We start from the raw sequence: 55,980 nt of genomic DNA, 5'->3' as shown, positions 1-55,980 counted from the left end.
AGAAACCCCGCTCTCGATCTGCATAGTTTTTAAGCGGGCAAGAGAATGCCAGCCACTCGCGATTTTGTCACGATCATCGTTCAGCGAGCGCTTATACAGTCGTATTTGCCCCGGAAAAAGCCCCGCTCAACGGGCAGGGCTTTAACATCTTACGGTTTACAAATGGTATCAGGCTGCCTGCTTGCGCGGCTTGACCAGGCCGCGATTGACGAGCAGCTCGGCGATTTGGATGGCGTTCAGCGCCGCGCCCTTGCGCAGATTGTCGGAAACAACCCACATATTGAGGCCGTTTTCTACGGTGGCGTCCTCGCGAATGCGCGAGATGTAGGTCGCATCTTCGCCGGCGGATTCATAAGGCGTGATGTAGCCGCCGTTCTCGCGCTTGTCGATGACGAGGCAGCCCGGGGCATCGCGCAAGATATCGCGAGCCTGATCGGCGGTGATCTCGTTTTCGAATTCGATGTTGACCGATTCCGAATGACCGATGAAGACGGGCACACGGACCGCCGTGCAGGTCACCTTGATCTTCGGATCGAGCATCTTCTTCGTCTCGGCCAGCACCTTCCATTCTTCCTTGGTGTAGCCGTCTTCCATGAAGCTATCGATGTGCGGGATGACGTTGAAGGCGATGCGCTTGGTGAACTTCTTGTTCTCGATCGGATCGGCGACAAAGACGGCGCGGGTCTGGTTGAAGAGTTCGTCCATGCCGTCCTTGCCGGCGCCGGAGACCGACTGGTAGGTCGAGACGACGACGCGCTTGATCTTGGCGAAGTCGTGCAGCGGCTTCAGCGCCACCACCAGCTGTGCGGTCGAGCAATTCGGATTGGCAATGATGTTGCGCTTGGTGAACTGCGTGACGGCGTCCGGGTTCACTTCCGGCACGATCAGCGGCACGTCGGCGTCATAGCGCCAGGCCGAGGAATTGTCGATGACGACGCAGCCTTGCTGGCCGATCTTGGGCGAGAACTTCTTGGAGACCTCGCCGCCGGCCGACATCAGGCAGATATCGGTATCGGAGAAATCGTAATTCTCCAGATTGGAAACCTTCAGCGTCCGGTCGCCGTAGGACACTTCGGTGCCCTGCGAACGTGCCGAGGCGAGCGCCACGACCTCATCGGCGGGGAAGCCGCGTTCGGAGAGGATGTTGAGCATCTCCCGGCCAACATTTCCGGTCGCTCCCGCAACTGCTACTTTAAAACCCATTTCTCAAGCTCTCTTTCTCTTCTCTCCTCTTGTCCGGTGAGGGGAAAGGCGCGACGGATCGCGTCTTCCTGTCCCCAGCCGAGCCGGGGAGAGAGCGGCAGGCCAGAGACGTCAGACGGTTTTCGTCGTCGTTTTGGCCTTGGTTTTGGAAGAAACCGGAACGGCAATATCCACCCCGGCAACCCGTGCCCGGTCATCGCGTGCGGCAATGGCGTGTTCGTCGCGAACCATGGAGATTCCTTTTCCGCTGTTGCTCTTAGAAGGTTTTCCACAGGAGTCAAGGTTTTTGCGTGAGCAGACAGCAGGTCAAAAGGGGCGGCCGCAAGCCCGGACGTTTTGTCATGCCGCTGTCATGCCCGGGAGATATCCCAGCCCGGTTGTTAATGTCTGCAACGAAAACGGGGGTTTTCCATGCGTATGCTTCTCGCCGCCTTTGCGGCCACCACCATCCTCGCGGGCGCCGCTCAGGCGACGACAGTCTATCCGCTTGATCGCGCGACGATCCTTGCCGGCTCCCCATTCGATTTCAAGGTCGAGCTCAACAAGCAGGTCAAGCCGGAAGATGTGAAGGTCACGGTCAACGGTCAGGATTACAAGACTGTCCTTGGGGGCGAAGCGCAGTTCATCGAGCTGGAAAAAGGCAAGGAAGACAAGGCCCTCGGTTCCGCTATTCTGCTCCGCGGCTTGAAGATCTCGGAACCCGGCGCCTACAAGATCGAGGTCTCCGCCGGCGATGAGACGAAGTCGGTCACCTGGGACGTTTACGAAACCGCCGCTCAGCCGAAGGCCAAGAACATTATCTTCCTCCTCGGCGACGGCCTTTCCGTCGCGCATCGCACCGCCGCCCGCATCATGTCCAAGGGCATGACCGAGGGCAAAGCGAACGGCCGCCTGAATATGGACGATCTCGATCATATGGCTTTTATCGGCACGTCAGCGACGAATGCCGTTGCCACGGACTCGGCCAACACCATGTCGGCCTTCATGACTGGGCACAAGACGGCCGTCAACGCGCTCGGTGTCTATGCGGACCGGACACCGGCCGCACTCGACGACCCGCGCGTCGAAACCTTTGGCGAGGCCGTTCGCCGCACGACGAAGAAGTCGATCGGCATTGTCGCGACCTCCGAGATCGAGGATGCGACGCCAGCTGCGGTCGTTTCCCATACCCGCAGCCGCAACGAAAAGGCCGACATCGTCGGCATGCTGCTCGAGGTGAAGCCAGAAGTCATCCTTGGCGGCGGCTCGGCCTATTTCCTCGGCAAGGAAGTCGCCGGCTCCAAGCGCAAGGACAATCAGGATTACATCAAGCTGTTCCAGGATGCCGGCTACAAGCTTGCGACCGACAAGAACGAGTTGGCCGCCAATGCGTCGGCTGAAGGCAACCTGCTCGGCCTCTTCCACACCGGCAATATGGACGTCACGCTCGATCGCGAGTTCCTGAAGAAAGGCACCGTCGACAAGTTCCCGAACCAGCCGGGTCTCGTCGAGATGACCAAGGTTGCGCTCGACCGCCTCTCGAAGAATGCTGACGGCTTCTTCCTGATGGTCGAAGGCTCCTCGATCGACAAGATGTCCCATCCGCTGGATTGGGACCGTGCGGTTCTCGACACCATCGAATTCGACAAGGCGATCGGCGTTGCCCGCGAATTCCAGAAGGCCCATCCGGACACTCTGATCGTCGTCACCGGCGACCACACGCACGGCGTATCGATCATCGGCACCGTCGACGACGAGAAGCCCGGCACGGAAATGCGCGAAAAGGTCGGCACCTACGCCGAGGCCGGCTTCCCGAACTACAAGGATGAAAATGGCGACGGTTATCCCGACAAGATCGACGTCAGCCGCCGCCTGTTCCTGAGCGCCAACAACGGCCCCGATCACTACGAGACCTTCCGTCCGAAGCTCGACGGTCCTTTCGTTCCGGCCGTCCAGAACGAGAAGAAGGAGTATGTCGCCAACGAACAGTATAAGGATGTTCCCGGCGCCGTCTTCGTACAGGGCAATCTTCCGAAGAGCAGCGAGAGCGGCGTTCATGCCGTCGATGACGTCGTCCTGCAGTCGGCGGGTCCGGGTGCCGAAGGCTTCCATGGTTACATGGAACAGAGCGACGTCTATCGCGTGCTCGCCGACACCTTCGCTCTCGGCGCCAAGCAGACGAACTGATTTTAAGCCGATCTTGCAGGGCCGCTTGCCGGCCTTGCCTCTTTTGTCGATCATGGTTCCGGCCATTCAGCGGCCGGGATCTGCTTCCTGGAGGTCGCCATGGACATATTCTCTTCGCTGCATCTCAGCCGCCGCCGGCTGATCGGCGCCGCTGTTGCGCTTCCCTTTATCGCCTCCATCGTTCGCGCTGCCGATCCTTCGCTCTCCTTCGGCGAGCTCTATGGTAAGTTCGGCGTGCTCGGCCTCGAATTCTCCGACAAGGTGAAGCGCCTTGCCGGCCAGGAAATCAGCATGAAGGGCTTCATGGCGCCGCCGCTGAAGGCCGAGGCGCAGTTCTTCGTACTCACCGAAGTGCCGATGTCGCTCTGCCCCTTCTGCTCTTCGGATGCGGACTGGCCCGACAATATCGTCGTGGTTTATCTCTCGGAAAAACAGACCTTCGTGCAGCCGCGCCAGACAATCGAAGTGCGCGGCACGCTGGAATACGGCTCCTGGACGGATCCGGAAACCGGCTTCGTCAGCCTGCTGCGGATCCGCCAAGCCGAATATTTCGCTGTTTGAACCGACATGCTCGCACTCGATATCGAAAACCTTGACGTTACCTTTCCGGGCCTCTCCTCGCCGGCGCTGGCGATCGGCCGCCTGTCGATCGTGGCCGGCAGCAGGGTCGCGATTACGGGAGCATCAGGCTCCGGCAAGAGCACCTTCGTCAATGTCGTCACCGGTCTGGAGCGGACGCGGCAGGGCCAGATCCGCTGGAACGGTGAGGATATCGCCGCTTTTTCGGAAAGCCGGCGCGACCGGTTCCGCGCCGTCAATATCGGCCTGGTCATGCAGGAATTCCATCTTTTCCCCGGCCTGTCGGCACTCGAGAACGTGCTTCTGCCTGCCCGGCTTGCCGGCGCCGCGACGGCCGCCGTCATCGAGCGGGCGCATGTGCTTTTGAACACCGTCAACCTGTCCCGGCCCGGCCAGAAGATCGAGACCATGTCGCGCGGCGAGATGCAGCGCGTGGCGATCGCCCGCGCGCTGCTGCGCAAGCCCGGTGTCATCATTGCCGATGAGCCGACCGCGAGCCTCGACGCAGAAAGCGGTGAGGCCGTCGGCGATCTCCTCCTCGAGCTTGCCAATGTCGAAGGCAGCACGCTGATCGTCGTTTCCCACGACCAGCGGCTCGCCGGCCGTCTCGACCGGCGCATCACGCTGAGCTCCGGCCGGATCAGCGAGGATGCCATTGCCGTTGCGGGAGAGGCCGCATGATCCGCTTCATTTGCGCCGATCTTCGCCGCCTGTGGGCGGGATCGCTGGTTGTCGTGCTGTTGTTGGCGCTTGCGACCGCGCTCGGCGTCTCCTTGGTCCTGCAGGAGCGGGCGCTTCGCCTCGGCAGCGCGCGCGCCGCCGATAAGTTCGACCTCGTCATCGGCGCCGGCGGCAGCGAGACGCAACTCGTGCTCTCCTCCGTCTTCCTGCAGCCCTCGCCCCTGCCGTTGATGCCGGGCGAGGTGCTGGCGAGACTTGCCGCCGACCCCCGAGTCGACTGGGCGGCGCCGATCGGCTTCGGCGATTCCTTCTCCGGCTACCCGATCGTCGGCACGACGGCAAAAATGTCGAACAAGCTGTCCGGTGACTTTGCCGAAGGCAAGGCTTTCACGCACGAAGGAGAGGCAGTGATCGGCTCCGCGGTCAGGCTTTCGCTCGGCGATGAAATCAAGCCGATGCACGGTTCGGCGGAAGAAGGGGGCGAAACCCATACCGAACTCGCCTATCATGTCGTCGGCCGCCTGCAGCCGACGGATACTGCCTGGGACCGGGCGATTCTCGTTCCCATTCAGGCGGTCTGGCACATTCACGGGCTGGACGCCGAGGAGCATACGGAAGGCGCCGAGGAGGGCGCACACGATCATGATCATGCCGGCGCCGATCATGACGCGCATGATCATCATGGGGAGCTCGATCCGGAAGCCGTGCTGAAAGAGACCTGGGCCGCAGATGCTCCAGGCCTTCCGGCTATCCTCGTCAAACCGAAAACGATCGCCGATGCCTATAAGCTTCGACAGGACTATCGCAACGGCAATACCATCGCCGTCTTCCCCGGCGAGGTCCTGACCAATCTTTACGCCACGCTCGGCGACGCCAAGCAGATCCTTGTCGCGGTCGCTTCCGGCGCACAAGCTCTCGTCGCGGCCTCGCTGGTGCTGGTCACGGTCATCCATATCGGCCAGCGCCGTCGCCAGATCGGCGCGCTCAGAGCCTTCGGAGCCCCGCGCGGCGCGATCTTCGGAATCGTCTTCCTGGAATTCTTCTTCCTGGTGGCGGTCGGCATAGCACTTGGATTTGCATTCGGTTTCGCCGCGGCGCTGACCTTGTCCGGCATGCTCTCCCAGACCAGCGGCATCGCCATGCCGGTTGGCTTCGCCCGGGAAGATGCCGGGCTTATGGGAGTGTTGCTTGCCTTTGCCGGCGTTCTCGCCGCGTTGCCGGCGGTGCTTGCCTACCGGCAATCGCCGGCGCAGGCGCTGAGGGCGTAGCAGGTTCCCTTTCGCAAACCGGCTGAAACCGTCCCGCCGCCAAATGTCATCGCCGGGCAGGAGGGCTGAGCAACGCCCCGATGCGCGTGACGGAACGCGGCCTTGTTAGACTAAAGTCATAATCCCAAAGCATCTCTCTTTGCGGCCCATCTTTTCTGGCACACTCTCGTCAGGCGTGTCGCGGCCAGGGGTATGCTTTGAGGAGAGTAGGCCGCGCGCGTTGCTCATCACTCTGTGGAGGACAGACAATGGCAAATGTCGCAAGCATCGACGGCGCGAAGGCCGGTCCGATGACGGGCGAGGAGAAGAAGGTCATCTTCGCCTCTTCGCTCGGTACCGTTTTCGAATGGTATGATTTCTATCTCTACGGTTCGCTCGCCACCTATATCGGCGCGACCTACTTCACCCAATATCCCGAGGCGACGCGCAACATCTTCACGCTGCTCGCCTTTGCCGCCGGCTTCCTGGTGCGTCCGTTCGGTGCGCTGGTGTTCGGCCGTCTCGGTGATCTCGTCGGCCGCAAATACACCTTCCTGGTGACGATCCTGATCATGGGCATGTCGACTTTTCTCGTCGGTATCCTGCCGGGAGCCGCCAGCATCGGCATCGCTGCTCCGATCATCCTGATCGGCCTGCGCCTGCTGCAGGGTCTGGCGCTCGGCGGTGAATATGGCGGTGCCGCGACCTATGTCGCCGAACATGCGCCGAACGGCCGTCGCGGCTATTTCACCTCATGGATTCAGACGACGGCAACGCTCGGCCTGTTCCTGTCGCTGATCGTCATCATTCTCGTTCAGTCGCTGATGGCTCCGGCTCAATTCGCCGCCTGGGGCTGGCGTATACCGTTCCTGGTCTCGGTCGTCCTGCTCGGCATTTCGGTCTGGATTCGCCTGAAGATGAATGAATCGCCGGCATTCCAGCGCATGAAGGCGGAAGGCAAGGGCTCCAAGGCGCCGCTGACCGAAGCTTTCGGGCAGTGGAAGAACGCCAAGATCGCACTCATCGCGCTTCTCGGCGCCACCATGGGCCAGGCGGTCGTCTGGTATGGCGGCCAGTTCTATGCGCTGTTCTTCCTGCAGAACGTGCTGAAGGTCGACCTCTTCTCGGCCAATGTCATGGTCGCTATTGCGCTCTTCCTCGGCACGCCATTCTTCGTCATCTTCGGCGGCCTTTCCGACAAGATCGGCCGCAAGCCGATCATCATGGCGGGCCTTCTCATCGCGGCGGTGACCTATAATCCGCTGTTCAAGGCGATGACCTGGACGGCAAACCCGGCACTTGCCGAAGCGCAGGCCTCGATCCGTGCAACAGTTACGGCCGATCCGGCGGACTGCAAGTTCCAGTTCAACCCGACGGGCACGGCGAAGTTCACCAGCTCCTGCGACGTGGCGACGGCGTTCCTGACCAAGAACTCGGTGCCTTATGACGTCGTACCCGGCCCCGCCGGACAGCCGGCGACGGTGAAGGTCGGTAACGCGACGGTCCCGAGCTTCGACGCCGCTGCCGCCGGCGACAAGGCGAAGGGCATGACCGCCGCTTTTGAAAAAGGCGTCAACATTGCTCTTCACGATGCCGGCTACCCGCTGAAGCGCGGCGTCGCCAAGGTGCCGGATGCCAAGCTCGATGCCTTTATCGCCGCCAATCCGGAACTTGCGCTCAATGCCGAGGCCGTACGCACCGGCGAGAAGGAAACCATGCCGGCAGCCAAGCTGGTCGAAGGCAAGCTGCTGACGGCGGACGAAGCCAATGGCGTCACCGACATGGCGGTCTACAACATCGCCAATGGCGGCACCTTCGCCATGGTCGCCGACCCGAATCGCGTCAACTGGATCGGCACGATCGCCATCCTGTTCGTCCTCGTGATCTATGTGACGATGGTCTATGGCCCGATCGCGGCACTTCTGGTCGAGCTCTTCCCGACCCGCATCCGCTACACCGGCATGTCGCTGCCCTATCACATCGGCAACGGCTGGTTCGGCGGCCTGCTGCCGGCGACGGCCTTCGCGATGAGCGCTGCCGCAGGCGATATCTATTACGGCCTCTGGTACCCGATCGTCTTTGCGGCGATCACCCTTGTCATCGGCGTGATCTTCCTGCCGGAGACGAAGAACAGGGATATCCACGCATTGGATTGATGACGCGTTCGCGTCTGACATGCTCGAGAAAACGGCCCGGCGCTCACAAGGCGCCGGGCTTTTCGATGTCGGGGAACAGGCGTTTTGCGAGCGGCCAGCCATCCGGCGCCAGTTTGAAGAGCAGGCCGCAGCGGGCAAAGACGATTGCCGTCAGTAGCGAGAACCAGCCGCCGAGTGCGAGGCCGGCGATAACGTCGCTTGGATAGTGCGCACCGACCATGACGCGCGTCATGGCAAGCCAGATGGCGCAGGCGATGAAGAGAATGCGGTAGCGCGGAAACAGAAGCGCAAAAGCGGCAAAGAAGGCGCCGACCGTGGTGGAATGGCCGGACGGAAAGCTTTCGAAAGCGGCATGGCCCGAAAAGGGTGTGAAAGAAAACATGCCGTAATCGTGGAAATGGTCGGGACGCGCCCTTCCAATCGCCCGTTTCAGGAGATTGGCGAGAAGTCCGGAGAAGACAACCGTGGTGAAGAGATAGGCGCCGATCCAACTGACATAAAGCGCCTGCGCCTTGGAGCGCGCGCTCTTCAAAAGCTTGTAACCCGCCCTGCCCTGAAAGAAGAGCAGAATGCTGATGCAGATCAGCCAGGCAGAATCGCCGAAGCCGGTCAGCAGCTGGCCGAGCTGCTTCACCACCGCAGGGCGTTCGCTGGCGCCGACCGGGGCATCGAAGAGCAGCATGGAAAGAGCCACGGCATTGATGGTGACGAAGAGGCAGGCCTGCCAGCGCAAGGGCGGCATGCCAACGCTGCCGCGGCGCCAGCGCCTATCAAGGGAAGCCCAAAATGCCCGCATCCTGTCGTCCGTTCGATTTTGCCGGGTTAAAATTCGGCGCAAAAATACACGAGATTGTGGCTGAGAATAGTCCGTTTCGGATATTTCGGCCGACCCGGCTGCGGCCGCTCGGCCTCACATGAAAAAGCCTTCCGCATGCGTGATGCGAAGGGCGGGAAACTGTTTCACGTGAAATATATCAGACGGAAAGCGCCTTGAACTCGGCGAGGATCGCATCGCCCATCTCGGCGGTGCCGACTTGCCTTGCGCCATCGGCCATGATGTCGCCGGTGCGGATGCCCTTGTCGAGCACGTTGGCGATCGCCTTTTCCAGATCGTCGGCTTCCTTCACCAGGTTGAAGGAGTAACGCAGGCACATGGCGAAGGAGGCGATCATGGCGATCGGATTGGCAATGCCCTTGCCGGCGATGTCGGGGGCCGAACCGTGCACCGGCTCGTAGAGCGCCTTGCGCTTGCCGGTTTTACCATCCGGCGCGCCGAGCGAAGCCGAGGGCAGCATGCCGAGTGAACCGGTCAACATGGCGGCGACGTCGGAGAGCATGTCGCCGAAAAGATTGTCGGTGACGATGACGTCGAACTGCTTGGGCTGTCGCACGAGCTGCATGCCGCCGGCATCGGCCAGCATATGTTCGAGCTGAACGTCGGAATATTTCGCCTTATGCGTTTCGGTCACGACCTGGTTCCACAGCACGCCCGACTTCATGACGTTGCGCTTTTCCATGGAGCAGACGCGGTTCTGCCTTGTGCGGGCCATTTCGAAAGCGACGCCGGCGATGCGTTCGATCTCGTAGGTATCGTAGACCTGCGTGTCGATGCCGCGCTTCTGGCCGTTGCCGAGGTCGATGATCTCCTTCGGTTCGCCGAAATAGACGCCGCCCGTCAGCTCGCGGATAATCAGAATGTCGAGGCCTTCGACCAGTTCCGGCTTCAGCGACGAGGCCGAGGCAAGAGCCGGATAGCAGATGGCGGGACGCAGGTTCGCGAAGAGCTGCAGGTCCTTGCGCAGGCGAAGCAGGCCGGCTTCCGGACGCACTTCGTAAGGCACGCTATCCCATTTGGGGCCGCCGACCGCGCCGAAGAGAACGGCGTCGGCGGCAAGCGCCTTCTGCATGTCGGCTTCCGAGATCGCCGTACCATGGGCATCATAGGCAGAGCCGCCGACAAGGCCTTCGTCGGTAACGAAACCGGCATTCATCGCCTCGTTCATATAGGCGATGATCTTGCGGACCTCGCCCATGGCCTCGGGACCGATGCCGTCACCCGGCAGCAGGAAAAGATTGCGCGCTGTCATGGAGCCCTCCTGGAAAAACAAGCTGCGGCTTCTTAGACCCCGGAACTGGGCATTTCAAGCGAGGGAACGGGCGAATCGGTACGCTTCGTTCTCAGCCACGATAGTTGCTCCGACGCCTTCAACTGGAATAGAACGGTAGGCTCCAGCATTTATTTCCGGAATGTTTCCATGCCTTCAGCGCCTCTTCATCTCGACACGCCTCTGGCTCGAACAGCGCCTGATTACAGCGCCAGCGGCAAGCCGCTCTGGCTGAAGCTCGATGCACTGCAGCCCTCCGGCAGCTTCAAGCTGCGCGGCGTCGGTCGGCTTTGCCGGCACGAGGTGGACAATGGCGCGCGCGAGATCTTCTGTGCTTCCGGCGGCAATGCCGGTATTGCCGCGGCCTATGCCGGCCGGGCGCTCGGCGTGCCGGTCACGATCGTCGTGCCGGAGACGACGGCGGCCGATGTTCGGCAGACGATTGCCGCAACCGGCGCCAATGTCCTCGTGCACGGAGCCGTTTTTGACGAAGCCAATGCCCACGCGGTCGAACTCGCCCGCAGCCGCAAGGCAAGTTATGTGCATCCTTTCGACCATCCGCTTCTGTGGGATGGCCATGCGACGCTGATCGACGAAGTGGTGGCGAAGGGGGCAAAATTTGACTGTGTCGTCACCAGCGTCGGCGGCGGCGGGCTGCTTGCCGGCATTGTCGAGGGGCTGAAGCGAAACGGGCTGCCCGACGTGCCTGTGATTGCCGTCGAAACCGAAGGGGCAGCTTCGCTGCATGAGAGCCTCAAGGCAAATGAGCGCATCGCCCTGCCCGCAATCACCTCGATCGCCACATCGCTCGGCGCGCGGCAGGTGGCCCCGCATGTCTTCGACCTGCCGAAACGGCATCCGATCGAAAGCGTTCTCGTCAGCGACGCCGACGCCGTTGCCGCCTGTCTGAAATTTGCCGATGCGCAGCGCATCCTGGTCGAGCCGGCCTGCGGTGCTGCCCTTGCCGTTGCCGATGTGCATGCCGGGCTGCTTGCCCGCTTCGACAATCCGCTGATCGAAGTCTGCGGCGGCATCGGCGTGTCGCTGGAAAAGCTGAGGCTCTGGAAAGAGAAATTTCTCTGAGCTGCGGCAGTTACAGCGTCCTTTGCGCGCGTGAGATGCGCGCCGCTATAAAGAAAAAGCCGGGCGAAAGCCCGGCTTGATCGATCGGCAGTTCGTCAGGGTTAAGCGGCCCAGGGATGCGAAGCGGCGTTCTTCTTTTCGAATTCGTCGATCGCCTTACCTTTTTCCAGGGTCAGGCCGATATCGTCGAGGCCGTTCAGCAGGCAGTGGCGCTTGAACTCGTCGAGATCGAACTTGATCGAGCCGCCATCGGGGCCGGTGATCTCGAGGTTTTCGAGGTCGACTGTCAGGATGGCGTTGGAGCCGCGCGAGGCGTCATCCATCAGCTTGTCGAGGTCTTCCTGGCTCACCTTGATCGGCAGGATGCCGTTCTTGAAGCAGTTGTTGTAGAAAATGTCGGCAAAACTGGTGGAGATCACGCAGCGAATGCCGAAATCGAGCAGTGCCCAGGGAGCGTGCTCGCGCGAGGAACCGCAGCCGAAATTATCGCCGGCGACCAGAATCTTGGCATCGCGATAGGCCGGCTTGTTCAGCACGAAATCGGGATTTTCGGAGCCGTCTTCATTGTAGCGGGCTTCGGCGAAAAGGCCCTTGCCGAGACCGGTGCGCTTGATGGTCTTCAGATAGTCCTTCGGAATGATCATGTCGGTGTCGATGTTGACGACCGGCAGGGGGGCTGCAACGCCCGTGAGCTTCACGAATTTATCCATGACCCATGCTCCATTTCAGCAAATGTACTTTCCTGAATGTGCATCTAGTCCAGTTTTTTGCCGAAATGAAGGAGAATCTTTCTAAAGCGTACCGCGATCTTTCAGATTCGCTTGCTACGCTTTAGGTCTGGTCTGCCGCATGTCGTTCTCGCAAAACCGCTGCACACTTTTGCGCGACATGCTTTCAAATGATGGCCACGCGGCGTTTCGCGTGGCCTGGCAACGGTACGCGCCCCGTTATTTGGCAGGCGCGTTCAAACCCCAGAGGACGCCGAACGGGTCGCGAAGCTGGCCGTAACGGTCACCCCAGAACATCAGTTCGACCGGCATGACGACTTCGGCGCCGGCGGCCACGGCACGATCCCACCAGAAATCGATATCGTCGATGACAAGCTGGATGGCGAAGCCTTCATGACCTTTGAAGGGATGGCCGTATTCGGGATAGGCATCCGCCAGCATGAGGGAGCTGCCATTGATATAGAGATGAATATGCATCGTCCGGCCGCTTTCATCGACCGGCACCCTGTGGGCCTCTTCGGCACCGAAGGCCTTCTTGTAGAAATCCGCGGCCTTCACCGCGCCGTCGACGGTCAGATAGGGCAGCAGGCCATTCTTCACCGGCGGCAACTTGGCCGGCTTGTTTTCCGTCGTATCCATGCTCGTCCTCCATCGTTTTTGAGCGCCGGCAGAATGCCCGGCTGCTTCAAAGACGTATCATGGAAGCATGATGCGACAGTGTCGGCGATTTTTTTGAAAGCAGGCCTCAGAGATCGATGATCGTGCCGCGACCGTCGTTCCAGATGCGCATCTCCGGCTTGCCGTTGTTTGCCTTGGCGCGGACCGGAGCAGGCTTCATCTTCATCGAAAGCGCGCGTCCGACCATGAGCACGGTCAGGATGCCGCCGACGGCAAGCGTCACCGAGAAGGTGAGAAGCAGCATGGCGACAAAAAAGGTGGCGCCGGCCAGCATGAAGAAGATGGAGCGAATGTTCTGCATGGGTTTGAGACCTTTCTACAGAAAGGAATGTGGTCCTTCCTTTTCCTCTCTGCAAGGCAAGCATGGCTTTTTGTTGTCTTGCCGGGCTTTGCGAAGCTTGGCACTAATGGCTGATGAAGCAAACTACACCTCTGCGTTCCTCAAGTCTGCGCCGCTCGGTGCTGAGTGTCCCGGCCATCAATCTCCGGGCGCTCGAAAAGAGCCGTTCCCTTGATTGTGATGCGGTTATTTTTGATCTGGAGGATTCCGTCGCGCCGGAGAACAAGGGTCAGGCGCGGGAAAATCTGCGGGCTTTTTTTGCCGGGCCGCCGCTTGCGGGCAAGGAAAGGATCATCCGCATCAATTCTCTGTCATCCGCATTCGGGGCGGCGGATCTCGATCTGGTCAAGGCGCTTTTGCCCAACGCCGTTCTCCTGCCGAAAGTGGATGGCCCCCAGGATGTCACCGACATCGGCGATCTGCTTGCCGATGCAGATGCGCCGGAGGAGCTGCGCATCTGGGCCATGATCGAGACGCCGCGTGGCGTGCTGAATGTCAGGGCGATCGCCGAAGCCGGCTGCATACCGGGGGCGCGGCTCGATTGCGTCGTCGTCGGCCTCAATGATCTGCGCAAGGAGACCGGCGTCCTGCCGCAGCCGGGGCGAAGCTTTCTCGTGCCTTGGCTGATGCAGGTCATTCTGGCGGTCAAGGCCTCTGGGCTCGATGCGCTCGACAGCGTCTTCAACGATTTCCGGGATGGCGAAGGTTTCGACGTCGAATGCGGGCAGGGACGTGCCATGGGTTTTGCCGGCAAGATGCTGATCCACCCCGCGCAGATTGCGGCCGCCAACCGGCATTTCGGCCCGAGCGCGGAGGAGATTGCCGAGGCGCAGGCAATCATATCAGCCTTTGCTGATCCGGCGGCCAGGGGCCTCAACGTCATCAATGCGAACGGGCGGATGATCGAGCGGCTGCATCTTGTCCAGGCCGAAGCTCTGGTTCATAAAGCGCGTCTGATTTCTGCAAGAAAGCACGCCTGATGAAACTCTACCGCTTCCTGACCGGCCCCGACGACGCTTCCTTCTGCCACAAGGTTACCGCCGCCCTCAACAAGGGCTGGTCGCTGGAGGGTTCGCCGACCTATGCCTTCAATGCCGCAACCGGCGCGATGCAGTGCGGACAGGCCGTCGTCAAGACTGTCGAAGGCAAGGATTATGATCCGGAGATGAAGCTCTCCGAGCAATAGGACCTTCTGCCGAACGCACGGTTTCAGCGGTCGGCAGCTTCCTCGGCGCTGGCCTCGATCCGCTCCATATCCTCGTCGCTCAGCCCGAAATGGTGGCCGATCTCGTGGATCAGGACGTGAGTGATAATATCGCCGAGCGTCTCGTCGTTCTCGGCCCAATAATCGAGGATGGGGCGGCGGTAGAGACGGATGCGGTTCGGCATCTCGCCGGTTTCCACGGTGAAACGTTCGGAAATTCCCCTGCCTTCGAAAAGGCCGAGCAGATCGAAAGGGGTTTCCAGCGCCATGTCCTCGAAAACGTCGTCATCGGGGAAATCCTCGATCTCGATCGTGAGATTGGTCGTCAGCTGGCGGAATTCATCCGGTAGATGGCTGTAAGCCTCCATGGCCAGCGACTCGAAGGTGCTGATCGTCGGCGCATGGCGGTCCTGCCAATCATCGCTCTGGTCTATGCGGGCCATGAATATTCCTTCCTTTGCGGGCCCATATAGAACCTTTGCCGCCGATTTTCGAGTGCGGAATCAAAGGCAGGAATAAATTCATAGAAAATGGTTGTTGACTCTTCTTCAGCTCTCTGGAATCCATAAGAACATAACAGGAACAAGACGGACGGAGTAAACGCCATGGCGCAGAACGCCCTGGCGCGCGAGCGGCTTTTTGCGCTCCGCGAAACCATTGCCAAGCTGGAAGGAAAGCCTGCGCCGGCGCTTGCGGCAGCGGAGCGGGAAGCCCTGGCTTCGGGTGAGACCGGGCGGCAGGATGCGGAACGGAATGGGCGCGCACAGCGCCTGCCGTTTGGCGTGGCATCGCTCGACGAAGCGATGGAAGGCGGGCTGCCGCTCGATGCGATAACGGAAATCCGTTCGACGCTTTTCCGGGATGCGGGAGCTGCCAGTGGGTTCGCCCTTGCGGCCGCAGCGCTGCTGCAGCGAGTGGAGGAGGCGAGCGATTGTTCGCCAATACTCTGGATCGGCGATACGGTCTCGACGATGGAAGCCGGTCTTCCCTATGCAGTGGGTCTGCAGGATTTCGGCCTGCGGCCCGAGTGTTTCCTGCAGGCTTTGCCGCGCAAGCTCGACGAGGCGCTCTGGCTTGCGGAAACCGCGGTGGAAAGCGGCGCCTTTTCGGTGGTCATCCTGGAGATCAGGGGCAATCCTGCGCATTTCGGCCTGACCGAGAGCCGGCGGCTCGGTCTTCGCGCCAAGGCGGCCGGCCGGCCCCTCTTCCTGCTTCGGCAGGCCGGAGAGGAGGAGGCGAGCAGTGCCGCCTTCCGGCTGCTTGCCGAACCCGCGCCCTCCGGCATGCGGGCTCTGCCGGATGGATCGAGACTTGCCGGCAGTATCGGCAATCCGGTTTTTCATCTCAGCCTGGAGAAGAGCCGCAACCCGGCTCCGCTCTCCCTTCTTCTGGAGTGGAACCCCCATGAACGTCAGTTTTTCCCCATCGACGAGCCAAGGCGCGCTCTTACTCCAGACGAACGGTCAGCGCATCCTGGCGCTCAGCTTTCCGCATCTTTCGACGGACAGGATCGCCCGCAGAAAATGGGGTCTTTCCTGGCGTTCGAAAGGGCGTCCTGAGGCTGCGCCGATCGTCTGCGCCGGAAAGCACGAAAATGCCATGCGCCTGACGGCGCTGGACGAGGCCGCGGAGGCGCTTGGCCTGAAGAAGGGTCAGGGTGTCGCGGAAGCGCGCGCCATGCATCCGAAACTCGATATCGTTGAGGAGGATTCGGCCGCCGATGCGCGGCTGCTCGAAGCCATCGCCGACTGGTGCGACCGCTATACGCCGCTGGTGGCGATCGACGGACGGGACGGGCTGTTTCTCGACATTAGCGGCTGTGCCCATCTTTTCGGCGGCGAGAGAGCGTTGCTGAAGGATATTCTCCTCAGGCTTTTCCATATGGGGCTCGACGTCCAGGGTTCGATCTCCTCTTCGCCCGGCCTTTCCTCGGCCATCGCTCGTTTCGGCAATGGCGGCGTCATCGAAGACGAGGAAATGGAGGATGTGCTGGCGCCGCTGCCGGTCGCCGCGCTTCGATTGAACGAAGACACCGTGGCATCGCTGAAGAAGCTCGGGCTGAAATATATCGGCGATGTCATGAATGCGCCGCGGGCGCCGTTGACCCGCCGTTTTGGAGCGAACCTGCTTTTGCGGCTCGATCAGGCGCTCGGACATGACGAGGAACCGGTTTCGCCGCGCCTGCCGGTTGCGAGCCTTTCGGCCGAGCGGCGGCTGGCCGAGCCGATCGGCACCGAAGAGGATATTCTCGCCCTTGCCGGCCAGATCGCCGTGTCGCTGAAACCCTCCCTGGAAGCTCGCGGCGCCGGTGGCCGCGTCTTCGAACTCGTGCTGTTTCGGGTCGATGGCCGGGTTTTCCGGATTTCGGTCGGCGCTTCACGGCCGCTCAGAGAGCCGAAGCGGATCGCGGATCTTTTTTCCCAGCGTCTGCAGGCAATTCATGATGATCTCGATGCCGGATATGGTTTCGAGATCCTGCGGCTGAATGTCGTGCGCCATGAGCCCTTCGAAGGCACACAGGGTGACTTCGACGGCGGCCGGCAAAGAGAGGTCTCGCTTGCAGCTTTCGTCGACCGCGTCGCGGCCCGCCTTGGCGCGGACTGTCTCCAAAGCTTTCAGCTCCGCGAAAGCCACGTGCCGGAGCGTGCCGCTATTGCAAGCCCGTTCATGGAAAGTTTTCCGGCGCATCGCAGGAGCGAGGGATGCCGTCTTTCCCCAGCTCGCAGCGAGCGGCCCCTGAGGCTTTTTGCCAGACCGGAACCGGTGGAGGCCTTGCTTGCCGAAGTTCCGGAAGGGCCGCCGCAAAGTTTCCGGTGGCGCCGTATGCAGCATCAGGTTCTGCGCAGCGAAGGCCCGGAACGGCTTGCCATGGAGTGGTGGATCGATGGCGCCGACGCCAAAACGCGTGACTATTTCCGTGTCGAGGATAATGCCGGGCATCGTTTCTGGATTTATCGCGAAGGCTTTTACGGTGAAGAGCCGCCGCCGCGCTGGTTCATGCACGGGATTTTCGCATGAGTGCGGCACCTGCATTTTTCGAGATCGGCGCCCGCACCAATTTCTCCTTTCTGGAGGGTGCTTCGAAGCCCGAGGAAATGGTGGTGCAGGCCGCTGCGCTGAAACTTTCCGGTCTTGGAATCGCCGACCGGAATTCGGTAGCCGGCGTCGTTCGGGCGCATGCGCAGGCGCAGGAGATCGAAGAGAAATTCAGAAGAAGGCACGAGAAGAACCTCGACGGCAGAGAGGAAGAGAAGGTTCTCGATCCGATCCGGATTCAGCCGGGCGCCCGTCTCGTTTTTTCGGACGGAACGCCTGATATCCTTGCTTATCCTGAGAACAGGCAAGGGTGGGCGCATCTCTGCCGTTTGCTGAGTGCGGGAAATTTGAGAGCGGAGAAGGGATCCTGCCTGCTTTACGAGGCGGATATCATGGAATGGGGAGACAAGATGATGCTTGCCCTCGTTCCCGGCCAGGCGGCTGCCATCGAGCCTGTCGCCCAGCAGGAATTGGAAGCCTGTCTCGCCCGGTTCCGGAACCGTTTCGGCAAGGCGTTTCACGTGGCGCTGGCGCCTGCCTATGATGGCCGCGACAGGCAGGTTTTCGCGGCACTTTCCGTGATCGCCGCCCGCCACCGCATTCCTGTCATCGCGACCAACCAGCCGCTCTATCACCATACGGATCGCCGCCCCCTTTCCGATATCGTCATCTCGATCCGGGAGCATGTGCCGATCGCCGAGGCAGGATTTCTTCTTGCTCCGAATGCCGAGCGTTATCTCAAGGACCCACGTGAAATGGCCCGGCTGTTTCGCGACTATCCGGAGGCGATTGCCAATACCGGGACATTTTTCGGCAGGCTTTCGTTTTCGCTCGATGAGCTGAAACACAATTACCCGCCGGAAAACGATCCCGGCGAGACGCCTTATGAAACCCTCGAGCGTCTGACGAAGGAGGGCGCTGTGAAGCGCTATCCGGATGGCGTTCCTGCTCAAATCCAGACCCAGATCGACTATGAACTCAATCTCATCCGGGAGAAGAAATACGAGCCCTATTTCCTGACGGTCCACAAGCTTATCCAGCATGCACGTTATGAATTGAAGATCCTGTGCCAGGGCCGCGGTTCTGCAGCCAACTCGGTCATCTGCTATTGCCTCGAGATCACGGAAGTCGATCCGACCAAAAGCACGTTGCTTTTCGACCGCTTCATCTCGATGGATCGTGACGAGCCGCCTGACATCGATGTGGATTTCGAGCACGACCGACGCGAAGACGTCATCCAGCACATCTACAGAAAATATACCAAGGAGCATGCCGGGCTGACGGCCGGTGTCACCACCTATCGCACCCGTTCCGCCGGCCGCGAGGTCTCCAAGGCCTTCGGGCTTTCGGAGGACGTCCAAGCGGCGATCAGCAGCCTGGTCTGGGGCTGGTCGGAGGATAATCTGTCGGAGCGGGATGCCAAGGCGGCGGGGCTCGATATTTCGGACCCGGTGACATTAAACGTTCTGCGCTATGCGTCCGAGCTCCTCGGATTTCCGCGTCACCTGACCCAGCATGTCGGCGGCTTCGTCATCACCCGGGACCGGCTCGATGAAGTCGTGCCGATCATGAAGACGGCGATGCCGGATCGCTACATGATCGAATGGGACAAGGACGATCTCGACAATGTCAAGATCCTGAAGGTCGATGTTCTGGCGCTCGGAATGCTGACCTGTCTCAGGAAAGCTTTCTCGCTGCTCGAACTGCATTACGACGTGAAGAAAACCCTTGCCGATCTCGGCAATAGGGAACACGGAGACGAGGGCGTACCGGTTTATGACATGATGTGCCGGGCCGACACGCTGGGCGTCTTTCAGATCGAAAGCAGGGCGCAGATGAGCATGCTGCCCCGGCTGAAGCCGCGACGATTCTACGATCTCGTGATCGAAGTGGCGATCGTCCGTCCGGGACCAATTCAGGGCAATATGGTCCATCCCTACCTGACGCGACGGGAGCAGTCGCATTCTCCCGGTTTCAAGATCGACTATCCGAAAGACGAGATGATCCCGATCCTCAAGCGGACGCTTGGCGTCCCGCTGTTTCAGGAACAGGCGATGCAGATCGCGATTACGGCGGCGGGATTCTCGCCTGCCAAGGCCGACCGCCTGCGCCGCTCGATGGCGACCTTCAAGCGGTTGGGAAAGGTCAACGCGTTCAAGGATGATCTGATCAATGGCATGACCAGCAGAGGCTATCCGAGGGATTTCGCCGAACGCTGCTTCAGCCAGATCGAAGGCTTCGGCGAATATGGCTTTCCGGAAAGCCATGCGGCTTCCTTCGCCCTGCTGGTCTATGCCTCGTCCTGGATCAAGGCCTATTATCCCGACGTCTTTTGCGCTGCCATGCTCAATTCGCAGCCGATGGGCTTTTACGCGCCGGCGCAGCTTGTTCGTGATGCCAGGGAACACGGGGTCGAGGTCCGACCCGTCGACATCAACAGATCCAATTGGGATTGCCATCTCGAAGAGGCGGTATTCGACAGAACTGCCGTCGATAGGCGGCATGCCGATATGCGAGCCATCATCAAGGCAAAGCGAGCCGTTCGCCTCGGCTTTCGGCAGGTCAAGGGTCTGTCCGAGAAAGCGCTGGAGAGCCTTCTCGCCAACAGGGGCGATGGTTATGGCTCGGTTCGTGATCTCTGGCTGCGGTCCGGTCTCGACAAAGCCGATATCGAAAGGCTGGCGGATGCCGATGCCTTCGGCTCGATCGGCCTGTCGAGACGTGAGGCGCTTTGGGCTGCAAGGGCATTGGATACGAAATACGCTCCTGAAAAATTGCCTCTGTTCGATCGGGTGAACCATATCGATCTGCAGGTCGAACCGAAGACCAGTCTGCCTGATATGCCGCCGGGCGAGCAGGTGATCGAGGACTATCGTTATCTGTCATTGTCGCTGAAGGCGCATCCGGTGTCTTTCCTGCGGGAGGAATTCCGAAAGATGGGCATCACGCGCAATGTCGATCTCCTGACGGTGCCGAACGGAAAGAGGGTGACCATCGCCGGTCTGGTGCTGGTGCGCCAGCGCCCGGGTTCGGCCAAGGGCGTAATCTTCATGACGCTGGAGGATGAGACCGGCGTTGCCAACGCTATTGTCTGGAGCAAGATATTCGACAAATACCGGGCGGTCGTCATGGGCGCCCGGCTCGTGAAAATCCGAGGCAGGCTGCAAAGCCATAGCGGCGTAATCCATACGGTCGTCGAGCATATCGAGGATATGACGCCGGCACTTGGCATCTTACAACGCGAGGCCCGACGCTTCGGCGCCTGCGAGCGCGCCGACGAGGTGCTGAGGCCAGGGGTCGATCCACGACAGAGAAGGCTTGCGAATGCGCAGGAAAGTGTGGAATTTGAAAGGCAGGCGGGTGCCGCGGACCGCCATGCCGGTGCGGCGGAAACCGCCGGGGTCATGCCGCGCGGGCGGAACTTTCATTGAGCAGTCGGATCGACCGGGGCATGCCTTATCGTGCGATCGCCGCACAGTTTCAGTCAATCTGCAACAGGCCGCGCCCATCGCTTCCAATCGATGCCGTCGGATTCGAATTTTTTCTTGACAGCCGCCATCTTCTTTAGCAGAAAACACGATAGTCAGTGTCATGTTTGGAAATGAAGACGTGCTTGTCTGCAGCTGCAATTACATAACCGACAAGGAAATCCGGGAGGTTATCATCAACCTTCTCGACGAAGATTGTTGGCAGCTTATCGTGCCTGCGAAGGTCTATCATGCGATGGAAAAGCGAGGCCGTTGCTGCGGCTGCTTCCCAAATGTGGTCGACATCATTATCCGTACAACCGAGGATTATCACGCCCGCCGCCACTCGACGGAAGCCGAAATATTTGATTTCATGTCGCGCTTGAAGCAATTCCATGAGGAAAACAGGAGAGCGGACATTGAAAGGCGACAAAAAGGTCATCGAGCGGCTTAACGAGGCACTGTTCCTCGAACTCGGGGCGGTCAACCAATATTGGGTTCATTATCGGCTGCTCGAGGACTGGGGCTACACCAAGCTCGCCAAGAAGGAACGCGCCGAATCCATCGAAGAGATGCATCATGCCGACCGGCTCGTCGCCCGCATCATCTTCCTCGAAGGCCATCCCAATTTGCAGACTCTGGCCCCTCTGCGCATCGGCCAGAACGTCAAGGAGGTCCTCGAAGCCGATCTCGCCGGCGAGTACGACGCCCGCACGGCCTACAAGAAGTCGCGCGATATCTGTTATGACGCCGGCGATTACGTCTCGATGAAGCTGTTCGAAGAGCTGCTGGCCGATGAAGAAGGCCATATCGACTTCCTCGAAACGCAGCTCGATCTGCTCGAAAAAATCGGTGAAAGCAAATACGGCCAGCTCAACGCCGATTCCGCTGACGAAGCCGAATAAGCTCCCATTGGATGTCGGCCGCTTCAGAGCGGCCGGCACTCCCGCGCTCGCCGCGCACAAAACGGAAGCATCCCGGCATGATCAGCCTTCCGATTGCAACGCCGCCAGATGCTGGAACTCGGCAATCACCTGGTCGTAGACAGCGCGTTTGAAAGGAACGATCAGGCCTGGCAGTGCCTGCATCGGCTTCCATTCCCAGGCATCGAATTCGGGATCGTGGCCGCCGGGCGGCGGATTGATGGCGATCTCGCTCTCGTCACCCTCGAAGCGGAAGGCGAACCAGCGCTGCGTCTGGCCGCGAAATTTCCCTTTCAGCCCGATGCCGATCAGCGCCGGCGGCAGATCGTAATTGATCCAATTGCTTGCTTCGGCGAGCAGCGTCACCGTCCTGATGCCGGTTTCCTCATAGAGCTCGCGATAGGCGGCGTCCAACGGATCCTCGCCCTTGTCGATGCCTCCCTGTGGCATCTGCCAGAGCTGCGGCGAGCCGTCATATTCGGAATTGCCGTCAGGGATACGCCGGCCGGCCCAGACCAGGCCATCGCGGTTCAGGATCATCACGCCGACGCATGGGCGATAGGGCAGATCCTCGGCTTTCACGGTCGCCTGGCTCATCTTCTTCTCCGTTGAGGACATCATCTCAGGGGTTTCTGGGGTCGTTGGAAAGCGACGCGACGCCGACGATCTCGATGCCGCGCATCGAAGCCTCTTCGCTCCACTTGGCAATGGCGTCGACGCTTTCGTCAAAAGCCGAGGCGATGCCGATCGCCTGGCCGTTCTTGCGAGCGATGCGTTCGAGCTCGTCGAGTTTCTTCAGGATGGCGTTGACGTCAAGCTGGCCGTCGAGCTGCAGATCGGCAAAGGCATAGGGCAGTTCGGTCCCCTTGGCGACATCAGCCGTTTTCGACTGCGCCGACGTCCCGTCATCGAGGAAGAGCAGGCCACGCTTGCCGATATCGCGCATCACGGGTTCCATGGCGGCAGGGTCGGAAAGGAAACGGCCGCCGAGATAGTTCATGATGCCGGTGTAGTTGGTGATCTCGCCCATCGCCTTGTGCAGGTTCTCGATGTTGCGGGCGACCGGCTTGGAGGTGAGCAGGGTCTCCGGTCCTGGATCGTTGGCCGGGTAATCAAAGGGTTCCAGCGGCACCTGCAGGAGGATTTCATGGCCGCCGCGGCGAGCCTCCTGCATCCAGCGCTGGAGGCTGTTGCCGCTTGCGGCAAAGGCCAGCGTGATCTCCTCGGGCAATTCGGCGATGGCGCGCTGCGTTCCCGTCTGGCTGAGCCCAAGGCCGCTGACGACAATGGCAACGCGCACACCACGGGCGCCGGACGAGGGACGGGCATACTGATCCATCGGCCGTCGGCCGTCGGGGCCGACGATCGGCAGCCTGCCATAGGCCGAATCCTCAAGCAGTGTCTCGTTCGGCAGCGCCGCCATGCGCGGATCCTGGCCGATCTGCATGGCATCGACCAATACCGGCCCACTGCCGTCGCGGGGACGGGGGCTGTACTTGGTAACGACGGAGCCGTCACCGGTGACCATCTGCTCGACATTGGCGCCCGAACGCGGTTCGGCGCGCGGTATGCCATCCGCCGCCTGGCCGGCCGGCGTCTGTGCCGGTTGAAACGTGCTGGAAGAGGGCGCTGCCGCTTGCTCGGTTGTCGGCGGTTTTTTGCGTTCGAGCCCTTCGCCGCGAAACGCCGTATAGAGAGAGAAGCCGCCTATCGCGAAAAGGCACAGACTGGCGGCGATGCGGCCAAGGCGCAGCACTCCCGGCCGCCGACTGCCGGTTTTGCGGTTGCGCCCCAAAGGCGCATGCAGGTCCGTTCCCAATTGTCTCGCCCGCTCCAAACCGGGAAACAGCAGAAAGGGTCAAGGCCGGGCGAGTGCCCGGCCTTGCAATGATCGATTACTTGGCGACGACGGCCTTGTCCGGGTTCGGCGGGAAGGCCGGATCGGTCTTCTTGCCGCGCAGAAGGTCGAGCGCGTAGTTCAGCTGAACGTCGTCCTTCGGGTCCGGCGGCACATAGGCAACGGAGCCCGAACCTTCGTCGGTTTCGCTCTGGCCCTTGATGTGGCCGCGCAGGCTGGATTCACCTTCGGTCACCATCTTGCCCTGAAGTTCCTCCGGCAGCGGCTCCTCGACCTTGATGTCGGGGGTGATGCCGGTGCCCTGGATCGAGCGGCCCGACGGCGTGTAATAGAGCGCCGTGGTCAGGCGCAGCGCGCCGTTTTCGCCGAGCGGGATGATCGTCTGGACGGAACCCTTGCCGAAGGAGCGGGTGCCGAGAACGGTGGCACGGCGCAGATCCTGAAGGGCGCCGGCGACGATTTCCGATGCGGACGCCGAACCGCCGTTGATCAGCACGATGACCGGCTTGCCATCGGTCAGATCGCCCGGACCGGCATTGAATCGGCGGGTTTCATCGGGATTGCGGCCGCGGGTCGAAACGACCTCGCCACGCTGCAGCAGCGCGTCGGAGACGTTGATCGCCTGGTCGAGCAGACCGCCCGGGTTGAGGCGCAGGTCAAGGACGTAACCCTTCAGTTTGTCGGCCGGAACGGTGTCCTTGATCTTCTTGATCGCCTTCTCCATGTCGGGATAGGTCTTTTCGGTGAAGGAGATGATGCGGAGGTAACCGACATCGTCCTCGACGCGCGACTTGACGGCCTGGACGGCGACCACATCACGGACGATCGTCAGTTCGATCGGCTTGTCGGCGCCCTTGCGAATCAGCGTCAGCTTGATCGGCGTGTTGACGGCACCGCGCATCTTCTCGACGGCGTCTTCCAGCTTCAGGCCGCGAACGGACTGGCCGTCGATCTCGGAGATGTAGTCGCCGGCGAGAACGCCGGCCTTGGCGGCGGGCGTGTCATCGATCGGGGTGATGACCTTGACGAGCTCGTCCTCCATCGTGACTTCGATGCCGAGACCGCCGAACTCACCCTTCGTCTGGGTGCGCATGTCTTCGGCGTCCTTCGCATTCATGTAGCTCGAATGCGGATCGAGCGAGGACAGCATGCCGTTGATGGCATTCTCGATCAGCTTGTCTTCGGCCGGCGGCGTGACGTACTGCGCGCGCACGCGTTCGAAGACGTCGCCGAATACCGAGAGTTCCTTGTATGTCGAGGATCCGGCTGCTTCTGCCGGCACACCTGCCGAGTAAATGACGCTCATCGCGGTCGCACCCATCAATGCGCCGACCAGAACAAGAGAAGCCCTACGAATCATTGCGTGCCTTTCCAGTGTCCTTGGCGGTCCACCACGGTCGGGAATCGACCGGTTTACCGTCTTTTCGAAATTCAATGTAAAGCGTTGGCCGGTCCGTTTCCAGCGCCAATGCAGTTGCGCTCGCCACTCTTTTCGCTCCCATCACGGCGAGCGGTTCGCCGGAGAAAACGAATTTTCCCTGACGGGTATTGATCGCATCCATTCCCGAGAGAACCAGGTGATATCCGTCGCCCGCGTCGAGAATGATCATCTGACCGTAACTGCGGAAAGCGCCGGCAAAAACCACCAGGCCATCGGCAGGCGCCGTCACCACTGTCTCCGGATTGGTGGCGACCGTCATTCCCATGGCTTCATGCCCGGTGCCATCGGCATCGCCGAACTGGCGCAGGATATCGCCGGCCACCGGCAGTTCCAATTTCGCCCTCAATTCTGCGAAGGGATATGCGGGCGCAATGCGGTTTTTATCGGGCACGCCGCTCTCGGCCAGCGCCTTCGCCTGAGCCCGCTGCTCGTCGGTCAAGAGCTTGCGGTTTTCCTCGGCCTGGCGGGCGGCGGCGGCCGCTTCGCGTACCGAGGCGATCTCGGATTCCATCGAGGCGACGAGGCCTTCGAGGCTGGTCGCCTTGCCCGCGAGTTCCTGCGAGCGTTTCCTTTCGGCCTCCAGTTCGGCGGCGTTGCTGCGGCTGAGCTTATCGTTTTCGGCAAGCAGCAGGTCCATGCGCCGCTCTTCCTCGATGCTGTCGGTCATCGTCGCCGTAAGCTGCGTCTTCTCGGCGGCGCTTGCCGTCTGCAGCGCAGCCAGGCTTGCGAGATCGGCGGCGAGCCTGTCGGTTTCCTTGCGGATGCCGGGCACGACGGCGCCGAGCAGTATGGCGCTGCGCACGGAAGCAAGCGCGTCGTCGGGCGTGACGAGCAAAGCCGGCGGCGGATTGCGGCCCATGCGCTGGAGTGCCGCCAGCACCTCGGCCAGCAGGCCGCGGCGCTCATGCAGGGAACGGCGAATGCCATCCTGCTTGACGCCGAGATCGGCAAGCTTCTTCTCGCTCTCGAGAATCTGCTTTTCCAGGCCTTTGCGGCGGGCGGCGGAATCGATCAGGGCCTGGCGAATGCTCTGCGTGCTCTTTTCCAGATTGGCGATACTCTGCTGGAGTTCGCTCACCTTGTCGGAGGACAGGCTGATCGTCTTCGAGAGGGTTTGGAGTTCGGCGCGGGTCTGATCGCGTTTGGCGGCAAGTTCGGCGGCCGGATCGGGCGGCGGCGCCTCGGCGGGCGGCGGGTCTGAAGATTGCGCCGCTTCCGGGGCGGCATCCTGGGCCCGGACCGAAAACGGGCTTGTCGAGACGAGTATGACCGCAACACCCAAACCGGCCGCAAGTGCCGGCAGAATCATGCGGTGTCGCCTGGTTGGAGTCGTCGTCATGCGTGTCCGGGCACTCTCTCAAATCGCGCGGAGACTAAGCTGATTTGGCACGCTTTGCCAGAAAGTTTGCAGGAGAAAGCCTGCCTGCGCAAAACACGGCTGCGTGACAATGCGACGCATCGCCAAAGCCATGGACCGAGCCGGAAGGTCAGACGCGGTGATAGGGGTGGCCGGACAAGATGGTGACGGCGCGGTAGAGCTGCTCGGCGATCAGCGTGCGCACGAGTTGGTGCGGCCAGGTCATTTTGCCGAGGCACAGTGTGGCGTCGGCCCGGTCGTAAAGGGCGGGATCGAGGCCGTCGGCTCCGCCGATCGCAATCGTCAGCTCGCGTTTTCCCTGGTCACGATAGGTGCCGAGCAGGTTTGCGAAGGCTTCGCTGTCGAGCGCCTTGCCGCGTTCGTCGAGAAGAATGAGAACACTGCCCTCGGCCAGCGATTTCAAAAGCATCGCCGCCTCTTCGCGCTTGCGGGTCTCCGCATTGGAGGCGCGGCTTTCGCCGACTTCGGCAACACGGGTGAATTCGAGACCGACAGCAGAGCCGGCCTTGGCGAAACGATCGAGGTAACGGGCCACAAGATCCTTTTCGGGGCCGGACTTCAGCCGTCCCACCGCAAAAAGACCAATTCGCATTTCCCCGCTCCTGCTCGTGACGGCATTTCAGGCGCACGATGCACCGCAGCCGGCTTCTCATGTTTTCCGGCCAGTCAAATGCCGCGTCTCAGGCGCCGGGCGATGCCGGCCCGCCTGTCAGTGCCGTGTTTCTTCATCCATATCCGGAGCCGCCCACATCTTTTCGATGTTGTAGAACTCGCGGATTTCGGGACGGAACACATGCACGATGATGTCGCCGGTGTCGATCAGGATCCAGTCGCCGCCTTCCTGACCTTCGACGCGGGCTGAACCGAAGCCTTCGTCCTTGAGATCGGTGAGCAGGTGATCCGAGATCGCCAGGACATGCCTGTTCGAGCGACCGGAGACGACGATCATGTAGTCTCCAAGCGCCGATTTTCCGGCAATGTCGATGGTGACGATATCTTCAGCTTTGGAGTCCTCAAGGCTGGTGAGGACGGCTTCTAAGGCGCGGGCAGCGGCATCGGCGCCACGTTCCGCACTCTTCGGGACAACGGCGAGCGTTTTTCCCTTGGCGTGTACTGTTGTCAGTTTTTTCCCTTTCCTGGAATGACAAACCATGCACAACACGAGATCCGATCACGACCGGATCATGGTTAAGATAGGCATCAAACCACTAATGTTTCAAGACGTGCTAAGGTACAGAGCGGCCGAAAATCCGATCTGGCGCCCGAATTGAAGAATATTGCCGCCCAGGCTGCTTGTGCGGTCGGTGTACAGTTTCCGTACCGCGGCGTAAAGTGCCGCAAATTCCTCGATTTCTCGATTCGATGACCGACCCAGCCGCAAAAACACCTATTCCCGTCCTGCGAATCAGCTTTCCGAATGAGCATCGTCTCGGTCACGGCAAGATGGAGCTGCTGGAGCATATCTGCGCGACGGGGTCGATCTCGGCGGCCGGGCGGGCGATGGACATGTCCTATCGCCGAGCCTGGCTGCTTGTCAGCGAGATGAACCGGATGTTCTCAGAACAGGTGGTGGAGCCGCAACGCGGCGGACAGAAGGGCGGCGGTGCGGCATTGACGCCATTCGGCGAAGAATTGCTCGCGCGTTTTCGCCGGATGGAAAAGACGGTGCGGGAGAGCCTTGCCGAGGATCTCGCCTGGCTCGAAGCCAAGCGAAATCTGCCGCCTGGCGAGCGCGGCTGATCAGCCTTCCAGGGCAACGGTCTTGATGATGGCGAAGACGGTCTTGCCTGGCCGAAGATTAAGGCGCTCGCAGGAGAGTGCGGTGATACGCGAAAGAATGGCGTCGCCGGCGCAATCGATCCGGATTTCGACCGTTCCGTCCTCGCCCGACGATATCGCTTCGATCCTGCCTTCGAGAATGTTTAGCGCGCTGAGGCTCTCGGGCCTGGCGGTCGCCAGCATGACGTCGCGCGACGGGATGCGGATGCGCACTGGTCTGCCGGGCGTAAGCACTGCGCTCGGAATATGCAGTTGAGAGGATTTCAGAGTGACGGTCGACAAGCGGTGACGCGCATCGAAGCTTTCGACGGTGCCTTCGAGCAACGCGCCGGCCTCTTTCCGGTCGGCGGCCGCAGACGGGCGGCTCAATATGTCGACGGCCGGGCCGGTCGCTTGCACCTTGCCGTCGTGCATGACGACGACCTGGTTTGCCAGCCGCGCCACCTCGGCAATCGCATGGCTGACATAGACGATCGGGATTTCGGTCTCATCGCGCAACCGCTCGAGATAGGGCAGGATCTCGGCCTTGCGCGCCTCGTCGAGGGCGGCAAGCGGCTCGTCCATCAAAAGCAGCCGGGGCGAGGAGAGAAGGGCGCGGCCGATCGCGACCCGCTGCTTTTCGCCGCCGGAAAGTTTTGCCGGGCTGCGTTCCAGCAGCGGCTCGATGCCGAGCAGGTCGATGATATGATCGAAATTCTCGCGGCGCGCCGCCTTTGGGGCAAACCAGCGGCCGTAGGAAAGATTGGCGCGGACGCTCAAATGCGGAAACAGCCGTGCCTCCTGAAAGACATAACCGAAACGGCGGCGGTGTTTCGGGACGACGATGCCAGCTGTCGTTTCGGTGAGGCGCTCGCCGTCAAGCACGACGCGACCTTCATCCGGCCGGGCGAGACCGGCGATGATGCGGATCAGTGAGGTCTTGCCGGAGCCGGAGCGGCCGAACAATGCAGTCACACCGCCTTCGGAGGTGAAGGCGGCGTCGAGCGAAAAGGCGCCGAGTCTCTGTTTTGCCTGGACGATCAGGGTCATTCCGGATCGATCCTTCGGCCGGCGAGACGCGCGAGCAATTCGGAGGCGAGCACGGCAGCCATGGAAATGACGATGGCGACCAGCGTCAGCCGCAGCGCGCCGGCATCGCCGCCCGGCACCTGGGTAAAGGTGTAGATCGCGGACGACAAGGTCTGGGTCTCGCCGGGAATATTGGAGACGAAGGTGATTGTCGCGCCGAATTCCCCCATCGCCTTGGCGAAGGAGAGGATCATGCCGGCGATGATGCCGGGCAGAGTCAGCGGCAGGGTGATCGTCAGGAAAATCCAGACAGGGCCGGCGCCGAGCGTTCCGGCCGCCTCCTCCAGCTTGCGGTCGACTGCCTCGATCGACAGGCGGATGCTGCGAACCATCAGCGGAAAGGCCATGACGGCGCAGGCAAGTGCGGCGCCCGTCCAGCGGAAGGAGAAGACGATGCCGAAATGCTGGTCGAGCAGGCTGCCGATCGGACCGCGGCGGCCGAAGAGGATGAGAAGAAGAAAACCGGTGACGACGGGAGGCAGGATCAACGGCAGGTGAACGATGCCGTTCAGCACCGACTTGCCCCAGAAGCGGCCGCGGGCCAAGAGCAGGGCAACGAGGATGCCGAAGGGCAGGCTCGCCAGCATCGCGACGATCGAGACGCGCAGGCTGAGCAGGATCGCCGTCCATTCTTCGTTGCTCAGGCCGAATATGTTCAACTGCGATTGTCTCCCTTGAAAATCCGGCATCACCCGACGCCTGCCCCTCCTCCGCCTGCCGGCACCGCCGGGGGGAGAGCCACGGGTCTCGACCCGTCCTTCGGACCCCGCTCGCGGGGCGAAGGGGAATCGCCGCAACCTCTCCGTCCCTCACTAACGTCTCGCAGGGCACGTCCCCTCTCCCCGCGAGCGGGGAGAGAGTTGGGGTGAGGGGCAACCATCCGCACGAAGTGGGCAGCCAAAATAGTAGGTCAGCAGCCTTGACGCTAAGCTGTCGCCCCTGATTCCGCAATCGTCTCAGCTTCTCAATCACTTCAGGATAGTGAAGCCCTGCGCCGTGAAGAAAGCGGCTGCCTTGTCCGATTTCAGGAAATCGAGATAGGCTGCTGCATCCGGGTTCTTGCTGTCGGCAAGAATTGCCACCGGATAGATGATCGGTGGGTGGGAGTCGGCCGGGAAGGTGCCGACGATCGCGACACCCTTATCGACCGCCGCGTCGGTCTGGTAGACGATGCCGTAAGGCGCTTCGCCGCGGGAGACCAGGGCGAGGGCGGCGCGCACGCTTTCGGCGCCGGCGACCTTGCTTTCGACCGATGTCCAGACGCCGAGTTTTTCCAGTGCGGCCATGCCGTATTTGCCTGCGGGAACCGATTTCGGCTCACCCATGGCAAGCCTGCCGTCACCGAGCAAATCGGCGAGATTGAAACCCTGTTTGATCTCTACCGGCTTTGCCTTGTCCTTTTCGGCCACGAGTACGATTCGGTTTCCGAGCAGGTCCGAACGGGTGCCGGCTTTGATCAGCTTCTTCTCGGCGAGATAATCCATCCAATCGCCATCGGCCGAAATGAAGATATCGGCCGGGGCGGCGTTTTCAATCTGCTTGGCGAGCGCCCCGCTCGCCGCATAGGAGGCGACGGTTTCCTTGCCGCTCTCCCTGGTCCAGGCGGCATTGGCGGCGTCGAGCGCATTCTTGAGGCTCGCCGCGGCAAAGACGGTCAGTTTTTCGGCGGCTGCGGCCGGCGCCGGCAGCGCTGCCGCGCCTAACCAGAGAGCCGCGATCGCGGCGGTTGCCAGGTTTATCCATCGGCCGCGGTTCTGCATGCATTCACTCACCAGGATTCGAAATATTTTAAGGAATATAACGACTCTCACGGTTTGGCTAGGGATGTATCCAAGAAAATATAACCGTACCGATGGACAATCGGCCTTACCTTTTCGTGCATTGCTTTCTGAGAAGAAGATGGGCTGCAATGAGCTGCGGATCGCGATCGGTCCGCCAGAGAACCGTAGGGCAAAGACGCTGTTTCAGGGCTTGCCGATTAAAACGGCAGCGTTCCAGCGCTCGCAGCCGCAGTATTGCATCGTCCGCATTGCTGCATTGCACAAAATGATATTCATCTTCCCGCAGAATATGGTACAACACATCCATCGAAACGGCTTTCTCCTCCTCCCATGGCCGTTCGACAGGATCGGCAACACTCCTCCTCCCAGTTGTCGATCGAGTTTATAAGCCCGACGGATCTCCTCCCCCGTCGGGCTTTCTCGTTTCCGGATTTCCTTGAAAATCAGCTATCCGACCGCGCCCGGCAATGCGCCGTTGCGGATGGCCGTCGAGCTCAGGCCGGAGCGTGGCCCGTGGATGAAGGTCCAGGCCGGCGCTCGCTTCTTCCAGAGAACCCGCGCGTCGTCTTCGTCGATGCGGGCGAAATCGAAGGTCCTCGTCATTTTCGAAGAGAGGTAGGAGAGCGTCGCGCCAGGCCGGTCGATCACCGCGATCGGAAAGGTGCGAGCGATCTCCTGCCATTTCTGCCATTTGTCGAAGGTCTGCAGGCTGTCGGCGCCCATGATCCAGATGAAATGCACATGCGGATTGCGCGCCCTGACGCGGGCGAGCGTATTGGCGGTGTAGCTGATGCCGAGCGCCTGCTCGAAAGCGGTGACCTTGATGCGCGGATCGGCGGCGACACGCTCGCTTTCGGCAATGCGCTCGGCAAGCGGCGCGAGAAGATTGCGGCTTTTCAGCGGGTTGCCGGGAGTCACCATCCACCAGAGCTGGTCGAGACCGAGCCGCTTGATGGCAATTTCGGCGACGAGCGCATGGCCCTCATGCGGCGGATTGAACGACCCGCCGAACAGGCCGACGACCATGCCGCGCTCGCTGTGCGGCATGCGGAGATAACGTCGGTCCAGCTTTTCCGTCGTCACGTCAGGGTCGGGTCTGTCCGGCACCGCGCACCCGGTATTTGAAGGATGTCAGTTGTTCGACACCGACGGGGCCACGGGCGTGCATCTTGCCGGTGGCGATGCCGATTTCCGCGCCCATGCCGAACTCGCCGCCGTCGGCGAACTGGGTCGAGGCGTTGTGTAGCAGGATCGCCGAATCGACTTCGGTGAAGAAACGCGCGACCACGCCGGGATCTTCGGCGATGACGGCCTCGGTATGGTTGGACGAATATTTCTGGATATGGGCGATGGCGCCCGATATGCCGTCGACCACGGCGACCGAGATGATCGCGTCGAGATATTCGGTCGACCAGTCCTCTTCCGTCGCGGGCTTGAGGCCGGGCGCAACCTTCAGCACTGCCGCCGAAGCGCGGATCTCGCAGCCGGCATCGGTCAGCACCTCGAGCAGTGGCGTCAGATGCGTGCCGATCGCTGCCGCATCGACGAGCAGGGTCTCGGCCGCGCCGCAGATGCCGGTGCGGCGCATCTTGGCGTTGACGACGATCTTCTTCGCCATCTCGATATCGGCCGATGCATCGACATAGATGTGGCACAGGCCTTCGAGATGCGCGAACACCGGCACGCGCGCTTCGCTCTGGACGAGGGCTACCAGGCTCTTACCGCCGCGCGGCACGATGACGTCGATTGCACCCTCGAGGCCGCGCAGCATGGCGCCGACGGCGGCGCGGTCGGTGACCGGAACGAGCTGGATCGCATGCTCGGGAAGTCCCGCCGCCTTCAGGCCTTCGACCATGCAGGCATGGATAGCCTGCGATGAACGGCGCGAATCCGAGCCGCAGCGCAGGATGACCGCATTGCCCGCCTTGAGGCAGAGCGCGCCGGCATCGGCGGTGACGTTCGGCCGGCTTTCGAAAATGACGCCGATGACGCCGAGCGGCGTGCGGACGCGCTCGATCTTCAGGCCGTTCGGCCGGTCCCAGGCGGCGATGACTTCGCCGACCGGATCGGCAAGGGCGGCGATGGCGCGGATTCCCTCGGCCATCTCGGCAATGCGCTTGTCGTTCAGCGTCAAGCGGTCGACGAAGGAGGCAAGCGTTTCGCTGCCTTCGATGTCCTTCAGGTCCTTGGCGTTTTCGGCGAGGATATGCGCCTTGTTCGCCAGGATCGCATCGGCCATGGCGTTCAGGGCCTTGTTCTTCGCCTCGGTGGAGGCAAAGCCCAACGGTCGCGCGGCAGCCTTCGCCTTGCGGCCGATGTCGTTCATCAGCGCATCAATGTCAGGGCCCGGCGCAACGGTATCAAGCATAGCTCGCGTCCTTCTTTTGCCTTTCCGATTTCGACCGGATCTGCGCGTTCATCACCATATCGTCGCGATGAACCATGGCGGCGCGCCCGGCATAACCGAGAATGGCCGCGATCTCGGCCGACTTGCGGCCGGCGATGCGGCGGGCGTCCTCGGCATCGTAGCTTACCAGGCCGCGGGCGATCTCGCGGCCGGCAGGGCCGATGATCGCCACGGTGTCGCCGCGGCTGAAGAGGCCGGAAATGCTGCGCACGCCGGCGGGAAGCAGGCTCTTGCCGGCGCCGAGCGCCGTGACGGCGCCCTCATCGACGTGCAGTTCGCCTGCCGGCTGCAATTGTCCGGCGATCCAGGTCTTGCGGGCCGTGACGGGCGTTCCGGAGGGGGCGAACCAGGAGGAACGGGCGCCGTTTTCGATTGCCGAGAGCGGGCTGTCGGTCTTGCCCGAGGCGATGATCATGGCGCAGCCAGAGGTGGTCGCGATCTTGCCGGCATCGATCTTGGTGCGCATGCCGCCGCGCGAAAGCTCGGAGGCGGCGCCGCCGGCCATCGCCTCGATCTCGGGGGTGATTTCGGCGATCGTCTCCAGGAAGGCTGCGTTCGGATCGAGATGCGGCGGCGCAGTATAGAGGCCGTCGATATCGGAGAGAAGGATGAGCAGGTCGGCGCCGGTCATCGTCGCCACACGGGCGGCGAGGCGGTCGTTGTCGCCGTAGCGGATTTCACTGGTGGCGACCGTATCGTTCTCGTTGATGATCGGTACGGCGCCGATCTTCAGAAGCTGATTGATGGTGGCGCGCGCATTGAGATAGCGGCGGCGCTCTTCCGTGTCGCCAAGCGTCAGCAGGATCTGGCCGGCAACGATCTCGTCGCGCGACAGGCTCTCCGACCAGGCTCGCGCCAACGCGATCTGACCGACGGCGGCCGCGGCCTGGCTTTCCTCCAGTTTCAATGCGCCAGAGGGCAGATCGAGCACCGAGCGGCCGAGGGCGATGGCGCCGGAGGAAACCACAAGCACGTCGATCCCCTTGGCCTTCAGGCCTGATATATCGGCGCACATGGCATCGAGCCAGGCCTTCTTCAGCCCGGCCTTCCGGTCGACCAGCAGGGCGGAGCCGATCTTGATGACGATGCGGCGGTAGCGGCGGAGCGGCTTAGGGCTGGTCATCGGCCCCATCCTCGTCGTTGCCGTCTTCACTGACGACCATGTCGCGATGCCGGAGTTTCGGCGCCTTGGCCGGCTTCTCCTCGGCATTGTTCTCGACGATGATGTCGCGCAGTGCACGCAGAACCTCGGTCATACCCCTGCCGGTAACGGCCGAGATCTGGAAGGGGGTCTTGCCGCAGGCTTTCGCCAATTCCTTCGTCTTCTTCTTCAGTTCGGCCTCGTCGAGCACGTCGATCTGCGACAGCGCCACGATTTCGGCCTTGTCGGTCAGCTCATTGCCATAAGCTTCGAGTTCGTGTTTGACCGTCTTATAGGCCTTGCCGACCTTTTCTTCCTGGGCGGAGACGAGGTGAAGCAGCACGCGGGTGCGCTCGACATGGCCGAGGAAACGGTCGCCGATGCCGACACCTTCATGGGCGCCTTCGATCAGGCCGGGAATGTCGGCAAGAATGAACTCCCGCTCGTCGATGGTGGCGACGCCGAGATTGGGATGCAGCGTGGTGAAGGGGTAATTGGCGATTTTCGGCCGGGCGCGGGTAACCGCTGCCAGGAAGGTCGATTTGCCGGCATTGGGCAGGCCGACAAGGCCGGCATCGGCAATCAGTTTCAGCCGCAGCCAGATGGTTTTTTCCTCGCCGGGCAGGCCGGGATTGGCCCAGTCCGGCGCCTGATTGACCGAGGTCTTGAAATGGGCGTTGCCGAAGCCGCCATTGCCGCCATGGGCGAGGCAGTAACGCTGGCCTTCCTCGGTGAGATCGCAGATCATCGTTTCCCGGTCTTCCTCGAAGATCTGCGTTCCCACCGGGACCTTCAACGTCACGTCGCCGCCGTTGGCGCCGGTGCGGTTGCGGCCCATGCCATGGGTGCCGATCGTCGCCTTGAAATGCTGCTGGTAGCGGAAATCGATCAGCGTGTTGAGGCCGTTGACGGCCTCGACCCAGACGTCGCCGCCGCGTCCGCCGTCGCCGCCATCCGGGCCGCCGAACTCGATGAATTTCTCGCGCCGGAAGGAAACGCTGCCCGCGCCGCCATCTCCGGATCGGATATAGACCTTTGCTTCGTCGAGAAATTTCATTTTACTTCCAGTATCCGGTGGCAGTTGGACGGCCCGTCTTGGCCCATTCGATATAGGCGGTTCCGACGGAGGTCAAAGATTATCGTGAATTTCGTGAGCTATAACATACAGTACGGCTTCGGTCTCGACGGCCGATACGATCTCAAGCGGATTGCCCGGAGCCTCGAAGGCGCCGATGTCATCGCACTGCAGGAGGTGACCCGCGGCTTTTCCCGCAACGGTTTTGCCGACATGGTGGCTGACATTGCTGCCTTCTTTCCCGACCATTTCTGGGTGTATGGGCCGGCCTGCGACATCCATATCGACGGGGGCGAAGGCGGGCTGCAGCCGGTGCGCGGCACGCGTTTTCAGTTCGGCAATATGGTGCTGTCGCGCTGGCCGATCCTGTCGACGCGGACGCTGCTTCTGCCACGCAGCCGGACGATCGCCAAGATCAACCTGCAGCGCGGCGCAACGGAGGCGCTGGTCGCCGCTCCCGGCGGGGCAGTCCGCGTCTATTCCGTCCATCTCGACCATGTCTCCGCCGACGAGCGCATTCGCCAGCTGCAATTTTTGAACGCCCAGGTCAAAGCCTTCATGCAAGAAGGCGGGTCGTTGACAGGGGGCGCCGAATTCGAGCTGCCGGAGCCGCCGCTGCCGGAGGATTATGTCATCATGGGTGATTTCAACATGGAGCCGGAATCGCCGGAATATTGCGCGCTTGCCGGTGCCGGTGGCGGATATTACGGCCGCGTGGCGAGGATCGGCACGCCGGTTGACGCCTTTGCGGCGCTTCAGGCCTATCGCCCGGAGAGCTACAGCTGGATGGATCCTGAGGATCACGGCAAACGCATGCATCTCGATTACTGTTTCGTCAGTTGCGGCCTGGAGGGCCGGTTGAAATCCGCCCGGATCGATACGCAATCCGTCGGGTCCGATCATTTTCCGGTGTGGGTCGAGATCGCAGACCATGGAGGCGCCGCCGGTGCGGCGGCGCCTCCTGTTTGACTAAGCAACCTTCCGCGGCTGCAGCGCGCCCGGCTGCAGCACGGTTTCGATGTGCGACACCATGGTGTTGCGGGCGAAACAATAGATTTCGCCGCAACCCGTCATGCGGAACCCGAGCTTCTCCTGCAGCCGCAGCGAAGCCGGGTTGTCGGCGAAGACACCGGAATGAACAGGCGTCTCCGGCATGCGGCGCGAGAAGCGCTCGATGATCGCCGCGACCGCCTCGCTCATATAGCCGCGCCGCCAGTAGTAGCGGTTCAGCCAATAGCCGAGGTGCCAGCGGCCGTGGCGCAGCTCGATCGAGACGGTGCCGATATGGACATCGTCCTGACCTGTTATCGCCAGCGACCAGTCCGGCAGCGTGCCTGACGTGACCGGCATCAGCCAGTCCAGCGCATCCTGCCGGTCGAACGGCGCGGGGACGCGGGAGAGCATGCGCGTCACCGCGAAATCGGAGAGCGATTCCGCGATGGCGGGCGCGTCGCTCAGCCGGTGGGGGCGGAGCGTCAGCCGGGCAGTCGGGATGACCGGCGCGGGTCCGGGCATCATCGACTTGGTGTCCGGCCTTTGCAGTGCCGTCGTGCTCATGCGATGTTCCCCCAGCTTCGGAGCGACATCCAGGTCTTGCGGTCGAGCCTGTACCATTCCACTGGCACGTTGCTGCCGAGCGCCAGCGAGGCCGCGAGCCCCGATCCCTGGAACTGGAAGCCGCACTTCTGGATGACGCGCCGCGAGGCGACGTTCATCACCCGGCAACGGGCGTCGATCTGGTCGACGTCCTGCCGCGTCCGGAACACCATGTCGACGAGGGCATGGCATGCCTCGGTCGTATAGCCCTGGTTCCAATAGGGCTCGCCCAGCCAGTAACCGATCTCGACGGTTTTGCCGTCGGTATGCGGTTCGACGCCGCAGCACCCCATGAAGGCGCCGTTTTCGGCTTTGGTGATGGCATAGACGCACTTGCCAATCTCGCCATTTCGCGAACGCCAAACAAAGTCGGCGGCATCATTGGCGGTATAGGGGTGCGGCATACGCGATACCATGGTGGCGACTTTGGCGTTGTTGGCGAGATGGGCAAGGGCGTCGATGTCTTCTTCGTGGGGCGCGCGCATGACGAGCCGTTCCGATAACAAGACAGGGCAATCGGTCCTTAACCGCTCCGGCCTCAGCCGTTCCTTGGAAGACCGCTGGTCTTCCCGGGAAGACCGTGATTGGTCCACCCTTATCAATTCGCCTTGCATGTTCAGTCCTCCTGTTTGGACAAAGAAAAAGGGGAGATGGCGCCCCATCTCCCCTGTTTTCTGGACTGAACCTGGTACGGCCAGCCGGGTCGATGAGACGCCGGCTGTTTTTGAGCGCTACCGGCTTATTCCGCTGCTTCCGCTTTCGGCATGACAGACACGTAGACGCGACCGTTGGCCTTCGTTCGGTAGTCCACATTGCCGGCGGTAAGTGCAAAGATCGTGTGATCCTTGCCGAGGCCGACGTTGGAACCGGGATGCCACTGCGTACCGCGCTGACGCACGATGATGTTGCCTGCGATGACGGCTTCGCCGCCGAACTTCTTCACGCCAAGGCGCTTGGATTCGGAATCGCGACCGTTGCGCGAGGAACCGCCAGCTTTTTTATGTGCCATTGGAGTTCTCCTTTAAACCTGAAACCCGTTGATCTTACTTGGCAGCCACGATGTCCGTGATGCGGACGACCGTGTGATGCTGGCGATGGCCGCGCGAACGCTTCGAATTCTGACGACGGCGCTTCTTGAAGGCGATGACCTTCTTGCCGCGGGTCTGGTCGACGACTTCCGCCTTGACGGAGGCGCCGGCTACGAAGGGCGCACCGATCGCCGCGTCGGCGCCTTCGCCGATCACGAGCACTTCGGTGAATTCAATGGAGTCGCCAGCGGATGCTTCAAGCTTCTCGATGGTCAGCACGTCGTTGGCTGCCACACGGTACTGCTTACCGCCGGTCTTGATGACTGCGAACATTTTTTATCCTTTCATGTTCGTTCCGGCGCTCCCCGCCATTCGAGCAGGTGGCCGTCTTTTTATCAGTCGAAGTTAAGCAGGGATTTCAGGGAGCTAGCCCGGAATTCTGGTCTGCCGGTGAAACCCCGCGCGAGCGCGGGGCGGGCAAGGGGCGGACTACTCCACTCCTATTGCGGATGCGGGATACGCGAGTGACGGAAAGGTGTCAAGGCAAAAGGATGGAAAAGCTTGAGATTTCGGCTTGCCAACCTGTCATAGGCTCGTTATGAGAACGCCCGCGCCGAACAAGCGCCGACCTGACCGCGGAGAGGTGGCAGAGTGGTCGAATGCACCGCACTCGAAATGCGGCATACCTGCAAGGGTATCGTGGGTTCAAATCCCACCCTCTCCGCCATGGCCTTCAGCTTCCTACCGAAGGCAAAGGTAATAACACGTCTTCGTTATGCAGCGCGCCAATTCAGAGCGCATCCCGCGTCGCTGCGCCTGGGCGCTGGTGCTCTTGTTCCAAAGCCGCAAGACCGGTGAGGACGAAATCTATGAATTCCTGTACATGCGGCTTATCCAGCGATGCCCGGTTCACCTTCAAATAATATCCGCGGTCGACCCGAAGCGGGCTGTCGAACAACGGGCAGAGTGCGCCTTCATCCATCAGCGTCCTCACGAGATGATGCCAGCCCAGCACGATTCCCTCTCCTTTGACTGCAGCGTTCACGAGAAGCGGATAATTGTTGCTGACCATGGCCGGCAACAGGTGCGGTACCCCAAGGCCGCTTGCCTGGAACCAATCGTCCCAGGTGACCGGATGCCAGCCGATGGCATCGGACGTCCAGTGCTTGCGGTGCAGATCCAGCAAATCCGCACGTTCCAGGCTTTGCGCATCCGGAAACGGCCCGTGGCGTTCGAGATAATCGGGGCTGCAGACCGGCTGGACGATATCCGGAAAGAGATAATAGAGGTTCTCCCCAACCTCGCAGCGCTCGTTTCCGCAGATTAGAGAAAGATCGACCTCATCAAAGTTCCGCAGCGTGTCGTCTTCGTCCGAGGCCAAGAGCACGAACCTGACATCCGGCCGATCGGAACGGAAGCGGTTCACGAGGGGCTTCAGCCAACAGGCGATCGCCGCATTGGTGCCCGAACAGGTGATGACGGGAGGGTCGGAGGGAGCGTTGATATTGTTGATCCCGTCGCAAATGATGTCGAGCCCACCACTGACCGCAGTCAGGAGCCGCTGACCATCGGATGTCAGTTCGAGGCTGTTGTGCTTTCGGATGAACAGAGTGACGCCCAGCGATTTTTCGAGGCCGCGGATCTGCTGGCTGATGGCGGCCTGGGTGACGTTGAGCTCGTTTCCGGCAAGGGTAAAGCTCAAATGCTTCGCGGCGACTTCGAAAGTGGCGAACGAACCGAGCGAGGGGAGATAACGGCGTTTGAGCAGCATGCGATAACATCATCGTCCGAGGGATCACCGACACAGGGTCGCACGTCTTTCAGATGCACAAAAGACCAGTCACACAAAGGGCTGAAGCGCGCCGCATGGTTCAAATCCGGTGCGACGCGCTTTGGCAGGTCGTTATCGCAAAACCGCTGCACAGTTTTGCGCGACATGCCTTTAGTGCGAAAAGCCGGCGGCGGTTTCGCTAAGGCTCTTCCCCTTCGTCTCCGGAGCCCACAATTGTGATACCAGAGCGCCGCTGAACACGACCGCCGCAGCAACCAGCATCGTGGTCGAAACGCCGAATTTCTCGACCCCGATCGGCAACAGGAAGGTGCCCAGACCGGCGCCGATCCGGCTGACGGCGGCGGCAAAGCCGGTGCCGACCCCGCGGACCTCGGTGGGGAACACCTCGCCGGGATAGATGCTCGTCAGCGTCCCGTTCATCGCATTCAGGAACGAGAAGACGAGGAAGAGCCCCAGCACGACGGCCGAGGGCGCGCCCGACCACAGACCGATCACCAGGAAGACAACCGTGGTGATCCACTGTGGCGGCACCGTGAACAGACGCCGGCCGGCCTTGTCGATCAACGCCACCGTGACGGCGACCCCGGCCACCGCAACCATCGACAGTCCGACGCCACCGGCAAGCCCGCCATTGAGGCCATATTGCTCCAACACGCTGTCGGCAAAAGTGGCGATCGCAAAATACGGCAGAACGTTGCAGAACCAGAACCACGAAACGAAGGCCGTCATCCGCCAATATTTCACGGAGAATAGGTCGGCGAATCGGCCTTGGCGCACCTCCGCGCTCTCGATGTCCGCCATCTCCTCGGCGCTCTCCAGATATTTGCGGGCGATCGTGCGCGCCTCATCCTTGCGACCCTTGCTCCACAACCAGCGCGGCGATTCAGGCAGGCCAATCCGGGCGAAGAACAGGATGACCGAGATAAAGGTACTTGTTCCGATAATGATCCGCCACGGCATCGGCTCCGGCAGGTTCAAGACGTAACCCACCGTGTAACCGATCATGAATCCGCCGTACCAGGCAAGGATCGTGACGCCCATCAGCCTTCCCCGCAGCCGGGCAGGCGCAAATTCCGACATCAGCGGCCAGCCGACGGAATACTCGGCGCCGATCGCGATGCCCATCAGCAGCCGCACTGCAAACAGCATCGTCACCGTGTCGATGAAGAATTGCATCGCCGAGGCCAGCACGAACAGTCCCATGTCGATCATGAACAGCGGCTTGCGGCCGAATTTGTCGCCGGCCCACCCGCCGAGCGGCGAGCCGATCAGGATCCCGAACAGCGCAGCCGAGGCGATGAGGCCCATATCGATCGTCGTCATTCCCATTTCGGCCTTCATGACAGCCGTCACCGGGCCGATGACCCCGAGAATGTAGCCGTCGAGCAGCATTCCGCCGGTGAGAACGGCAATCATCCTGATCATGAAGCGTCGTTTGAACGCAGCGGTCGTCTCTCCCCTGACAATTGGACCTGAAATAACCGCTTCCGTCTCCAGTGACATAGCTGCCTCCCTTGGTTAGCGAAAAAATTCTTCCTGTTCCTGCGGCATGTGGCAGGGCGGGGTGCCGCATCGGCCCGCCCCGCATTCGTCGGGAGGCGTCTCCTGCACGTGCCGGTTTGGCGCGCATGGAAAGTCCATGGCCAACGCCTGCGTCAAAGCGCGCGATGCGCGTGGCTTTGCGAAAAGCCCGTATTGGCAGACGATGGCAGGCGCGGGGGAACGGCTGACGGCGATGCCCACCGCAATGTGCTGTGTGATCATTTGACGCTCCTCCCGAGCGGCACAACTCCTGGACGACAGGGTCGGGCACATTGCATCTTGCGTATTCGAGGCCGAATTCGGCAAACGAGGATATTCATCGGCGCGGCATAAGGCCCGCCTTATCCTGTCGGATGCTTCGAAGGCTGCCCGCTCCGCCGGTTTCAACTGCGCTGAGAAGGGAGGTACGATGGCGATGTCGGAAAAGATGCGAAGTCAGTCGCTTGCGATGCGCCCGCACTTGGTGTCAGATGACGAGCGAATACCGAAGACGGCACCGGGCCTCCAAAGGCGAGGATCTGCCGGCGCCGCCATCACTTCCTGATTGCTCCCAAATCAACCGAGGTTTCCCATGCGTATCGCCGTCGGTGGCATTCATATTGAATGCAGCACATACAATCCCGTTCTGAACGAAGAGAGGGATTTTCGGGTGTTGCGCGGCGAGGGGTTGTTGGAATCGCCCTACTTTGCTTTCCTCAGAGATTATGATGCGGAATTCCTGCCGACGATCCATGCCCGCGCCATTGCCGGCGGACCGGTTTCGCGTGCCACCTATGAGGCGTTCAAGAGCGAATTCCTCGAACGACTGAAGCCGCTACTGCCGCTCGACGGGCTCTATCTTGCCATGCACGGCGCCATGTATGTGGACGGCATGGAGGATGCCGAGGGCGACTGGATCTGCGCGGCCCGCGCTTTGGTCGGCGACGATTGCACGGTTTCGGCAAGCTATGACCTGCACGGCAACGTCACCCAACGCATCATCGATGCGCTTGATATTTATTCGACCTATCGCACGGCGCCGCATATCGATGTCGAGGAGACAATGCGCCGCTCGGTCTCCATGTTGGTGAGTAGCCTGAAAACAGGCGTGAAGCCGGTCGTTCTCTGGGCGCCGATCCCGGTCGTGCTGCCCGGCGAACGCACCAGCACCGTCGATGAACCCGCGAAGAGCCTCTATGCGATGCTGCCCGAGATCGATGCGATGGCCGGCGTCTGGGATGCATCGCTGATGGTCGGCTACGTCTGGGCCGACGAACCGCGCGCCACCGCTGCCGCGATCATGACCGGCACCGACCGCGCCGTGCTCGAGCGTGAGGCCAAACGCCTCGCCCAGGCCTATTGGGGTGCGCGCGAGGATTTCGTTTTCGGTTGCGAGACGGGCTCTGTCGAAGAATGCGTCGCCAAGGCAATCGCCAGTCCGACTGCTCCCGTCGTGCTCGCCGAATCCGGCGACAACCCGACCGGCGGCGGCGTCGGGGACCGGGCCGATGTCCTGGCCGAATTGATTGCCAAAGATGCTGACGGCGTCGTCTTTGCCGGTATCGCCGAGAAGGCGGCGACCGAAGCCTGTTATGCCGCGGGGGTCGGTGCGGAGCTTGTCTTGAGCGTCGGCGCCTCGCTCGATACCAAGGGCAGCAGGCCGGTCAAGGCGCGCTTCACCGTCAAGTTCCTGTATGAGACCCCCGACCTCGCCGATCGACAGGCGGTCGTTTCGATCGGCGGCATCGAACTCGTGCTCTCGGCCAAACGGCGGCCCTACCACAATATCGCCGACTTCACCCGGCTCGGGCTCGACCCGCATGCGGCCAAGATCATCGTCGTCAAATCGGGCTATCTCTCGCCGGAACTGGCGCCGATCGCCAATCCCAACCTGATGGCGCTGTCGGAGGGCGTGGTTGATCAGTTCGTCGAGCGTCTGCCGCGGCTGCGCAAGCAGCATCCGACCTATCCGTTCGACAAGGATTTTGCCTTCGAGCCGCAGGTCTTCCTCTCCGCGCGCTCGCCACAGGCTTGAGTCCCAGCGATCCGAACGATCGGGGCGGGCACCGATACGGCGAGCTATGCAACCGCAGCGGCGGCCGTCAGGATCAACCTGGTGACCGGTGTCCACACCGGCGAAGCCGCCGGTGACACCTTCAACAGTATCGAGGCGTTTATCGGCTCGAACCTCAATGACACGTTCTTTGCCTCCGCAACGGCCGACAGGCCGCCGGCGAAGGTGACGATGAAATCCGCATTTCGCTGACCAGCTACACCATGGCGGGTTATGCCAACTTCGAGCGCCTGACCTTCACCGGAACCGGCAACGCGGTCCTGACGGGTAATGCCGGCGATAACATCATCACCGCCGGCACCGGAAACGACACGCTCACCGGCGGTGACGGGGCCGACATACTTAACGGTGGCGATGGAATTGACACAATCAGTGGCGGCAACGGGGATGACCAGCTTTACGGTGGTATCGGCGACGATATTCTCTCCGGCGGCGCGGGCGCCGACCAGTTTTTCGGAGGCGTCGGAGACGACACCGCAAGCTACATCGACAGCTCGGCCGCGATGACCTTCAACCTGGCAACCGGCGTGTTCTCGGGGATCGGAGGGGGCGATACCTTCGACAGTATCGAGGTAATCGCGGGTTCGAATTTCGGGGACACATTCATCGCCAGTGCCAATGCGGATCGGATTAATGGCGGCGCCGGCGTCGACATGATTATGCTGAAGCCAGCTCGGCATCAATCTGCTGACCGGCACTCACACAGGGCTCGCGACAGGGGACGCCTTTACGAATGTCGAGGTTGTGCAAGGCACAGCTTTAACGATTCCTTTATTGGAGATAACGGCTCTAATATCCTCATCGGCGGCGCCGGTGCAGATTCGCTCGACGGCGGCCTCGGAGTCGATAGCGTCTGGTATCTCACAAGTTCCTCTGGCGTGAACCTGGATCTGGCGAACGGAATTTTGAGCGGCGGTGACGCAGCTGGCGACACATACACCAACATTGAACGTTTTATTGGTTCGAATTTCAATGACACACTAACCGCCGGCGTGACCGCCATAAGGCTTGAGGGCGCCGGCGGGAATGACACAATCAACGGAGGTGCTGGCGCGGATGTCCTCTTCGGTGGCACGGGTACGGATATCGGTGAAGCTGGACCGGCGTCCAACACTACGCAAGCGGATACAATTTCTGGCGGTGACGGCAACGATGAGATTTACAGCGCCGGGAACAATCAAGGCGTATCGTTCAACTATGGGACCGGTATTGATGCCGGAACAGTAATCAACGGTGATGGGGGGAATGACACGATCGTTGTGAGCACCGCCACCGCTTTCGGCGGTCTTGGAGACGATACGATTACGATCTGGGACGCAGGGATTGCCGACGGTGGAGCCGGAAACGATGTTCTCAACGGACAATTCATCGGCTTCGAGCTTTATGGTGGTGACGGTTCCGACATTCTCAACATGAAGCTAGGCAGAGGTTTTGCCGACGGCGGAAACGGCGGCGATACTTACCACACGAACACCGTCCTCCAATCGACAATTAAAGATACGGGTGTCGGAGGCAGCGACTTTGTTTTCCTCGATCGTATTCAATCGGCGGCAGACTTGGATCAAGTGAGAATTGGAAACGATCTTATTCTTCAGTCACATGCTGATGCCTCGTCACCGGACACCACATATGCGAATGCCAAGGTGATCTTGGAAGATTGGTACGCTGGTGCAAATTCGATTGAGATCTTCGTGTTTGTTGATGGCTCCCAAGTTTCGGGCTCCTTGTTGGGTTGAGTCCAGCTTGATGCAAGGCAACTGTGCAATTGTATTGTTGCCTTGCATTTTCCGTAACCGCGCCCCTAGCGAAGCTTTCTAAGCAGTTACGATAGCAACCATTCTCATAGGAGGACTGATTGGTCTCATCAGTAGGCTCATTCGGTGCGGGGGCCGATTACTTTCGAAATCTCCGTTTGTCAGGAACAACGACTGCCGTTCAGGCACGCGAAGACGTCGCGGCGCAAGTTCGAACCGCTGCGCAAAGCGGAGCCTCGACGAAAGAGCTCGAGCAGATTGTCGGCCGTGCCGGTCCGCCGAGCTACAGTGAAGAAGAACTGGTCGCCAACGAAAATGAGATCAACGACCGGGAATCACTAAAAGAGAAACTACGTGCGGGCATTGTTGATCCCGACGAGGAACTCAAGGTGAAGGCTGCATTGGTCTATCCCTCGTCCTGGCCTGACGAGCAAAAGCTGGAAGCTGCTAGGACAGCACAAGCTAACGGCAATCTGGACATTGCGGTTGAAAGTAGGCTCAACGCCCAAAGACCGCACACATTGCGCGAGATGCAGAAACTAACGGACCCGAGCAGGTTCGCAAATGTTGTGTGGAAGAAGCTGCCTCCAGGGGCAGCTAAACCTCTCACGCCCGAGATGAAAGCCGAGCTGACCGCGCGTGATGCCCATGCCGCACAGCTCGTGGCCGACGCTAGCGCACAGCGAGAAACTAATCCCGGCCTCTATTCAAACAACGTCGAAAATAGCACGATGTTCGAAACCAATGTAGCATCGCTCGACGAGTCTAGGGTCATGTCGCGTATAAGCTACATCACGAACCTCATCCAAAGTGGTGAGGCGGAAAAATATTCATTTCGGGGTGGTAACGGTGATGAAACCACGACCTCAATCCATCAATTTCTCTATTGGCTACAGCAACGAGCAAAAACGTTCGAGAGCGATGGAACCTACTCGCCGGAAATGTTTAAATAGCCACGAAAATGATCGTCCGTGACAACGGGAGCGAGTTCACCAGCAACGCGATCCGGAATGGACGGACAAGACTAAGGTGGACTGGCACTACATTGAGCCTGGCAAACCCATTCAGAACGCTTTCATCGAAAGCTTCAATGGATGCTGCGAGACGAGTTCTTAAATGGAACCCTCTTCTCGTCACTGACCCACGCTCGCTCCGCGCTTTCGAACTGGCGCGGCGATTACAACGATCACCGACCGCCCTCCGGCCTCGGCTGGCTGACACCTGCCCAGACCGTCAACCCGCGACGTGATGCGGTGCTGCGCAGCCGAAATGGCTCCGCACCGCAACCCGCCGCTACCGCCCCGAACAAAGCAACCCAAAACCGCTGGGGCGCACTTCAAACTGGAAAAAACTTGGGGGCAAGGTCACGGCGGCCGGCTTGTTACTATGGGGTTGACGTTTTGGGCCAGGAAGATCGCATAATGGACGAAGGGAACCGCCTTGAGGCGAATAGAAAAAGTGCTGCTTGCAGAGCACACAGGAAATTCGCACTAGCGGCCCGCGTGCGAATCCATTCAAGACTCAAATAAGGAAGTCGGACGTTGCCCGTCGTTAGAAAGCCTATCGGCAAATATGGATTTGGGCGGCATTGAATAATCGGGAAAAATCGTTCGGCGTAACGTTGGAGGCTCATTCACCCCAGCCAATACCTGGCCCCCGGGCCTTTGCGCCCGGCCACGTCGGCAGGGTTCGCCAAGCGGCATCGGTCGATCGACAGGCAGCCGCAACCGATGCATTCGCCAAGCCCGGACCGCAGGCGCTGCAACTCGGCTATGCGTTGGTCGATACGTTTTGCCCACGCGCTCGACAACCGCGACCAATCCCGACGTGACGGTAGCCGATCGGCCGGCAGCTTGGCGAGCTCGGCGCCGATCTCCTCAAGCGTCAACCCGATCCGCTGTGCAAAGACGATGAAAGCGATCCGCCGCAATGCGGACCGGTGGTAGCGTCGATGTCCCGAGCCGGCGCGCTCGGATGCGATCAACCCACGCTCCTCATAGAAGCGCAGAGCTGATGAGGCAACGCCGCTGCGTCGCGACACGTCGGTGATGGTCAGCATCGGATCCATGCATAAATAAAAGCACGAAGCTCTCTTGACTTCAAGTTCACTTGAACTCGTAGCAGTTACGCGTACCCATTGAAGGAGCACCGCAATGCAGGCGAATATCGATCTTCAAGGACTTCGCGTAGGGATCACCGGCGGCACTTCCGGTCTCGGACTGGCGCTTGTGCGGCAGCTTGCCGAGAAAGGTGCGAGCGTTGCCTTCGTCGCCCGCACCGCCGCGAATGTCGGACGCGTCGCAGCCGAGACGGGCGCGCACGGCATTGTCGCCGACATCGGCAAGAAGGAAGACATCTATCCGATCGCGATGCAGATCAGTGCCAATCTTGGCGGCGTCGACGTCCTGATCAACAATGCATCGAGCCTCGGTCCTGTGCCTCTGGCGCTTCTTGCCGACACGGAGTGCGAGGAGCTGGAAGCGGCCCTCGTAGTCAACCTTCTCGGCGCCTTCCGGCTGACGAAAGCCCTGTTCGGTGCGCTTGCCACGTCGGCGCGCGAGGGCCGCGGCGCGCTGGTGATCAACATCTCCAGCGACGCGGCGGTCAACGCCTATCCCGGCTGGGGCGCATATGGCGCGAGCAAGGCAGCGCTTGCCCATCTGACGGCAATCTGGGACTCGGAGTCGAACCCAGATGGAATAAGGTTTGTTGCCCTCGACCCGGGCGATATGGACACCCCGCTGCACGCGCTGGCGCTCCCAGACGCCGATCGGTCGACCTTGAAAGATCCGGAACTGGCCGCTGCCGAGATCATCGAAAAGATGCTCGACGCGTTGCCGAGTCACGATGCTCTTACCGCCGGAGCCCACGCGTGATCGCCGCTGATCGCCTCGATCGGCAATCGGCCAGGCTGCTCGTCGTGGAGGCGGACGGCACGATGCGTGACCTGCCGCGGGCTAACCTCGGGACGTTGTTCGATCCTGGCGATCTGGTTGTCGCCAACGACGCTGCGACCTTGCCTGCCAGCCTTCACGGCACGCATCTCCGATGTGGAAAGAAAATCGAGATCCGCTTGGCCAGCTGGCTGTCAGCTTCCGCTCCAGTCCGCTTCCTTGCGATCGTCTTCGGCTCTGGTGATCACCGCACCCGCACGGAAGATCGGCTGCCGCCGCCTGCGCTGTCATCAGGCGATCGCCTCCAGCTCGGCCCACTTGAAGCCAGGGTCGAGCGCGTTCTCGACCATCCTCGCCTTGTCGAGCTCAGCTTCGAAGGCACCCGAGCAGCCATGTTTACAGGACTGGCGCAGCATGGCAGGCCGATTCAATACGCGCATGTTCCCGAGCCGCTGGCACTGTGGGATGTTTGGACGAGAATTGCCGCCCGGCCGATCGCGTTCGAGGCGCCATCGGCTTCCCTCGCGCTCGACTGGCGCACACTGCAAGCTTGGCGTCGGCGCGAGATCGGTTTTGCAACACTCACGCATGCCGCGGGCATTTCTTCCACCGGCGATCCCGCACTCGACTCGCGCCTTCCCTTCGACGAGCCGTACCACATCGCTGAATGTACCGTGGCGCAGGTAGCGCGGGCGCAGCTCAGGGGCAGCCGCATCATCGCGATCGGCACGAGCGTCGTGCGCGCACTTGAAGCAGCCGCCAATCCCGATGGCAGCGTGCGTGCCGGAGATGGTATTGCGAAAGGGCGCATCGCATGTGGCACTCCGCTCCGCGTCGTCGATGCGGTTCTCACTGGTGTCCACCAGCCCGGCGAAAGCCATTTCGAGCTGTTGCGCGCCTTCGCGGACGACGGCCTCCTCGCCAATGCCTCCACCGCTCTAACTGCATGCGGTTACCGTGCACATGAATTCGGCGATTCCATGCTGCTCAACCGTCAACCGCCACTTTATTGGCGCGAACCTTAGATGGATAGAGCAGTTTGCATCGCCGTTCCTTGGCTGGCCGGCCGGCACTGAAGCGTCGCGTAAGGCCGGTTGGAACATCGGCGCGCTCGCGCAAGGTGGTGCTCGGCGCCATCATGATCAATGGCAGGATTCAGTAGGAGGCCGACGTGGAACACCTCGTCGCTAAGTAGATCTTCGATCTCTCGGCCGATCTGTCGTGCCTGCCGGGCGCGACAGTGAATTCTGGCCGCTGACCGGACGCGGCGGCGACGTGTTCGCGCACCGTTCTTCAGGCAGCCCGGATTCTCGCGAATGGCCGGCGCCGGGGCTTCGGCTGAGAGATATGTTTGTGCCGGACCTTCGATATCGATACCCTGAAGATCAAGGGCAGGAATTTTCAGTAGATTTGCTGCTGACTAATGGTAGCCACGGCGCAGCGGTGGTTCGATTCCCATCAAGGCGTCTAATTGCCGCCAGCGCCTTTGCCGCACTTAACCGTTAGCGATCCCTGCCTTCTTGATCGACGAGGCAGGTCGGGATTCATGGATTCGAGCAGGATAGCGACTGCGAGATGATCCGAGAGCAGGCATGCTGTTTGGCTGCCTGCGACAGGTGAGGCCTACGACTCGCAGTCACCGTTGCGGCGTGGGAGCGCTATCAACGAGTACGGCGGCAGGTTCGCGGTCTTCGAACGCACCGGTCGCGGCGGCGGTCGTGGCCAAGCGGTGACGGTTAATGCTGCAGCGATTGCTTCATGGCAAGAGATCGTATCGGTCTCCTTGGGAGTTCAGCAACTTCAGGCGGAGTGGGGAAGCCTTGGAACCAGGAGCTATGTACATGTGAAACTTTCACGGATAGATCTTCCGTCCTGGTCTACACTTCAAACGTTGAGTTTCAAATGGACAGGCTAGCCTCTATGACGGTCTTTGTGAAAGCTGTTGAGCTCGGCTCCATTTCAGCTGCGGCTCAGGAACTCAACCTATCATCCCAACTCGCCGGCAAGCACCTGAGAGCGCTGGAGCAGAGCCTTGGTATCAAGCTTCTGAATCGCACTACGCGAAGGCAGCATCTGACCGACAGTGGCCAATTGTTCTATGAGCGAGCCAAGAACATTCTCGCAGAGCTGGAAGCCGCCGAATCGTTGATGGCAGAAACGCGGTCTGTTCCGCGAGGGAGGCTTCGCATCAGCGCACCCATAACCTTCGGTAGCCACGCGCTTGCACCTGCAATACCGCAATATCTGAAGCGGTATCCGGAGGTTTCCATTGACCTCAATCTGACGAACCGCACTGTGGATTTGGTGGAGGAAGGATTCGACGTCGTCTTTCGGACCGGGGAGTTGCGTGACAGCACGCTTGTAGTCAGCGCGCTAGCGCCACTTCGCCTCGTGCTCTGCGCCGCACCCGAATACTTGAAATCAGCGGCAGAACTCTCAAAACCGGAGCATTTGCAGGAGCATGAATGCCTCGTATTCACGCACACCTCTCTGCGAACGCAATGGTCATTTGACGGACCATTCGGTAGAGTTTCAGTGCCAATATCAGGACGATTTTCAGGTGACAGCGGTGAAGCACGCGCTGCCGCCGTGGCGGGGATGGGTGTACTGCTCCAACCCCTAGAGCTTGTGTCGAACGAATTGGACACCGGGCGGCTGGTGAGGCTCTTACCTGAATATGAGGCGCAATCCCGCCAGCTGCATTTGCTATACGCGCCCGACAGACGAATGACCCCAAAGTTGCGCAGCTTCTTGGAGTTTGCTCTTGAGAGGTTCGGCTCGAGGCACGGCAAGCGCTCAAGGGCTGAGCCATGATCACCACTGCTTGCGCTCGGCGCCGAGTTTGCGGCCGAGGCGCGAATCGTAAAATGCGCCGTCGAAGCCGCGACGAAAGACGAGCACTCAGACCCTGAGGACGAGGGCGGAAGACGCAGACCGCAAGGTTAGTTCTGCGGGAAAGCGCTCTATTTGAAACACACAGGCCCCAGTGTTGTAACTGTAAAGCTATTTATCCTAGCTCGTTTCAAATGCATAACCTCGGCGTCCCAGCCATAGCGGCTCTTTATATCGGAGAGATCTAAACGGCAGCTGCGTGAAGCATTGCCCGGAGTGAACCCATCACTCGGCAATCACCTTTGCCCATGGACAAGAACCTCAAACCGGTCGGCGAAAATGCCGATCAAAAACAATGCGAACACAAGTTGGCTACGCGACCGAATGGTTTCGCCCATTGTGTTTTTTTTCTGGAGAATGAGATGATGTCTTTTGTCAAGAAAGCAGCTCTTGCTACCGCACTGGCCAGTAGCGCGATGAGCGCGAGTGCGGCCACGACCGGCACGCCCGCCAAAGGCGAGCCCATCGTTGTTCTGGTTCACGGCGCCTTCTCTGATGGCTCGGCATGGAGCAAGGTCATCCCGCTCCTCCAGGCCCAGGGCCTGAAGGTTGTGGCCGTCCAGAACCCATTGACATCGCTCGCCGACGATGTTGCCACGACGAAGCGAGCGCTTGAGGCACAGACGGGTCCGGTCGTGCTCGTTGGCCACTCTTACGGCGGTGTGGTGATCACCGAAGCAGGAAGTGATGAGCATGTTAAGTCTCTCGTCTATGTCGCTGCTTACGCGCCTGGCGAAGGCCAGTCGATTGCTGATTTGAACAAGGACTATCCCACGCCGGCCGGGTTTTCGGAACTCGTCGCGGATAAGAGGGGTTTTCTGACGCTGACCCGCAATGGTGTTGCGAAGTACCTGGCACAGGATGTCTCACCCGAGCAGGCCGCGCTGATGGAGGCAACTCAAAAGCCGACCAATGGAAAGAATTTCGAGGAGAAAGTCGGCGTGCCGGCGTGGAAGACAAAGCCGTCCTGGTACATTGTCGCCGAGCATGACTTCATGCTGCAGCCGGCGCTCCAGAAGGTATTGGCAAAGAACATTTCGGCACATGTCGTAACTCTGTCGTCGAGCCATACCCCCCAGATCTCCCAGCCTGCCGAGGTTGCGAAGGTCATTCTTGAGGCGGTTGCGGAAGTGGCGAAGAAATAGCCAGACGACGACGCAGGCACCTCGAAGGTCGCCTGCGTCTTTGCGCGCTTAACAACGGGCAGGGCGGGCGATTGACGCGAGCGGGCACCAACGATGCGAATGCCTCTCGCGCCTTGCTTGCGTGCATCCGATATGTGCCTGTATAAGGCACATATTGAGGACGTCATGAATACCCGCTTCGCAGTTGCCACGCACATCCTGACATTTCTTCAGTCCCAAGAGGGATCTCCCGCGTCGTTAGAGCTAATCGCGTCAAGCGTTAACACCAATCCGACGCTCATCCGGCGGCTCCGGAGATGATTTCCCAAGGAGGATGTTCGGCATGACCGGATTGACCACCCGACCTGAAATTCTCGGCACTTTCGGCGTCGTCACCTCGACGCACTGGATCGGCTCTGCGGTCGGCATGAGCATTCTCGAAAAGGGTGGCAACGCCTTCGATGCGGCGGTGGCGACCGGCTTCGTGCTGCAGCTCGTCGAGCCGCATCTCTGTGGCCCCGGCGGCGACCTGCCGGCGGTGATCTATTCGAAGAAGAAGGACAAGGTCGAGGTCATCTCAGCCCAGGGGTCAGCACCCGCCGGCGCGACGATCGAACACTATACCGGGGAAGGCCTGACGCTGATCCCCGGCGACGGCCTGCTGGCGACGGTCATTCCTGGCGCCTTCGACGGCTGGATGCTGATGCTGCGCGACTACGGCACGATGAGCGTGCGCGAGGTGCTGGAACCGGCGATCTATTATGCCGAGCACGGCCATCCGCTGCTGCCGCGGGTCTCGGCGACCATCAAGGGGCTTGCGGCCTTTTTCGAAAAGGAATGGCCCACCTCCCACGAAGCCTGGCTGCCAGGCGGCAGCGTTCCCGAAGCGCAGGCGAATTTCCGCAATCCGATGCTGGCGCAAACCTGGAAGCGCGTCATTGCCGAAGCCGAGGCAAAGCGCGGTCGGGAAGCACAGGTGGAAGCGGCTCGCGACGCCTTCTATCGCGGCTTCATCGCCGAGAAGATCGACGCCTACCTGAAGACCGCCGAAGTGATGGATGCCAGCGGCAACCGCCACAAGGGGGTACTGACCGCAAGCGACATGGCCAACTGGTCGGCGACGATCGAGGAACCGCTGACCTATGATTATCACGGCTGGACCATCGCCAAAACAGGGCCCTGGGGTCAGGGGCCGGTCTTCCTGCAGACCCTGTCGATCCTGAAGGGGTTCGACCTCGCCGCGATGAGACCGAATGGCGCCGATTTCGTTCATACCGTCGTCGAGGCGATGAAGCTCGCCTTTGCCGACCGCGAAGTCTATTACGGCGACCCGAATTTTTCGGAAGTTCCCGTCGCGCATCTGCTGTCGGAGAATTACGCTGCCGAACGCCGCAAACTGGTCGGCGCGGACGCCTCCTTCGATCTTCGCCCCGGCATCATTCCGGGTTTCGAAGCGCAGCATGATCTGACGACGAAGATGCTCGGCGTCAATTCGCAGACCGGCGCCGTCTACGAGCCGACCATGGCGCATCTATCCGAAAAGCGCGGCGACACCGTGCATATCGACGTGATCGACCGTGACGGCAACATGGTCTCCGTCACGCCGTCCGGCGGCTGGCTGCAGTCTTCGCCAACCGTGCCCGGCCTCGGCTTCTGCCTCAATTCCCGCGCGCAGATGTTCTGGCTGAAGCCTGGCCTGCCAACATCGCTTGCTCCGGGAAAACGGCCGCGCACGACGTTGACGCCGTCCCTCGGCCTCTATGAAGGCCGCCCGACCCTTGCCTTCGGCACGCCGGGCGGCGACCAGCAGGAGCAGTGGCAGCTTTCCTTCTTCCTGCGCCATATCCATCACCAGCTGAACCTGCAGGCGGCGATCGATCAACCGCTCTTTCATACCGCTCATTTTCCGAGCTCCTTCTATCCGCGCAGCCGCGAACCCGGCAGCCTGATAGCGGAAGAGAATTTCGGTCGGGATGTGCTCGAGGCGCTCGCCCGAAAGGGCCACAAGCTGACGATCACCGATCCTTGGACGATCGGCCGGCTGACGGCCGCACGACGCGATGCCGACGGGCTGATGCGCGCCGCAGCCACCCCGCGCCTCATGCAGGCCTATGCTGTCGGACGATAATGGGCTGCTTTCCAGAGCGCCCCCGTAGGCAACAAGTATTGCCTGACATAGACTGTGCCGGTGCGGCGCGCGGCGGTGCTTTTGCTGCACCGCTTATATGACTTATGCTAGATATTAATTCACCGATAATTGTTAACGACCGACCGCCTCCGTTTGTGTTCTCTTATCCCTGCGAATCAAAAAGGTTTGATTTGCTCGGGGACGACCACCATGTTCAAGCATGGGTCGATGCAACAGTTGGGTAGGAGCCTATGCTGCAACGGATCGAAGACATTGATGCAGCCCTCATCGACAGGTTGCAGCATTCGGCTTTCAAGTACTTCCTGAAATATTCCAATCCCGAAAATGGCCTGGTGGCCGATACCTCGATCGCCGGCGTGCCGGCGAGCATCGCGGCCGTCGGCTTCGCCCTTTCCTCCTACCCCGTTGCCGTCGAGCGGTGCTGGATCAGCCGCAAGGAAGCGGCCGAGCGCACGGTCAATACACTGCGTTTCTTCGCCGAGGCGCGCCAGGGCGACGAGCGCCATGCGACCGGCCATCGCGGTTTCTTCTACCATTTTCTCCACATGGATAGCGGCAATCGTGCCTGGAACAGCGAGCTTTCGACCATCGACACGGCGCTGCTCATCGCCGGCGTGCTGACCTCAGCGCAATATTTCAATCGCGAAGACGAGACCGAGACTGAAATCCGTGAGCTCGCGACCTTCATCTACGAACGCGTCGATTGGCGCTGGGCGCTGAACAAGGGCGACACGATTTCCATGGGCTGGAAGCCTTCGTCGGGCTTCCTGCGCTGGCGTTATCACGGTTTCGACGAGGCGATCATTCTTTATGCGCTGGCACTCGCCTCGCCGACGCATCCCGTGCCGCAGTCGAGTTACGACGCCTTCACATCGAGCTATTCCTGGATGACGTTCGGCGACCAGCCGTATCTCTATGCCGGCCCGCTTTTCATTCATCTCTTCTCGCATGCCTGGATCGATTTCCGCAGCATCCAGGACAAACCGATGATGGAACGCAACTGGGACTATTTCCGCAACACCCAGGTCGTCATCAACATGCAGCGCGACTACGCCGAGCGCAATCCCGGCGGTTTCGTCGGTTACAACAGGAATGTCTGGGGCTTTACCGCCTGCGACGGTCCACCGCCGACGCGGCGCATGCGTGGCGGCCGGCAGCCGAAGGTTCTGGGTTATGCCGCCCGCGGCGCCCCGCTCGGACCCGATGACGGCACGATCGCACCCTGGGCCGCACTCGCCTGCCTGCCCTATGACCGGCAGGCGGCTCTCGACGGCACCAAGGCGCTTTTGACCACCTATCCGAACCTGCTGCTGGAAGGCGGCTTCCCCGGCGGCTTCAATCCGACCGTGCAGACCAAACGTCCGGAGGGCTGGGTGGACGACCGCACCGTCGGCATCGACCAGGGCCTTGTCGTCATGACCATCGAAAACGAGCGTTCCGACTTCATCTGGAAGCTGATGCGACAATCGCCGGTCATCCGCCTCGGACTTGAGCGCGCCGGCTTTACCGGCGGCTGGCTCGAGGGCATCGAGCCGCAAGAGCTGGTGCGCCGGGTCGGTTAGCCCGCGTGTCCGATAGGACGCGCAGGCTCTATTGTTCAGCGCTCGAAGACGTGCGCCTTGCCTGATATAT

General features: G+C 61.0%; 53 protein-coding genes, 1 tRNA gene and 3 pseudogenes (1 of these 57 cut by a window edge). 27 read left to right on the top strand and 30 right to left on the bottom strand.

Annotated elements, in window-relative coordinates; translation table 11 throughout:
- Positions 1 to 168: 168 nt before the first annotated feature.
- Positions 169 to 1,203: an aspartate-semialdehyde dehydrogenase gene (locus AMK02_RS20830; protein WP_020922622.1), complete on the bottom strand. Its 1,035-nt coding sequence runs from the start codon at positions 1,201 to 1,203 to the stop codon at positions 169 to 171.
- Positions 1,204 to 1,314: 111 nt separating this feature from the next.
- A pseudogene (locus tag AMK02_RS31820) lies at positions 1,315 to 1,546 on the bottom strand (hypothetical protein).
- A 68-nt stretch (positions 1,547 to 1,614) separates the two neighbouring features.
- On the opposite strand from AMK02_RS31820, the gene AMK02_RS20820 reads away from it, so the two are divergent.
- The 5 genes from AMK02_RS20820 (at position 1,615) to AMK02_RS20800 (ending at position 8,032) form a co-directional block, all read left to right on the top strand.
- Positions 1,615 to 3,369 (top strand): alkaline phosphatase, encoded by a 1,755-nt coding sequence (locus tag AMK02_RS20820; protein WP_064805763.1) that lies wholly within the window; start codon positions 1,615 to 1,617, stop codon positions 3,367 to 3,369.
- 99 nt (positions 3,370 to 3,468) lie between these two features.
- Complete coding sequence (locus AMK02_RS20815) at positions 3,469 to 3,930, top strand: hypothetical protein (protein ID WP_064805761.1); 462 nt, start codon at positions 3,469 to 3,471, stop codon at positions 3,928 to 3,930.
- 6 nt (positions 3,931 to 3,936) lie between these two features.
- Positions 3,937 to 4,629 (top strand): ABC transporter ATP-binding protein, encoded by a 693-nt coding sequence (locus AMK02_RS20810; RefSeq protein WP_064805759.1) that lies wholly within the window; start codon positions 3,937 to 3,939, stop codon positions 4,627 to 4,629.
- On the top strand, positions 4,626 to 5,897 hold the full coding sequence (locus tag AMK02_RS20805) for an ABC transporter permease (RefSeq protein WP_064805757.1): 1,272 nt from the start codon (positions 4,626 to 4,628) through the stop codon (positions 5,895 to 5,897). Before AMK02_RS20810 ends, AMK02_RS20805 begins: the two co-directional genes overlap by 4 nt.
- A gap of 248 nt (positions 5,898 to 6,145) precedes the next feature.
- Positions 6,146 to 8,032, top strand: coding sequence for an MFS transporter (locus AMK02_RS20800; RefSeq protein ID WP_064805755.1), 1,887 nt, complete (start codon positions 6,146 to 6,148; stop codon positions 8,030 to 8,032).
- 43 nt (positions 8,033 to 8,075) lie between these two features.
- On the opposite strand, the gene lpxE is transcribed toward AMK02_RS20800, so the two are convergent.
- On the bottom strand, positions 8,076 to 8,828 hold the full coding sequence (gene lpxE, locus AMK02_RS20795; RefSeq protein ID WP_189636988.1) for a lipid A 1-phosphatase LpxE: 753 nt from the start codon (positions 8,826 to 8,828) through the stop codon (positions 8,076 to 8,078).
- A gap of 178 nt (positions 8,829 to 9,006) precedes the next feature.
- Entirely contained in the window at positions 9,007 to 10,119 is a 1,113-nt protein-coding gene (gene leuB / locus AMK02_RS20790; protein ID WP_064805753.1) for a 3-isopropylmalate dehydrogenase, read from the bottom strand.
- 168 nt (positions 10,120 to 10,287) lie between these two features.
- On the opposite strand from leuB, the gene AMK02_RS20785 reads away from it, so the two are divergent.
- Positions 10,288 to 11,220, top strand: a complete 933-nt coding sequence (locus tag AMK02_RS20785) for a pyridoxal-phosphate dependent enzyme (RefSeq protein WP_064805751.1) — start codon at positions 10,288 to 10,290, stop codon at positions 11,218 to 11,220.
- A gap of 101 nt (positions 11,221 to 11,321) precedes the next feature.
- On the opposite strand, the gene leuD is transcribed toward AMK02_RS20785, so the two are convergent.
- The 3 genes from leuD to AMK02_RS20770 form a co-directional block, all read right to left on the bottom strand.
- Positions 11,322 to 11,930 carry a 3-isopropylmalate dehydratase small subunit gene (gene leuD, locus AMK02_RS20780; protein WP_064708129.1) on the bottom strand — a complete coding sequence of 203 codons (609 nt, stop codon included), beginning with the start codon at positions 11,928 to 11,930 and terminating at the stop codon, positions 11,322 to 11,324.
- Between the two features lie 237 nt (positions 11,931 to 12,167).
- Complete coding sequence (locus tag AMK02_RS20775; protein ID WP_064805749.1) at positions 12,168 to 12,587, bottom strand: VOC family protein; 420 nt, start codon at positions 12,585 to 12,587, stop codon at positions 12,168 to 12,170.
- A gap of 106 nt (positions 12,588 to 12,693) precedes the next feature.
- Positions 12,694 to 12,927 carry a hypothetical protein gene (locus AMK02_RS20770; RefSeq protein ID WP_064708240.1) on the bottom strand — a complete coding sequence of 78 codons (234 nt, stop codon included), beginning with the start codon at positions 12,925 to 12,927 and terminating at the stop codon, positions 12,694 to 12,696.
- A 113-nt stretch (positions 12,928 to 13,040) separates the two neighbouring features.
- Between AMK02_RS20770 and AMK02_RS20765 the strand changes: the two genes are divergently transcribed.
- Complete coding sequence (locus AMK02_RS20765; RefSeq protein WP_064805747.1) at positions 13,041 to 13,946, top strand: HpcH/HpaI aldolase/citrate lyase family protein; 906 nt, start codon at positions 13,041 to 13,043, stop codon at positions 13,944 to 13,946.
- Positions 13,946 to 14,152: a DUF1737 domain-containing protein gene (locus AMK02_RS20760; protein ID WP_009996762.1), complete on the top strand. Its 207-nt coding sequence runs from the start codon at positions 13,946 to 13,948 to the stop codon at positions 14,150 to 14,152. The genes AMK02_RS20765 and AMK02_RS20760 overlap by 1 nt, the downstream gene beginning before the upstream one ends.
- 23 nt (positions 14,153 to 14,175) lie before the next feature.
- Here AMK02_RS20760 and AMK02_RS20755 read toward each other — a convergent pair whose 3' ends face one another.
- Entirely contained in the window at positions 14,176 to 14,613 is a 438-nt protein-coding gene (locus AMK02_RS20755) for a metallopeptidase family protein (protein WP_064805745.1), read from the bottom strand.
- 162 nt (positions 14,614 to 14,775) lie between these two features.
- Here AMK02_RS20755 and AMK02_RS32200 point away from each other — a divergent pair, with 162 nt between their 5' ends.
- The 5 genes and pseudogenes from AMK02_RS32200 to bfr all read left to right on the top strand — a co-directional run bounded on the left by AMK02_RS32200 (position 14,776) and on the right by bfr (position 21,578).
- On the top strand, positions 14,776 to 15,729 hold the full coding sequence (locus AMK02_RS32200) for an ImuA family protein (RefSeq protein WP_064805743.1): 954 nt from the start codon (positions 14,776 to 14,778) through the stop codon (positions 15,727 to 15,729).
- Between the two features lie 40 nt (positions 15,730 to 15,769).
- Positions 15,770 to 17,188, top strand: a complete 1,419-nt coding sequence (locus AMK02_RS20745) for a Y-family DNA polymerase (protein ID WP_064805741.1) — start codon at positions 15,770 to 15,772, stop codon at positions 17,186 to 17,188.
- On the top strand, positions 17,185 to 20,637 hold the full coding sequence (locus tag AMK02_RS20740; protein WP_064805739.1) for an error-prone DNA polymerase: 3,453 nt from the start codon (positions 17,185 to 17,187) through the stop codon (positions 20,635 to 20,637). Before AMK02_RS20745 ends, AMK02_RS20740 begins: the two co-directional genes overlap by 4 nt.
- Positions 20,638 to 20,727: 90 nt before the next feature.
- A pseudogene (locus tag AMK02_RS30305) lies at positions 20,728 to 21,127 on the top strand ((2Fe-2S)-binding protein).
- The gene (gene bfr / locus AMK02_RS20730) at positions 21,093 to 21,578 is read left to right on the top strand and encodes a bacterioferritin (RefSeq protein ID WP_064805736.1); all 486 of its coding nucleotides are present in this window, start codon (positions 21,093 to 21,095) and stop codon (positions 21,576 to 21,578) included. Before AMK02_RS30305 ends, bfr begins: the two are co-directional and overlap by 35 nt.
- Positions 21,579 to 21,659: 81 nt before the next feature.
- On the opposite strand, the gene AMK02_RS20725 is transcribed toward bfr, so the two are convergent.
- The 6 genes from AMK02_RS20725 to rsfS form a co-directional block, all read right to left on the bottom strand.
- Positions 21,660 to 22,193 carry an RNA pyrophosphohydrolase gene (locus tag AMK02_RS20725; protein ID WP_064805734.1) on the bottom strand — a complete coding sequence of 178 codons (534 nt, stop codon included), beginning with the start codon at positions 22,191 to 22,193 and terminating at the stop codon, positions 21,660 to 21,662.
- A gap of 25 nt (positions 22,194 to 22,218) precedes the next feature.
- Complete coding sequence (locus AMK02_RS20720; protein ID WP_064805732.1) at positions 22,219 to 23,415, bottom strand: divergent polysaccharide deacetylase family protein; 1,197 nt, start codon at positions 23,413 to 23,415, stop codon at positions 22,219 to 22,221.
- 76 nt (positions 23,416 to 23,491) lie between these two features.
- Complete coding sequence (locus AMK02_RS20715) at positions 23,492 to 24,814, bottom strand: S41 family peptidase (protein ID WP_003543943.1); 1,323 nt, start codon at positions 24,812 to 24,814, stop codon at positions 23,492 to 23,494.
- Positions 24,804 to 26,204, bottom strand: a complete 1,401-nt coding sequence (locus AMK02_RS20710; RefSeq protein WP_064805730.1) for a murein hydrolase activator EnvC family protein — start codon at positions 26,202 to 26,204, stop codon at positions 24,804 to 24,806. The genes AMK02_RS20715 and AMK02_RS20710 overlap by 11 nt, the downstream gene beginning before the upstream one ends.
- A 178-nt stretch (positions 26,205 to 26,382) precedes the next feature.
- Positions 26,383 to 26,865 (bottom strand): 23S rRNA (pseudouridine(1915)-N(3))-methyltransferase RlmH, encoded by a 483-nt coding sequence (rlmH, locus tag AMK02_RS20705; RefSeq protein WP_064805729.1) that lies wholly within the window; start codon positions 26,863 to 26,865, stop codon positions 26,383 to 26,385.
- A gap of 117 nt (positions 26,866 to 26,982) precedes the next feature.
- Positions 26,983 to 27,426 carry a ribosome silencing factor gene (rsfS, locus tag AMK02_RS20700; protein ID WP_042119120.1) on the bottom strand — a complete coding sequence of 148 codons (444 nt, stop codon included), beginning with the start codon at positions 27,424 to 27,426 and terminating at the stop codon, positions 26,983 to 26,985.
- A gap of 209 nt (positions 27,427 to 27,635) precedes the next feature.
- On the opposite strand from rsfS, the gene AMK02_RS20695 reads away from it, so the two are divergent.
- Positions 27,636 to 28,013 carry a winged helix-turn-helix domain-containing protein gene (locus tag AMK02_RS20695; RefSeq protein WP_064805727.1) on the top strand — a complete coding sequence of 126 codons (378 nt, stop codon included), beginning with the start codon at positions 27,636 to 27,638 and terminating at the stop codon, positions 28,011 to 28,013.
- Here AMK02_RS20695 and modC read toward each other — a convergent pair whose 3' ends face one another.
- From modC to obgE, 7 genes are all read right to left on the bottom strand, one after another.
- The gene (gene modC, locus AMK02_RS20690; protein WP_064805725.1) at positions 28,014 to 29,081 is read right to left on the bottom strand and encodes a molybdenum ABC transporter ATP-binding protein; all 1,068 of its coding nucleotides are present in this window, start codon (positions 29,079 to 29,081) and stop codon (positions 28,014 to 28,016) included.
- A complete protein-coding gene (gene modB / locus AMK02_RS20685; RefSeq protein WP_064805723.1) occupies positions 29,078 to 29,779 on the bottom strand; it encodes a molybdate ABC transporter permease subunit in 702 nt (233 codons plus the stop codon). The genes modC and modB overlap by 4 nt, the downstream gene beginning before the upstream one ends.
- Positions 29,780 to 30,088: 309 nt before the next feature.
- Positions 30,089 to 30,880, bottom strand: a complete 792-nt coding sequence (modA, locus tag AMK02_RS20680) for a molybdate ABC transporter substrate-binding protein (protein WP_064805721.1) — start codon at positions 30,878 to 30,880, stop codon at positions 30,089 to 30,091.
- Positions 30,881 to 31,348: 468 nt separating this feature from the next.
- Positions 31,349 to 31,948, bottom strand: a complete 600-nt coding sequence (locus tag AMK02_RS20670) for a nicotinate-nucleotide adenylyltransferase (protein WP_237358358.1) — start codon at positions 31,946 to 31,948, stop codon at positions 31,349 to 31,351.
- Positions 31,949 to 31,985: 37 nt separating this feature from the next.
- Positions 31,986 to 33,269, bottom strand: coding sequence for a glutamate-5-semialdehyde dehydrogenase (locus AMK02_RS20665; protein ID WP_064805716.1), 1,284 nt, complete (start codon positions 33,267 to 33,269; stop codon positions 31,986 to 31,988).
- Positions 33,262 to 34,431 (bottom strand): glutamate 5-kinase, encoded by a 1,170-nt coding sequence (gene proB / locus AMK02_RS20660; protein ID WP_064806414.1) that lies wholly within the window; start codon positions 34,429 to 34,431, stop codon positions 33,262 to 33,264. Before proB ends, AMK02_RS20665 begins: the two co-directional genes overlap by 8 nt.
- Positions 34,418 to 35,506, bottom strand: a complete 1,089-nt coding sequence (gene obgE, locus AMK02_RS20655) for a GTPase ObgE (protein ID WP_064805714.1) — start codon at positions 35,504 to 35,506, stop codon at positions 34,418 to 34,420. Before obgE ends, proB begins: the two co-directional genes overlap by 14 nt.
- A gap of 84 nt (positions 35,507 to 35,590) precedes the next feature.
- On the opposite strand from obgE, the gene AMK02_RS20650 reads away from it, so the two are divergent.
- Positions 35,591 to 36,493 carry an endonuclease/exonuclease/phosphatase family protein gene (locus AMK02_RS20650; protein ID WP_064805712.1) on the top strand — a complete coding sequence of 301 codons (903 nt, stop codon included), beginning with the start codon at positions 35,591 to 35,593 and terminating at the stop codon, positions 36,491 to 36,493.
- On the opposite strand, the gene AMK02_RS20645 is transcribed toward AMK02_RS20650, so the two are convergent.
- The 4 genes from AMK02_RS20645 to rplU form a co-directional block, all read right to left on the bottom strand.
- Positions 36,494 to 37,081: a GNAT family N-acetyltransferase gene (locus tag AMK02_RS20645; protein ID WP_064805710.1), complete on the bottom strand. Its 588-nt coding sequence runs from the start codon at positions 37,079 to 37,081 to the stop codon at positions 36,494 to 36,496.
- Positions 37,078 to 37,734, bottom strand: coding sequence for a GNAT family N-acetyltransferase (locus AMK02_RS20640; RefSeq protein WP_064805708.1), 657 nt, complete (start codon positions 37,732 to 37,734; stop codon positions 37,078 to 37,080). The genes AMK02_RS20645 and AMK02_RS20640 overlap by 4 nt, the downstream gene beginning before the upstream one ends.
- A gap of 125 nt (positions 37,735 to 37,859) precedes the next feature.
- Positions 37,860 to 38,129 (bottom strand): 50S ribosomal protein L27, encoded by a 270-nt coding sequence (gene rpmA, locus AMK02_RS20635; protein WP_004676172.1) that lies wholly within the window; start codon positions 38,127 to 38,129, stop codon positions 37,860 to 37,862.
- A gap of 34 nt (positions 38,130 to 38,163) precedes the next feature.
- Positions 38,164 to 38,481, bottom strand: coding sequence for a 50S ribosomal protein L21 (rplU, locus tag AMK02_RS20630; RefSeq protein ID WP_007824851.1), 318 nt, complete (start codon positions 38,479 to 38,481; stop codon positions 38,164 to 38,166).
- A gap of 304 nt (positions 38,482 to 38,785) precedes the next feature.
- On the opposite strand from rplU, the gene AMK02_RS20625 reads away from it, so the two are divergent.
- A tRNA-Ser gene (locus AMK02_RS20625) sits at positions 38,786 to 38,875 on the top strand.
- A 63-nt stretch (positions 38,876 to 38,938) separates the two neighbouring features.
- Here AMK02_RS20625 and AMK02_RS20620 read toward each other — a convergent pair.
- The 3 genes from AMK02_RS20620 to AMK02_RS20610 all read right to left on the bottom strand — a co-directional run bounded on the left by AMK02_RS20620 (position 38,939) and on the right by AMK02_RS20610 (position 41,704).
- Positions 38,939 to 39,919 carry a LysR family transcriptional regulator gene (locus AMK02_RS20620; RefSeq protein WP_064805706.1) on the bottom strand — a complete coding sequence of 327 codons (981 nt, stop codon included), beginning with the start codon at positions 39,917 to 39,919 and terminating at the stop codon, positions 38,939 to 38,941.
- Between the two features lie 171 nt (positions 39,920 to 40,090).
- Positions 40,091 to 41,443: an MFS transporter gene (locus AMK02_RS20615; protein ID WP_064805704.1), complete on the bottom strand. Its 1,353-nt coding sequence runs from the start codon at positions 41,441 to 41,443 to the stop codon at positions 40,091 to 40,093.
- A gap of 15 nt (positions 41,444 to 41,458) precedes the next feature.
- Entirely contained in the window at positions 41,459 to 41,704 is a 246-nt protein-coding gene (locus tag AMK02_RS20610) for a hypothetical protein (RefSeq protein WP_064805703.1), read from the bottom strand.
- A 349-nt stretch (positions 41,705 to 42,053) separates the two neighbouring features.
- Here AMK02_RS20610 and AMK02_RS20605 point away from each other — a divergent pair, with 349 nt between their 5' ends.
- The 5 genes and pseudogenes from AMK02_RS20605 to AMK02_RS30300 form a co-directional block, all read left to right on the top strand.
- Positions 42,054 to 43,496 carry a M81 family metallopeptidase gene (locus AMK02_RS20605; protein WP_064805701.1) on the top strand — a complete coding sequence of 481 codons (1,443 nt, stop codon included), beginning with the start codon at positions 42,054 to 42,056 and terminating at the stop codon, positions 43,494 to 43,496.
- 81 nt (positions 43,497 to 43,577) lie between these two features.
- Positions 43,578 to 43,727, top strand: coding sequence for a hypothetical protein (locus AMK02_RS31815; protein WP_189636987.1), 150 nt, complete (start codon positions 43,578 to 43,580; stop codon positions 43,725 to 43,727).
- Between the two features lie 11 nt (positions 43,728 to 43,738).
- On the top strand, positions 43,739 to 45,271 hold the full coding sequence (locus AMK02_RS32525) for a calcium-binding protein (RefSeq protein WP_064805700.1): 1,533 nt from the start codon (positions 43,739 to 43,741) through the stop codon (positions 45,269 to 45,271).
- Between the two features lie 119 nt (positions 45,272 to 45,390).
- On the top strand, positions 45,391 to 46,242 hold the full coding sequence (locus tag AMK02_RS32190) for a hypothetical protein (RefSeq protein ID WP_237358319.1): 852 nt from the start codon (positions 45,391 to 45,393) through the stop codon (positions 46,240 to 46,242).
- A 5-nt stretch (positions 46,243 to 46,247) separates the two neighbouring features.
- Positions 46,248 to 46,635: pseudogene (locus AMK02_RS30300) on the top strand (integrase core domain-containing protein); the annotation flags it as partial.
- A gap of 287 nt (positions 46,636 to 46,922) precedes the next feature.
- Here the strand turns inward: AMK02_RS30300 and soxR are convergent.
- A complete protein-coding gene (gene soxR / locus AMK02_RS20590; protein ID WP_064805699.1) occupies positions 46,923 to 47,357 on the bottom strand; it encodes a redox-sensitive transcriptional activator SoxR in 435 nt (144 codons plus the stop codon).
- Between the two features lie 85 nt (positions 47,358 to 47,442).
- On the opposite strand from soxR, the gene AMK02_RS20585 reads away from it, so the two are divergent.
- From AMK02_RS20585 to AMK02_RS20560, 6 genes are all read left to right on the top strand, one after another.
- The gene (locus AMK02_RS20585) at positions 47,443 to 48,165 is read left to right on the top strand and encodes an SDR family NAD(P)-dependent oxidoreductase (RefSeq protein WP_064805698.1); all 723 of its coding nucleotides are present in this window, start codon (positions 47,443 to 47,445) and stop codon (positions 48,163 to 48,165) included.
- Positions 48,162 to 49,208: an S-adenosylmethionine:tRNA ribosyltransferase-isomerase gene (locus AMK02_RS20580; protein WP_064805697.1), complete on the top strand. Its 1,047-nt coding sequence runs from the start codon at positions 48,162 to 48,164 to the stop codon at positions 49,206 to 49,208. Before AMK02_RS20585 ends, AMK02_RS20580 begins: the two co-directional genes overlap by 4 nt.
- Before the next feature lie 895 nt (positions 49,209 to 50,103).
- A complete protein-coding gene (locus tag AMK02_RS20575) occupies positions 50,104 to 50,997 on the top strand; it encodes a LysR substrate-binding domain-containing protein (RefSeq protein WP_335726358.1) in 894 nt (297 codons plus the stop codon).
- 326 nt (positions 50,998 to 51,323) lie between these two features.
- On the top strand, positions 51,324 to 52,220 hold the full coding sequence (locus AMK02_RS20570) for an alpha/beta fold hydrolase (protein WP_237358318.1): 897 nt from the start codon (positions 51,324 to 51,326) through the stop codon (positions 52,218 to 52,220).
- A gap of 322 nt (positions 52,221 to 52,542) precedes the next feature.
- Entirely contained in the window at positions 52,543 to 54,327 is a 1,785-nt protein-coding gene (locus tag AMK02_RS20565) for a gamma-glutamyltransferase family protein (RefSeq protein ID WP_064806410.1), read from the top strand.
- A gap of 251 nt (positions 54,328 to 54,578) precedes the next feature.
- Positions 54,579 to 55,910, top strand: a complete 1,332-nt coding sequence (locus AMK02_RS20560; protein ID WP_064805694.1) for a glucoamylase family protein — start codon at positions 54,579 to 54,581, stop codon at positions 55,908 to 55,910.
- A gap of 35 nt (positions 55,911 to 55,945) precedes the next feature.
- Here the strand turns inward: AMK02_RS20560 and AMK02_RS20555 are convergent, their stop codons facing one another.
- Positions 55,946 to 55,980: the 3' end of an ABC transporter ATP-binding protein gene (locus AMK02_RS20555; protein WP_064805692.1), read on the bottom strand. Its footprint extends 1,003 nt past the window's final position; the window shows 35 of its 1,038 coding nt (coding positions 1,004–1,038); the start codon falls outside the window, past its right edge; its stop codon occupies positions 55,946 to 55,948.

Source organism: Rhizobium sp. N731 (assembly GCF_001664145.1).
Classification (GTDB): domain Bacteria; phylum Pseudomonadota; class Alphaproteobacteria; order Rhizobiales; family Rhizobiaceae; genus Rhizobium; species Rhizobium esperanzae.
Note: the sequence above shows the minus strand (reverse complement) of the source record. Positions and strands in the feature narration are given on the sequence as shown.

Excerpts from the sequence above, each read along its gene's own strand:
- AMK02_RS20830 (WP_020922622.1), bottom strand. The coding sequence starts at position 1,203 with ATGGGTTTTAAAGTAGCAGTTGCGGGAGCGACCGGAAATGTTGGCCGG.
- AMK02_RS20820 (WP_064805763.1), top strand. The coding sequence starts at position 1,615 with ATGCGTATGCTTCTCGCCGCCTTTGCGGCCACCACCATCCTCGCGGGC.
- AMK02_RS20815 (WP_064805761.1), top strand. The coding sequence starts at position 3,469 with ATGGACATATTCTCTTCGCTGCATCTCAGCCGCCGCCGGCTGATCGGC.
- AMK02_RS20810 (WP_064805759.1), top strand. The coding sequence starts at position 3,937 with ATGCTCGCACTCGATATCGAAAACCTTGACGTTACCTTTCCGGGCCTC.
- AMK02_RS20805 (WP_064805757.1), top strand. The coding sequence starts at position 4,626 with ATGATCCGCTTCATTTGCGCCGATCTTCGCCGCCTGTGGGCGGGATCG.
- AMK02_RS20800 (WP_064805755.1), top strand. The coding sequence starts at position 6,146 with ATGGCAAATGTCGCAAGCATCGACGGCGCGAAGGCCGGTCCGATGACG.
- lpxE (WP_189636988.1), bottom strand. The coding sequence starts at position 8,828 with ATGCGGGCATTTTGGGCTTCCCTTGATAGGCGCTGGCGCCGCGGCAGC.
- leuB (WP_064805753.1), bottom strand. The coding sequence starts at position 10,119 with ATGACAGCGCGCAATCTTTTCCTGCTGCCGGGTGACGGCATCGGTCCC.
- AMK02_RS20785 (WP_064805751.1), top strand. The coding sequence starts at position 10,288 with ATGCCTTCAGCGCCTCTTCATCTCGACACGCCTCTGGCTCGAACAGCG.
- leuD (WP_064708129.1), bottom strand. The coding sequence starts at position 11,930 with ATGGATAAATTCGTGAAGCTCACGGGCGTTGCAGCCCCCCTGCCGGTC.
- AMK02_RS20775 (WP_064805749.1), bottom strand. The coding sequence starts at position 12,587 with ATGGATACGACGGAAAACAAGCCGGCCAAGTTGCCGCCGGTGAAGAAT.
- AMK02_RS20770 (WP_064708240.1), bottom strand. The coding sequence starts at position 12,927 with ATGCAGAACATTCGCTCCATCTTCTTCATGCTGGCCGGCGCCACCTTT.
- AMK02_RS20765 (WP_064805747.1), top strand. The coding sequence starts at position 13,041 with ATGAAGCAAACTACACCTCTGCGTTCCTCAAGTCTGCGCCGCTCGGTG.
- AMK02_RS20760 (WP_009996762.1), top strand. The coding sequence starts at position 13,946 with ATGAAACTCTACCGCTTCCTGACCGGCCCCGACGACGCTTCCTTCTGC.
- AMK02_RS20755 (WP_064805745.1), bottom strand. The coding sequence starts at position 14,613 with ATGGCCCGCATAGACCAGAGCGATGATTGGCAGGACCGCCATGCGCCG.
- AMK02_RS32200 (WP_064805743.1), top strand. The coding sequence starts at position 14,776 with ATGGCGCAGAACGCCCTGGCGCGCGAGCGGCTTTTTGCGCTCCGCGAA.
- AMK02_RS20745 (WP_064805741.1), top strand. The coding sequence starts at position 15,770 with ATGCGCCTGACGGCGCTGGACGAGGCCGCGGAGGCGCTTGGCCTGAAG.
- AMK02_RS20740 (WP_064805739.1), top strand. The coding sequence starts at position 17,185 with ATGAGTGCGGCACCTGCATTTTTCGAGATCGGCGCCCGCACCAATTTC.
- AMK02_RS20725 (WP_064805734.1), bottom strand. The coding sequence starts at position 22,193 with ATGAGCCAGGCGACCGTGAAAGCCGAGGATCTGCCCTATCGCCCATGC.
- AMK02_RS20715 (WP_003543943.1), bottom strand. The coding sequence starts at position 24,814 with ATGATTCGTAGGGCTTCTCTTGTTCTGGTCGGCGCATTGATGGGTGCG.
- AMK02_RS20710 (WP_064805730.1), bottom strand. The coding sequence starts at position 26,204 with ATGATTCTGCCGGCACTTGCGGCCGGTTTGGGTGTTGCGGTCATACTC.
- rlmH (WP_064805729.1), bottom strand. The coding sequence starts at position 26,865 with ATGCGAATTGGTCTTTTTGCGGTGGGACGGCTGAAGTCCGGCCCCGAA.
- rsfS (WP_042119120.1), bottom strand. The coding sequence starts at position 27,426 with ATGGTTTGTCATTCCAGGAAAGGGAAAAAACTGACAACAGTACACGCC.
- AMK02_RS20695 (WP_064805727.1), top strand. The coding sequence starts at position 27,636 with ATGACCGACCCAGCCGCAAAAACACCTATTCCCGTCCTGCGAATCAGC.
- modC (WP_064805725.1), bottom strand. The coding sequence starts at position 29,081 with ATGACCCTGATCGTCCAGGCAAAACAGAGACTCGGCGCCTTTTCGCTC.
- modA (WP_064805721.1), bottom strand. The coding sequence starts at position 30,880 with ATGCAGAACCGCGGCCGATGGATAAACCTGGCAACCGCCGCGATCGCG.
- AMK02_RS20670 (WP_237358358.1), bottom strand. The coding sequence starts at position 31,948 with ATGCCGCACAGCGAGCGCGGCATGGTCGTCGGCCTGTTCGGCGGGTCG.
- AMK02_RS20665 (WP_064805716.1), bottom strand. The coding sequence starts at position 33,269 with ATGCTTGATACCGTTGCGCCGGGCCCTGACATTGATGCGCTGATGAAC.
- proB (WP_064806414.1), bottom strand. The coding sequence starts at position 34,431 with ATGACCAGCCCTAAGCCGCTCCGCCGCTACCGCCGCATCGTCATCAAG.
- obgE (WP_064805714.1), bottom strand. The coding sequence starts at position 35,506 with ATGAAATTTCTCGACGAAGCAAAGGTCTATATCCGATCCGGAGATGGC.
- AMK02_RS20645 (WP_064805710.1), bottom strand. The coding sequence starts at position 37,081 with ATGAGCACGACGGCACTGCAAAGGCCGGACACCAAGTCGATGATGCCC.
- AMK02_RS20640 (WP_064805708.1), bottom strand. The coding sequence starts at position 37,734 with ATGCAAGGCGAATTGATAAGGGTGGACCAATCACGGTCTTCCCGGGAA.
- rpmA (WP_004676172.1), bottom strand. The coding sequence starts at position 38,129 with ATGGCACATAAAAAAGCTGGCGGTTCCTCGCGCAACGGTCGCGATTCC.
- rplU (WP_007824851.1), bottom strand. The coding sequence starts at position 38,481 with ATGTTCGCAGTCATCAAGACCGGCGGTAAGCAGTACCGTGTGGCAGCC.
- AMK02_RS20620 (WP_064805706.1), bottom strand. The coding sequence starts at position 39,919 with ATGCTGCTCAAACGCCGTTATCTCCCCTCGCTCGGTTCGTTCGCCACT.
- AMK02_RS20615 (WP_064805704.1), bottom strand. The coding sequence starts at position 41,443 with ATGTCACTGGAGACGGAAGCGGTTATTTCAGGTCCAATTGTCAGGGGA.
- AMK02_RS20610 (WP_064805703.1), bottom strand. The coding sequence starts at position 41,704 with ATGATCACACAGCACATTGCGGTGGGCATCGCCGTCAGCCGTTCCCCC.
- AMK02_RS20605 (WP_064805701.1), top strand. The coding sequence starts at position 42,054 with ATGCGTATCGCCGTCGGTGGCATTCATATTGAATGCAGCACATACAAT.
- AMK02_RS32525 (WP_064805700.1), top strand. The coding sequence starts at position 43,739 with ATGGCGGGTTATGCCAACTTCGAGCGCCTGACCTTCACCGGAACCGGC.
- soxR (WP_064805699.1), bottom strand. The coding sequence starts at position 47,357 with ATGGATCCGATGCTGACCATCACCGACGTGTCGCGACGCAGCGGCGTT.
- AMK02_RS20585 (WP_064805698.1), top strand. The coding sequence starts at position 47,443 with ATGCAGGCGAATATCGATCTTCAAGGACTTCGCGTAGGGATCACCGGC.
- AMK02_RS20575 (WP_335726358.1), top strand. The coding sequence starts at position 50,104 with ATGACGGTCTTTGTGAAAGCTGTTGAGCTCGGCTCCATTTCAGCTGCG.
- AMK02_RS20570 (WP_237358318.1), top strand. The coding sequence starts at position 51,324 with ATGGACAAGAACCTCAAACCGGTCGGCGAAAATGCCGATCAAAAACAA.
- AMK02_RS20565 (WP_064806410.1), top strand. The coding sequence starts at position 52,543 with ATGACCGGATTGACCACCCGACCTGAAATTCTCGGCACTTTCGGCGTC.
- AMK02_RS20560 (WP_064805694.1), top strand. The coding sequence starts at position 54,579 with ATGCTGCAACGGATCGAAGACATTGATGCAGCCCTCATCGACAGGTTG.